Origin of the sequence: Parabacteroides sp. AF48-14 (assembly GCF_003477465.1) — a bacterium.
Classification (GTDB): domain Bacteria; phylum Bacteroidota; class Bacteroidia; order Bacteroidales; family Tannerellaceae; genus Parabacteroides; species Parabacteroides acidifaciens.
Map to the genome: position 1 here is coordinate 1 of NZ_QUDI01000045.1, position 44208 is coordinate 44208.

Annotated in this window: 45 protein-coding genes and 2 pseudogenes; 16 read left to right on the forward strand and 31 right to left on the reverse strand. The window is 44.5% G+C overall.

Translation table 11 applies throughout. The features are described 5' to 3' along the window. Positions 1-103: 103 nt before the first annotated feature. From DW083_RS17835 to DW083_RS17860, 6 genes and pseudogenes are all read right to left on the reverse strand, one after another. Positions 104-1024: pseudogene (locus DW083_RS17835) on the reverse strand (TraG family conjugative transposon ATPase); the annotation flags it as partial. After that, complete coding sequence (locus DW083_RS17840; protein ID WP_122333319.1) at positions 1017-1352, reverse strand: DUF4133 domain-containing protein; 336 nt, start codon at positions 1350-1352, stop codon at positions 1017-1019. The gene DW083_RS17840 and the pseudogene DW083_RS17835, both read right to left, overlap by 8 nt. A 23-nt stretch (positions 1353-1375) precedes the next feature. Next, on the reverse strand, positions 1376-1678 hold the full coding sequence (locus tag DW083_RS17845; protein WP_122333320.1) for a DUF4134 domain-containing protein: 303 nt from the start codon (positions 1676-1678) through the stop codon (positions 1376-1378). 161 nt (positions 1679-1839) lie between these two features. Further along, a complete protein-coding gene (locus DW083_RS17850; RefSeq protein ID WP_122333321.1) occupies positions 1840-2574 on the reverse strand; it encodes a hypothetical protein in 735 nt (244 codons plus the stop codon). A 12-nt stretch (positions 2575-2586) separates the two neighbouring features. Next, positions 2587-3021, reverse strand: coding sequence for a DUF3408 domain-containing protein (locus DW083_RS17855; protein WP_233552274.1), 435 nt, complete (start codon positions 3019-3021; stop codon positions 2587-2589). A gap of 5 nt (positions 3022-3026) precedes the next feature. Beyond that, a complete protein-coding gene (locus DW083_RS17860; RefSeq protein ID WP_122333323.1) occupies positions 3027-3797 on the reverse strand; it encodes a ParA family protein in 771 nt (256 codons plus the stop codon). A gap of 675 nt (positions 3798-4472) precedes the next feature. Here DW083_RS17860 and mobA point away from each other — a divergent pair. From mobA to mobC, 3 genes are read left to right on the forward strand one after another with little or no spacing between them, the layout of a single operon-like run. Then, the gene (gene mobA, locus DW083_RS17865) at positions 4473-4901 is read left to right on the forward strand and encodes a conjugal transfer protein MobA (RefSeq protein WP_122333324.1); all 429 of its coding nucleotides are present in this window, start codon (positions 4473-4475) and stop codon (positions 4899-4901) included. A 4-nt stretch (positions 4902-4905) separates the two neighbouring features. Continuing rightward, positions 4906-6150 carry a conjugal transfer protein MobB gene (gene mobB, locus DW083_RS17870; protein WP_122333325.1) on the forward strand — a complete coding sequence of 415 codons (1245 nt, stop codon included), beginning with the start codon at positions 4906-4908 and terminating at the stop codon, positions 6148-6150. A 36-nt stretch (positions 6151-6186) separates the two neighbouring features. Then, on the forward strand, positions 6187-8196 hold the full coding sequence (gene mobC, locus DW083_RS17875; protein ID WP_122333326.1) for a conjugal transfer protein MobC: 2010 nt from the start codon (positions 6187-6189) through the stop codon (positions 8194-8196). Between the two features lie 265 nt (positions 8197-8461). On the opposite strand, the gene DW083_RS17880 is transcribed toward mobC, so the two are convergent. Further along, on the reverse strand, positions 8462-9361 hold the full coding sequence (locus tag DW083_RS17880; protein WP_158582138.1) for an HNH endonuclease: 900 nt from the start codon (positions 9359-9361) through the stop codon (positions 8462-8464). After that, positions 9348-10871, reverse strand: a complete 1524-nt coding sequence (locus tag DW083_RS17885) for an RNA-directed DNA polymerase (protein WP_122333328.1) — start codon at positions 10869-10871, stop codon at positions 9348-9350. The genes DW083_RS17880 and DW083_RS17885 overlap by 14 nt, the downstream gene beginning before the upstream one ends. A gap of 311 nt (positions 10872-11182) precedes the next feature. Here DW083_RS17885 and DW083_RS17890 point away from each other — a divergent pair, with 311 nt between their 5' ends. The 3 genes and pseudogenes from DW083_RS17890 to DW083_RS17905 all read left to right on the forward strand — a co-directional run bounded on the left by DW083_RS17890 (position 11183) and on the right by DW083_RS17905 (position 16256). Then, positions 11183-12706, forward strand: coding sequence for a DUF4099 domain-containing protein (locus DW083_RS17890; RefSeq protein WP_122333329.1), 1524 nt, complete (start codon positions 11183-11185; stop codon positions 12704-12706). A 32-nt stretch (positions 12707-12738) separates the two neighbouring features. Then, positions 12739-14838, forward strand: coding sequence for a type IA DNA topoisomerase (topB, locus tag DW083_RS17895; protein WP_122333330.1), 2100 nt, complete (start codon positions 12739-12741; stop codon positions 14836-14838). Between the two features lie 891 nt (positions 14839-15729). Beyond that, positions 15730-16256: pseudogene (locus DW083_RS17905) on the forward strand (antirestriction protein ArdA). Positions 16257-16379: 123 nt separating this feature from the next. On the opposite strand, the gene DW083_RS17910 reads toward DW083_RS17905, so the two are convergent. From DW083_RS17910 to DW083_RS17985, 15 genes are all read right to left on the reverse strand, one after another. Further along, positions 16380-16718 (reverse strand): helix-turn-helix domain-containing protein, encoded by a 339-nt coding sequence (locus DW083_RS17910; protein ID WP_122333332.1) that lies wholly within the window; start codon positions 16716-16718, stop codon positions 16380-16382. Between the two features lie 13 nt (positions 16719-16731). After that, complete coding sequence (locus DW083_RS17915; protein WP_122333333.1) at positions 16732-17040, reverse strand: helix-turn-helix domain-containing protein; 309 nt, start codon at positions 17038-17040, stop codon at positions 16732-16734. Positions 17041-17593: 553 nt separating this feature from the next. After that, complete coding sequence (locus DW083_RS17925) at positions 17594-18157, reverse strand: dihydrofolate reductase family protein (RefSeq protein WP_122333335.1); 564 nt, start codon at positions 18155-18157, stop codon at positions 17594-17596. 316 nt (positions 18158-18473) lie between these two features. Then, complete coding sequence (locus tag DW083_RS17935; protein ID WP_122333337.1) at positions 18474-19298, reverse strand: RteC domain-containing protein; 825 nt, start codon at positions 19296-19298, stop codon at positions 18474-18476. A 74-nt stretch (positions 19299-19372) separates the two neighbouring features. Further along, positions 19373-19957 carry a hypothetical protein gene (locus tag DW083_RS17940; RefSeq protein ID WP_122333338.1) on the reverse strand — a complete coding sequence of 195 codons (585 nt, stop codon included), beginning with the start codon at positions 19955-19957 and terminating at the stop codon, positions 19373-19375. A gap of 47 nt (positions 19958-20004) precedes the next feature. Beyond that, positions 20005-20493, reverse strand: a complete 489-nt coding sequence (locus DW083_RS17945; protein ID WP_147382160.1) for a FimB/Mfa2 family fimbrial subunit — start codon at positions 20491-20493, stop codon at positions 20005-20007. A gap of 10 nt (positions 20494-20503) precedes the next feature. Beyond that, positions 20504-21511 (reverse strand): DUF5106 domain-containing protein, encoded by a 1008-nt coding sequence (locus DW083_RS17950; protein WP_122333340.1) that lies wholly within the window; start codon positions 21509-21511, stop codon positions 20504-20506. Next, the gene (locus tag DW083_RS17955; RefSeq protein WP_122333341.1) at positions 21508-22680 is read right to left on the reverse strand and encodes a clostripain-related cysteine peptidase; all 1173 of its coding nucleotides are present in this window, start codon (positions 22678-22680) and stop codon (positions 21508-21510) included. Before DW083_RS17955 ends, DW083_RS17950 begins: the two co-directional genes overlap by 4 nt. Before the next feature lie 16 nt (positions 22681-22696). Next, entirely contained in the window at positions 22697-23296 is a 600-nt protein-coding gene (locus DW083_RS17960) for a DUF1566 domain-containing protein (RefSeq protein ID WP_122333342.1), read from the reverse strand. Positions 23297-23331: 35 nt separating this feature from the next. Further along, on the reverse strand, positions 23332-25095 hold the full coding sequence (locus DW083_RS17965; RefSeq protein WP_122333343.1) for a DUF1566 domain-containing protein: 1764 nt from the start codon (positions 25093-25095) through the stop codon (positions 23332-23334). Then, the gene (locus tag DW083_RS17970) at positions 25092-26114 is read right to left on the reverse strand and encodes a hypothetical protein (RefSeq protein ID WP_122333344.1); all 1023 of its coding nucleotides are present in this window, start codon (positions 26112-26114) and stop codon (positions 25092-25094) included. The genes DW083_RS17965 and DW083_RS17970 overlap by 4 nt, the downstream gene beginning before the upstream one ends. 25 nt (positions 26115-26139) lie before the next feature. Further along, positions 26140-27072 (reverse strand): FimB/Mfa2 family fimbrial subunit, encoded by a 933-nt coding sequence (locus DW083_RS17975; RefSeq protein ID WP_158582139.1) that lies wholly within the window; start codon positions 27070-27072, stop codon positions 26140-26142. Positions 27073-27221: 149 nt separating this feature from the next. Then, a complete protein-coding gene (locus DW083_RS17980; protein ID WP_122333346.1) occupies positions 27222-28580 on the reverse strand; it encodes an Mfa1 family fimbria major subunit in 1359 nt (452 codons plus the stop codon). Between the two features lie 69 nt (positions 28581-28649). Next, positions 28650-28904 carry a hypothetical protein gene (locus DW083_RS22040; protein ID WP_147382161.1) on the reverse strand — a complete coding sequence of 85 codons (255 nt, stop codon included), beginning with the start codon at positions 28902-28904 and terminating at the stop codon, positions 28650-28652. Positions 28905-28970: 66 nt separating this feature from the next. After that, entirely contained in the window at positions 28971-30002 is a 1032-nt protein-coding gene (locus tag DW083_RS17985) for a DUF3575 domain-containing protein (RefSeq protein WP_122333347.1), read from the reverse strand. A 303-nt stretch (positions 30003-30305) separates the two neighbouring features. Here DW083_RS17985 and DW083_RS17990 point away from each other — a divergent pair, with 303 nt between their 5' ends. Continuing rightward, entirely contained in the window at positions 30306-31178 is an 873-nt protein-coding gene (locus tag DW083_RS17990; RefSeq protein WP_122126404.1) for a helix-turn-helix transcriptional regulator, read from the forward strand. A gap of 346 nt (positions 31179-31524) precedes the next feature. Here DW083_RS17990 and DW083_RS17995 read toward each other — a convergent pair whose 3' ends face one another. The 3 genes from DW083_RS17995 to DW083_RS18005 all read right to left on the reverse strand — a co-directional run bounded on the left by DW083_RS17995 (position 31525) and on the right by DW083_RS18005 (position 34674). Beyond that, positions 31525-32724: a phage integrase SAM-like domain-containing protein gene (locus DW083_RS17995; RefSeq protein ID WP_370039368.1), complete on the reverse strand. Its 1200-nt coding sequence runs from the start codon at positions 32722-32724 to the stop codon at positions 31525-31527. Between the two features lie 317 nt (positions 32725-33041). Further along, positions 33042-34004 carry a nucleotidyl transferase AbiEii/AbiGii toxin family protein gene (locus tag DW083_RS18000; RefSeq protein ID WP_370039359.1) on the reverse strand — a complete coding sequence of 321 codons (963 nt, stop codon included), beginning with the start codon at positions 34002-34004 and terminating at the stop codon, positions 33042-33044. 61 nt (positions 34005-34065) lie between these two features. After that, positions 34066-34674, reverse strand: a complete 609-nt coding sequence (locus DW083_RS18005; RefSeq protein WP_122333350.1) for a DUF6088 family protein — start codon at positions 34672-34674, stop codon at positions 34066-34068. Positions 34675-35538: 864 nt separating this feature from the next. Between DW083_RS18005 and DW083_RS18010 the strand changes: the two genes are divergently transcribed. Continuing rightward, positions 35539-36765, forward strand: a complete 1227-nt coding sequence (locus DW083_RS18010) for a site-specific integrase (protein ID WP_122333351.1) — start codon at positions 35539-35541, stop codon at positions 36763-36765. A gap of 65 nt (positions 36766-36830) precedes the next feature. Here DW083_RS18010 and DW083_RS18015 read toward each other — a convergent pair whose 3' ends face one another. From DW083_RS18015 to DW083_RS18035, 5 genes are all read right to left on the reverse strand, one after another. After that, entirely contained in the window at positions 36831-37133 is a 303-nt protein-coding gene (locus DW083_RS18015) for a helix-turn-helix domain-containing protein (RefSeq protein WP_122333361.1), read from the reverse strand. A 6-nt stretch (positions 37134-37139) separates the two neighbouring features. Next, a complete protein-coding gene (locus DW083_RS18020) occupies positions 37140-37436 on the reverse strand; it encodes a DNA-binding protein (RefSeq protein WP_122333352.1) in 297 nt (98 codons plus the stop codon). A 247-nt stretch (positions 37437-37683) separates the two neighbouring features. Further along, positions 37684-37977, reverse strand: a complete 294-nt coding sequence (locus tag DW083_RS18025; RefSeq protein ID WP_122333353.1) for a helix-turn-helix domain-containing protein — start codon at positions 37975-37977, stop codon at positions 37684-37686. A gap of 81 nt (positions 37978-38058) precedes the next feature. Next, positions 38059-38352 (reverse strand): DUF3876 domain-containing protein, encoded by a 294-nt coding sequence (locus DW083_RS18030; RefSeq protein WP_122333354.1) that lies wholly within the window; start codon positions 38350-38352, stop codon positions 38059-38061. Continuing rightward, positions 38339-38653, reverse strand: a complete 315-nt coding sequence (locus DW083_RS18035) for a helix-turn-helix domain-containing protein (protein WP_122333355.1) — start codon at positions 38651-38653, stop codon at positions 38339-38341. Before DW083_RS18035 ends, DW083_RS18030 begins: the two co-directional genes overlap by 14 nt. 218 nt (positions 38654-38871) lie before the next feature. Between DW083_RS18035 and DW083_RS18040 the strand changes: the two genes are divergently transcribed. The 8 genes from DW083_RS18040 (at position 38872) to DW083_RS18080 (ending at position 44071) form a co-directional block, all read left to right on the forward strand. Next, positions 38872-39408 carry a TetR/AcrR family transcriptional regulator gene (locus DW083_RS18040; RefSeq protein WP_233552275.1) on the forward strand — a complete coding sequence of 179 codons (537 nt, stop codon included), beginning with the start codon at positions 38872-38874 and terminating at the stop codon, positions 39406-39408. A gap of 60 nt (positions 39409-39468) precedes the next feature. Continuing rightward, entirely contained in the window at positions 39469-39987 is a 519-nt protein-coding gene (locus tag DW083_RS18045; protein ID WP_122333356.1) for a DinB family protein, read from the forward strand. A gap of 114 nt (positions 39988-40101) precedes the next feature. Next, a complete protein-coding gene (locus DW083_RS18050) occupies positions 40102-40638 on the forward strand; it encodes a TetR/AcrR family transcriptional regulator (RefSeq protein ID WP_122333357.1) in 537 nt (178 codons plus the stop codon). 1 nt (position 40639) lies between these two features. Further along, a complete protein-coding gene (locus tag DW083_RS18055; protein WP_118317730.1) occupies positions 40640-41098 on the forward strand; it encodes a DUF2867 domain-containing protein in 459 nt (152 codons plus the stop codon). Between the two features lie 120 nt (positions 41099-41218). After that, entirely contained in the window at positions 41219-41764 is a 546-nt protein-coding gene (locus DW083_RS18060; protein ID WP_199653021.1) for an RteC domain-containing protein, read from the forward strand. A 145-nt stretch (positions 41765-41909) separates the two neighbouring features. After that, positions 41910-42242 (forward strand): helix-turn-helix domain-containing protein, encoded by a 333-nt coding sequence (locus DW083_RS18065; protein ID WP_117707770.1) that lies wholly within the window; start codon positions 41910-41912, stop codon positions 42240-42242. Between the two features lie 283 nt (positions 42243-42525). After that, positions 42526-43110, forward strand: a complete 585-nt coding sequence (locus DW083_RS18075) for a BfmA/BtgA family mobilization protein (RefSeq protein ID WP_122333359.1) — start codon at positions 42526-42528, stop codon at positions 43108-43110. Between the two features lie 4 nt (positions 43111-43114). Then, on the forward strand, positions 43115-44071 hold the full coding sequence (locus DW083_RS18080; RefSeq protein WP_122333360.1) for a DUF5712 family protein: 957 nt from the start codon (positions 43115-43117) through the stop codon (positions 44069-44071). The last annotated feature ends 137 nt before the right edge of the window (positions 44072-44208 follow it).

The window sequence follows — 44208 nt, forward strand, 5'->3', positions numbered from 1 at the left end:
TTTGATACAGTATATTACTATTGGTGCATCTGTCCATAGGCTACCGTTGACGAAACAACGGGTTAAATCTAAGTTTAACAATTACTTACACAGCGACGTATCGCACCCATTCCTTATTGATCTGGTTGCCCCGCGAGTAGCGGGAAAGGGAGTGCATATTACGGGCGGATTTCTCAAAACGCCGCAGGTTCTCGGCCGAATCGTCCAAGAAGATGTACTGGTTATAGATATGGTCGCAGGACAGCAGCAGGCCGACAGGCGCGGCGAACGACAGACGACAGTCGCTCCGGTCGGTGGACAGACGTTCGTAACGCATATCCGTAGCGACCGTTCCCGGCAAGTCCTCCACGTCGGAAACCGTATGCAGGCAGACCTTTTTATCCCCCACCCGCAAACCGTCCGCCCCAAGTTCCATATCCTCCAGGCAGGTCGTGTCATCAAGCGACAGGGCAAAGTATTTTTCCACCAGCCCCGCGCTTTCCGGCGTGCCCGTTATTTCCTCCGATGTCAGCCGGGTTAATCTCACAAAACCGCTGTCGTTTACGATACGCTCGAACTGGCCGGACGCCTCCAGGAATTTTACCGTCGTGTCCCTGTTTACCTCCCTGGGGATGATGTTTCCCCGGCAAAGGCTCGAAAAGGAGGACTGCATACGCATCCGCTCCTTTGTCGTCTTTGTCAGGTAGAGGAAACAGGTATGGTTTAAATAGGGCCGCTCGTTAAAATGCCGCTCGAAGCTGCGGGAGAGGAAACTCATATCTCCCTGATCGGCGGCGGGCCGGTAGTTTTCCCGTATAAACCAATCCTGCTTATGGATAACGGTATAATCGGGAAGCACCTTTACGGCCTTGTTCCAGGCGGAGTGTATCGCCTCGTACTCGGCACCGGTCACCGTATAGAGTTCCGGCAAGTCCACCCGGTAGGCCACCGTGATGTCCGCATCCTTGCTGATGATGCAATCCCCCTCGACAGCCAGCAGCGGGAACTTGCTCTCGATCGTGGCGGCTTTCATTACGTTACGCATGGGCCGCCTCCTTTCTCTTCGGGCATCGGAACAGGCGGCGTGCGTTGCGCCGGTTGATAAGGTAACGCGGATGACGGCTTTTGGCCATGATCTTCATTAACCCGTGTTCCCCGTACCGGGCGTTCAGGCGGAAAGTAAACCATACCAGCACCGAGGCGGCGACGAGTCCGAAACCGATACATATCCATTGGCCGATACCGATCATGTACATGATGATAAAGACCACGAATACGGATAGCAGGCCTCCCGCGAAGATGAACAGATATTGCGATTTAAGTCCCCTGAACTCGACGCTTTTTCCAATACCCTTATTTACATTATACTCCATAACTTACAGTGTATAATATTGGCTTACAGGAAGAAGGAACGAAGAATCGTTGCCGCTACGATTAAGAAAATACATGCGCCAAACCAACTGGCGGCGGTTTTTGCGGTGTCGGGATCGCCGGACGAGAATTTACCGTAGACCTTGACGCCGCCGATTAAGCCGACGACCGCGCCAATCGCATAGATCAGTTTCGTGCCCGGATCAAAATAGGAGGTCACCATATTGGTGGCGTCGGTAATACCACCTACTCCGTTGCCTTGCGCGAAGGCGTTCACCGCGGCAGCCATAAGAACGACCGCCGACAAAAAGAATTTCTTTTTATTCATTGCTTGATTTTTTAAAGGCGGCAGGGGGTGGGATGATTCCCCCTGACCGCCGGGATTCTTGTTTACTAATTACTTCTCTGATTTTTTCAGTGGTCGAACGGCGCATGGCTATCCGTAATCTCTCTGTTTCATTGTTTCTTACTTTTTTGATTTCACTTAATTCAGGCAAAGCCGCGCACGTCAAAATCGGCAGGGGCTTTTACCACCGGTGCGGGGTCGGCTTCCCGCAGACGGTAGTAGGCGGCGAAGTAGTCGTCCATAAGGGCGGACACCACTTTCTTTTTTGGTTCGTCAGGCGCGATCTGGCCTATTATGTCAGTCATCCGCACCTCGGCAAGTACCCGCCCGGCTTCCTCTCTTTCCCGTGGGGTGGCACGCCCGGCGTTCGCCACCGTCCGCGCCATTCCCGCCAGTTCCTCGAAGCCGATGCCCGTTGCCCGGCCACCCGAACTTTCATCCTCCGTCCCTTCGGTTTCCCAAACATCCAAATCCCCTTCTTCCCCGGTATCTGATTCCCCCTCCGGCTCGTTTTCGATAACTATATCTATCTCGCCTGAATCAGCTTCCGAGTTTTCGGGAACAGTGCCCGTTTCACCTGCGGGTCGAAGGACTGCCGCCGGAATGCCCCGCGGGTCGGTTTGCCCGTTATCGCCTGCAAATATAACCGCATTTTCAATCGCTTTTTCATTGATTTCCAAAGTGGTAGCTTGTGGCTGCGAGTGGCGCAGGGTAAATTTGCTTTTTCCGATTATATCCTCTTTCGGGACAGGGTGGAAGAGGTTATAACCCTTTTTTCGTGCGGTGTTCTTCCCGCGCTTTACCTTTCGCTCCCACAACAGGTAAATTACAACCACAAGGGCGTACAGCAGAATCGCATAAATGAAATATCGTCCCATGACTATACATTATTATAACAGGTCACCCTGACGTTCACGGTACAGTGCGTTGATTTCCTCTTTATGGAGTTGCAAATGTTCATTCATTACCGTATCAATGTAGCCACCGACGGTTATATCATTTCCGGCATCGGCCAAAGCCCTGACAAGTTTCGTGATAACCGAATGTACCTCATGGCTGATATAGACACATTGACGCAACTTCATTTCATTGCGTTTTATGAATGTTTCTTTATAGTTTGCCACCTGGGTGCGTTTGCGCTTGGACCGCTCCCGCTCTTTTGCCCCCTCACTCTCCCTTTCAATCTCCGGCAATGGTTCGGATATTAACTCCGGTTCCGACAGGGGATCCGGAGCCGGCACGGGAGAGGTTACCCGGTTACTCTTTTTGGCCTGACCAATAACCATTGCCGCATCAATACCCGATGTATCCACTTTTTTACTCATGGCAGTCATTTAAAGAGTCCTAAAAGTTCATCTGCCAGTACATCCAGGTTGGACCCTCTCACAAGGGATTTATCTGCCGGGAACAGCGTAGACCGGAATAGGGATTTATGGCTTGCGGATTGTTCGCGCCGAAAACGTTTGCTGTCCGGGATAAATGTTTTAAGCAAGGGTAAATCCAATTCCTTAATTACCGATTCGTAGACTTCGTACAGTTCTGATTTCTCCCTCCCGTCCACAAGATTCCAAAGAAGGTAAATACCCTTAATATTGGATTTTCCGGTATTGACTATGTTATCTCTCACGGAAATAAGATAATCCAGGGTACTTTCCAACACAAGGCGGTCGGCGGAAATAGGAGCCACGATATAATCCATACTCGCAATAGTACGTACCAGACCTTCGTTATTCAATGTTCCGGGCAGGTCGAAAAATATAAAATCATAATCTCCTTCTTTTATCAAATCCTCGGCTTCATTCAGCGCTTCTTTCGTATCACTTTCAATCACCGGATAGGCTTTCTTTTCTTCCAAACGCAGAAACTGTTCGTACAGCATCCCTTTATAATACTCATCATTTTCGCAGGTTTTAAAATCCCGCTCGCGCATTTCGGCGATCGAATGCTGCGGATAATCGCAGTCGATCACGGCTACCGTATAGCCTTTGACATAATGCAGGTAACTTGCAACCAAAACGGTAAGTGTGGTTTTGCCCGCTCCACCCTTCTGTGTAGAGAAAGCTACATACATCGGTTCCTTTTTACTTTCTTGATTTTCCATTGTTCCAATGTTTTTAATTGTTATTGAATTATTTTACCGTACCATTCAATCGGCACTTTTTTAAACCAGTTTATAAATAGCAAGACAGGGCTTCATTTATTCGTTTCGGTTCTGACGGACACCCTTTAGCCGATACGACAGTACAGCAGTACGACAATACGACAATACGGGAGTATGGACTTCAATCTCCAACTAACTGTTTCCCGACCTGTTTACTCATTAATCGCCCTGCCAAACCAAATCATTAATTCATTTCCCAAGGCAAATAAAACACTTCTTTTTGGCACTTTCACTATGTTTTTTTGAGGTGGTCGCTTGTGGCTTTGAGTGGCACAGTGTTTTGTGATACAGCGTATTAGATAAGCCGATAACTTTGCGGCATGAAACGTTACGGCTAATCGTCCGGGGCATTTTAAGTTGTAGTACCCCTCCCTACAACGCCCTTCCCGGAACAAATCTTACCCGTTAATATGAAGGGTAATCTTTGCCCCTCCGCAGGGCAAAATCCATTTGCATTTGGGCAAATAGCAAGATGTGTTATTTGCATCGCAAAACAAGTTTTGCAGCAAGTAACCTCTTGCCCCTGCCGGGGGGCGTCGCTACCTTCCGGAGTCAGTCGCTCGATCGGACGGCCGGGCCGTAACGGATTTATGTATCACTTAAAAAATCTGTGTTATGAATCAAAAGAATGTACCCCGCAGGCGGGGTAAAGGGGGACGCCCCCCGAAAGACGATCCGGCGTTTCACCGTCTGACCGTGAACCTGACCGGGCAGCAACACGCCGCTTTTCTCTCCATGTACGAGCAATCGGGGCTCGCCTCGCTCTCCGCTTTTATCGCCGCCCGTATCTTCGGCGACGAGTTCCGGGTAGTGAAAACGGACGCGACGGCACTGGAGTTCGTCACCAAGCTGACCGCTTTTTACGGGCAGATCCGTGCGGTCGGGACGAATTACAACCAGGTCGTTAAGCAGCTTCACACCGTTTTCGGAGAGAAAAAAGCGTTGTCATTGCTCTATAAACTGGAGCAACAGACTATCGAACTGGCCGGGATCGGACGCCTGGTACTGGCACTTTGCGAGGATTTCAAAGCCAAAATCGGATAACGGTATGGTGGCAAAAATCAATCACGGGAGCAATTTATACGGCGCGTTGGCTTACAACCAACAGAAAGTGGACGGGGATAAAGGGAAGGTTTTGGGGTGCAATTTAGTCTTGGAGCCTGCCGACGGGAAGTTCAACGCGTATTCCTGCGCGGAGGATTTCGAGCGTTTCATGCCTTCGCATATCCGCACGAAAAAGCCCGTCGTACATATCTCGCTCAATCCCCACCCGGACGACAAGCTGACCGACGTGCAGCTCACCGACCTGGGGCGGCAGTATCTCGAACGCCTGGGCTACGGCGGCCAGCCGTATATGATCTTCAAACATGAGGATATAGACCGCCGGCATATCCACCTGGTCACTACCCGCGTGAGAACGGACGGTTCCCTTGTACCCGACAAATTCGAGAAAGACCGAAGCAGCCGGATTGTGGCGCAGTTGGAAAAGGACTTTAACCTGCTACCGGCCAAGGGGCAGAAGCAGGGCGAGGCGTGGCGGCTCACCCCGGTAGACGCCGCGGCGGGAAATCTTAAGAAGCAAATCTCCGGGGTTATAAAACCGCTATCGGAAATGTACCGTTTCCAATCCTTTGCCGAATACCGTGCCCTGCTCTCCTTATATAATATAGGTATAGAGAAAGTCGAGGGGAATAACAAGGGGAACAGATACGAAGGGCTGGTTTACTCGGCTCTGGATGCTGACGGTAAACGTGCAGGCAAGCCGCTTAAATCCTCCCTTTTGGGAAAAACGGCGGGCATCGCCGCGCTGGACAAACGTATGAAGGAATCCGGTGAGATGATAAAGTCCGGTAAGGCAGTTGCCGGGACAAAGGCCACAGTAGCCGAGGCCCTGCAAAATGCCCGCACCGAAAGCCGGTTACGGGAAGCCCTGCAAAAGAAAGGTATCGACCTGGTATTGCGTCGAAATGATACGGGGCGCATATACGGGGCTACTTTCATCGACCATAACAGCCGCACGGTGATAAACGGTTCCCGTCTGGGAAAGGAGTTTTCGGCCAATGCCTTGAACGAACGCTTTGCTAATGATACGCACCGCGAGGATCTGCACGCTCCGGCGCGGAAGCCTGCGACCGCCCCCGCCGGTAAGAAGTCCGTAACGGAACTGCCGGACATGATCGCTGCGGGCGGCCTGCTCTCCGTATTTACGCCCGAATTTGAAGGGCAAAATGAAAATCCGCCCGCACCCCGTCGCCGGAAAAAGAAGAAACGGCGGTACGGCAGGCAGATGTAAACGACAAGTATCTCAAACCATTAAAATTTTAAGATTATGCAAAATGAAGATGATCTTCGCGGACTGGCTAAAGTCATGGACTTTATGCGCGCCCTATCCATATTGTTCGTAGTGATTAACGTGTACTGGTTCTGTTACGGGGCCATACATGAGTGGGGAATCAATATCGGGGTGATAGATAGAATCCTGATGAATTTTAACCGTACCGCCGGACTGTTTACCTCGATCCTCTGGACTAAACTTTTCGCGGTGGCTTTTCTCGCGCTTTCCTGTCTCGGGACACGGGGCGTCAAAGACGAGAAGATCACCCGGACGAAAATTATTGCCGCCCTTACCGCGGGCTTTATCCTGTTTTTCCTGAACTGGTGGCTGCTCTCCCTGCCGCTCCCGCCGGAAGCCAATGCGGGATTTTACGTCTTTACAATGACCGCCGGTTATATCCTGCTGCTCATGGGCGGTATATGGCTATCCCGCCTGCTGAAAAACAATATGTTCGACGATGTGTTCAATACCGAGAACGAATCGTTCATGCAGGAAACGAGGCTGATAGAGAATGAATACTCCGTGAATCTGCCGACCCGGTTCTACTATAAAAAGAAGTGGCACAAGGGTTTCGCCAATGTCGTTTCAATTTTTCGTGCGTCCATCGTCCTGGGAACGCCCGGCTCCGGCAAGAGTTACTGTGTGGTCAATCAGTACATTAAGCAGAATATAGAGAAAGGATTCGCCATGTACATCTACGATTTCAAATTTCCCGACCTGTCCACCATTGCCTATAACCATCTTTTGAACAACCGGGAGGGGTACGCCAAAACACCCACGTTTTACGTGATTAATTTTGACGACCCTTCCCGTTCGCACCGCTGTAACCCGATCAATCCCGCCTTCATGGAGGATATTTCGGATGCCTACGAGTCCAGCTATACGATCATGTTAAATCTGAATCGCACCTGGGTAAGCAAGCAGGGCGACTTCTTTGTCGAGTCACCGATCATTTTATTCGCGGCGATTATCTGGTTCTTGCGGATATATAAAGACGGGAAATATTGCACGTTCCCCCACGCAGTCGAGTTCCTGAATAAACCCTACGAGAAAATCTTTCCGATTCTCACCTCATACCCGGAACTGGAAAACTACCTGTCACCCTTCATGGATGCGTGGCTCGGTGGGGCGGCCGACCAGCTCCAGGGACAAATCGCAAGTGCGAAAATCCCGCTCTCGCGCATGATCTCCCCACAGCTTTATTGGGTCATGAGCGGCGATGAGTTCAGCCTGGATATAAATAACCCGGACGACCCGAAAATACTTGTCGTCGGCAACAACCCCGACCGGCAGAACATATACGGGGCGGCACTGGGGTTATATAACAGCCGCATCGTAAAACTCATTAACAAGAAAGGACAGCTAAAGTGCAGTGTCATAATAGACGAGCTACCGACTATTTATTTTAAAGGACTGGATAATTTGATTGCCACCGCACGAAGCAACAAGGTTGCCGTGCTACTCGGTTTCCAGGACTTTTCGCAGCTAAAGCGCGATTACGGGGACAAGGAGGCCGCCGTCGTAATGAACACCGTAGGCAACATCTTCTCGGGGCAGGTTGTAGGAGATACGGCGAAAACACTCTCCGACCGCTTCGGGAAGGTTTTGCAGAAACGCCAGTCCATGACCATTAACCGCAATGATAAATCAACCTCCATTTCCACACAAATGGACAGCCTCATACCTCCGTCGAAAATCTCCAATCTGACCCAGGGTATGTTCGTCGGGGCGGTAGCGGACAGCTTTTCGGAGCGGATAGAGCAAAAGATTTTTCATGCCGAGATCGTGGTGGATAATGAGCGGGTAGCCACAGAGGAAAAGGCTTATAAGAAAATACCCGTTATCACGGACTTTACCGACGAGAACGGCGTGGACAGGATGAAAGAACAGATACAGGAGAATTATGAGCGTATCAGAGCCGAGGCCAGGCAGATAGTCGAGGATGAGATACAGCGAATAAAGGATGATCCGGACCTTTGCCACTTATTGCCTAAAGAGGAATAATATAATGGTGGGGTTGAAAAAGGTTGAAAAATAAATGTTCCTATTATACAGATACCTACAAGAAAGAGAATTGTCAATTCTTTTTAATCAGCCCCATTATATTTACTAAAACACAATTTATTCCCTTTTAAATGTTACGAGCCTAACAAATCAAACTTACCATATTTACAACGGATATTATTACAAATAATAAATAATCCATGTATATATATTTCTCTCAAATGCTCACAGTAATAATCTTAAAAATAATGCTGTGTATTACCATCTATCTATCCTCATTCTTACATTTGTTTTGCAGTAATTTATATTTAATAATTCTATTTTTAAGTTCGCATATACTCAAAAAATGTCCTTCAAATTTCCGATGCAACATTCTGTGACAATTGGAACAAACCAATTCCAAATCTTCCAATTTAGTAGTTGTTTCTCCTGATTCAGATATAGGTTTCACATGGTGACATTCAATAAACTCTGCACCGAAACTATCAATAAAAGAAAACTCACACACACTGCATTTCAAAAGCCCTTGCTTTAATGCTTGTTGCTTTTTCTTATAGACTATTTCTTTATTTCTTTCTCGTGCAATATGTGTGATGAGTCTTTCTTTACCCTCTGTAACACCAAAATCAGGATCATTAAGATCAATTTCTTTAGAGATATTCTCAACAAGACGAATAGAGTCAGAGAAGTCTTTTTTGAAAAATGGAGTAAATCGAACCCATATATCACGAAGTAGATCGTCGAAAATACCTAACTTTGAAATATGAGATATTTCACAAGCATTTCCTTGACTTATTCCTTGAAAATTAACTCTACTCCAAAGAGAGTCCGAAACAAAAATCAAGTCATCAATAGGCGTGTGAGCGATAACTCTTACTTTTCTGCCATATCTAAAATTAGCTCTATCCCCTTCTTCTTCTATTTTGTCTTTGACAGGAGTAACTAAATGTGTAAATACTTTGTGTCCATTAATATTTTGATATAGAAGGATGATTTCTCCTTTTTGAGGTTTCAATATATTGCCACAATGTCTATTTGGAAAATGTAGGACAAATTCCGAATCAACATTCATATATGCTGATCCATATTCACTATTTGTAATATTTTTAATCCATATTATATCAAAAGGAGTAAGCTCTCTTTCAGATAAATCATTCCTCATCATAGTCGATTTTAAATAGTTGAACTTCCTCTTTGTTAATAACAACATTTATCTCTTGAACAACTTGTTCATCAATAATTGGAGTCAATTCTATTATACTTTTTAAAGCACTACCCAACCAATCGGAGTTCCATATTTGCACATTGGGATCATTTACTTTCTTACAAAGGTTTTCATCATAAATCTTGTTTCTATCAATTTTAATAGTCAAACGTTGTAGCCAAATTTTCAGATGTCCAGTATTAGGTATTTTAGCAAACTTATCACATATAAGCTGCAAAAGTTCATCTATTTCTACCTGATTATTTAATAAAGAGAATAATTTACTCAATATTGCAGACGAAATAGGATATACGCGTGGATTTTTATACATTATATCTCCGAGAATTGATATTAAAGCCCTAATATCCTGTTTGATTTCTGTAAGCCCCTTTATACGATCAAAGAACTTGATCAACGCTTTATTGAGACTTCCTGAATTCGGATAATTTTCTGACAGACGGTGTATTAACAATAAATGTTCCTGTATGCTTTTTGCCCCTTGTTTTGATGAAATCCAGTATAATTTATCTGGCTTAATAGAGTCTCTAACGATATTATTAGAAATCAACGTTTTTTGAGTATTCAGTCGCATACCCAAATCAATTAATATTTCTGTAAGCAATTTAGCAATATACTCTACAGTCTGCGGATTGTTTGAATAAATTCTATAATCATCCCTATAACGCATAATATGATAATCTTGAATGTTTTCTTGCTGAATACGCTGGGATAACTCTGAATCAGCATAACCAAGAACTAATTCTGCTATAAAATCCATTAAAACACTGCCTTGAGGAATTCCATTTGTTTGCCCATAAGCCATATCACGCAAATGTTTATCTATGATATTTCCTATTAAGCTATTTCCGTCTCTATTAGATTTTGCAATGGCTTTTGTATGAATTGCCCAAGGAATCGAATGAGTATAAATGGAGCCATAACAATCGGAAATATCTGTATGTAAAACATACTCATATAATAAAGCCAACTCTATTGATTGTTGCTCTATTGATTGCCACCAATTAGTAACTGCTTTTGCTTTATCTGATTGACTGTCTTGAGATTCTAGAGGGATACTATAACATTTTATATTAGGATTCTTCCCAAAATCACTAAATCTAGTAACAATTAACTCCCAATTTGTCTTTTCAGTGATCTTATTAACAAGAGAAACATATAATGCCGGATGAATTAATTGCAAAGGACGCCAAGCATATTTACCATCTTTATTATTAAGGAATTTGTAGTTTACACCTTCAAAATTGCAGGGATAATTTGTTACGGATTTCCCCTTTTCATTATGATAAGTAGAATAAAATCCTGACAAATTCTTGTTGTTTAAGTATTTTGATATTTGCTTCAAAAGTAAATTAAAAGTAAAATACTTAGGTAAATCAATACCACAATAACTTTCTTCTTTTAAGAAGAAAGTTCTCGCTTCCGTATAATTAAAGTCTAATATTCGTCTCATTATTTCTTATTTGATTAGCAAAAATACCATATTTAGTTGAAATATTGGTCGTTTATATATACTTATATTGTTGTTTTCCAAGGATAAAAGTATTTTCGTGTTCTCACACAACTTAGTATGCCACATGGCAATACCAAATCAGCCCAAAAGTTATTTTTGGGAAAAGTAATAATCTAATTCAAATAACAAAAACATCCCAGCCACTCCCAGCCACAAGCTGCCACCCGTCAAAACCCTTGCAATCAATTCATTACTAAGCTATATCTTCGTTCCGCATTAATAGTAATGCAGAATTAAAAACCATTTTAATCATGGACGAGAACATCAAAAACGAAGAGCCTAAAGTCTTACTGACCAAAGGCGAGGACGGCAAACTGAAAGCCGTCAGCGGAATGGAGAAAGACGGTAAATTGAACACCGTCGATCCCACTAAAGAGAACGCAGACAAATTCTTTCAGGTCAATCCCAGCGGAAACCTGATAGAGAATTTCATGCAGAAATTTTCCGGGCAATACCGGCAACCGTCACACACGGGCCTTTATGCCGTTGCCGGAAGCGCGGTCGATAAGATTGCGGCTTTCCTGGACAAGATCATCAAGATGAATCCCGATGACAAGGTGCTTGCACCCTACAAGGTAAAACCCGACGGGCAGATGCAGGAACAGTCCCCGGGAAAGTACCAACCGCTTGACCTGAATAAAGTCGATTGGAAGGATGCCGAAAAGTTAGGGCTTTCGGGCGATCAGTTACAGGACACGCTCAAAGCGATGGCATACGGGCATAAATCCCCCGGTCTGGTGGATATTAAGGCCGAGATTGACGGACAGGAAATAACGGTCAAAGCCCGACTTTCCTTGCAGGAACAACCCGACGGCTCCATCAAGATCCAAACACATCCCTTTCAGGAACAGCCCGATTTCGAGAGTCCCTATATGGGGGTAAAATTCACGCTGGAGGATATAGAGCAGTTCAAACAGACGGGGAACGGCGGACGGGTATTCGATTTGGAGCCCGTACCCGGAGGCGAGAAAATACCCTCGCTTATCTCACTTGACAAGCTGACCAACCGTTTCGAGTCCGTACCTACTTCCGAGATCAAGATCGGCCCGACCATAAAAAATGCCGTACTCTCCCAGGAACAGATAACCACATTTGAACATGGCGGAAGTATATTGATAAAGGGCATGGACAAACGGGTAAAACCGGGCGAGGAGCCGTCCAAGATAGACCGTATAGGGCAATTCAACGCCGCCAACCGTAACATAGATTTCCGCTTTACGCCTGAACAGATACAGCAGTATCAACAAGAACGGCAGGCCAGACGGGAACAAGCCGAAGAGAATGGCCCGCTGAAAGCCCGTAAAGTCGGGGATATTTGGATTCGCCCCGTTCAGGGTGGCGTGGAACTGACCCGCGAACAGTTCCAAAAAGTTTGTAAAGGCATACCGGTATGGGTGGAAGGTATGCAACAGGCCCCACCCAAACAGAAAGAGGGGGCGCAACAGATTGAGACAGCCGACTGGAAAGGACAGAAATACAACGCCTGGGTATGGCCCGACCCGGAAAGGGGGCATGTACGCCATACCTCGAAACATCCCGACGAGTTACGGGCGGGACGCAAGGTTACACCCGCGGACAGCCACAAAACGCAAGTGGCCGTGAACAACGAGGGTAAGACCAACGAAGCCACCAAGCACGCCCAAAGTAAAGGCGAGCCGTTGAAGTCCGGGCAGACTAATCCCACTGCCCGACAAGACGAGATGAAAAAAGAGCGGGAGCAGAAGCAATCCCCGGCAGCCCCCAAGAAAAGCACGGGCAAGGGACGCAAAATGTAATCCCGATTAATAACCACTAAAAAAATCAGAGAATGAAAGTTATAATAGCAGAAAAGCCCAGCGTGGCGCGGAGCATAGCCGCCATTGTGGGCGCGACCGTCAAAAAGGACGGATATATGGAAGGTGGCGGATACGCCGTAACCTGGGCGTTCGGCCACCTGGTCGGACTCGCCATGCCCGAAGCCTACGGCTTTACGGGTTTCAGACGGGAAAACCTGCCGATACTCCCGAAGGAATTTACCCTTGTCCCCCGGCAGGTACGGGAGGGTAAAGAATATAAGGCCGATTCCGGCGCACTCAAACAGCTAAAGATTATAAAGGGGTTGTTCGACCGGGCCGATGAAATTATAGTCGCCACCGACGCGGGCCGCGAGGGTGAGTTGATATTCCGCTTCATATATAATTATGTGGAATGCCATACCTCCTTCCGCCGCTTGTGGATAAGCTCGCTCACCGACCGGGCCATCCGTGAGGGGATGCAGGCCCTTCGCCCGGGAAGCGATTACGATAACCTGTATCTCTCCGCCCGTGCACGCAGCCAGGCGGATTGGATCGTGGGCATCAACGCCTCGCAAGCCCTCTCCATTTCCGCCGGAAGCGGCGCGTGGTCACTGGGCCGGGTACAAACGCCCACGTTGGCCATGATCTGCTCGCGTTACCTGGAGAACAAGGACTTTATCCCGCAAACCTATTTCAGGCTAAAGGTGCATACCGGGAAAGGCGCGACGGCGTTTGCCGTTCTTTCAGCGGATAAATATGACAGCCGCGGCGTCGCCGATCAGACGGCCGCCATCGTGAAAGCTGCCGGGGAACTGACCGTTACGTCCGTCGTCAAGAAGGAAGTCCGGCAGGAGCCGCCGCTCTTATACGACCTTACAACCCTGCAAAAGGACGCTAACAAGCGGCACGGCTTTTCCGCCGACAAGACACTGACCATAGCGCAGGGATTATACGAAAGCAAGTTCATTTCCTATCCACGTACCGGCTCCCGATATATATCCGCCGATGTCATGGAGGAAATACCGCACCTGATCGCAACCCTGCGGGCGCATCCCAAATTCGGCGGCTATATCGACGCCCGGCCGGGGACACGTCCGGTAAACGACGCGAAAGTGACAGACCATCATGCGCTGATTATTACGGAAGATCCCGCGAGGGGATTATCCGAAGATCAGCAGCTTGTTTACGATATGATAGCGGGCCGTATGCTGGAAGCCTTCGGAGAGGGTTGCGTCAAAGAGAACACCGCCGTAACGCTGGAAGCCGGCGGCGTACACTTTGTCGCAAAGGGCAGTATCATGTTACATCCCGGCTGGCGTAATGTTTTCGGAGCCGACCGGGAAGAAACAACGGACGAGGATTTAACCGTACTGCCCGATCTGACGGAAGGCGATAAGCCGGCCGTCCGTGATGTCGAAGTGCAGGAGAGACAGACCAAACCCAAGCCCCTGCACACCGAAGCCACGTTGCTCTCGGCGATGGAGAGCGCGGGCAGGGAAATAGAGAATGAGGAAGAACGCGAGGCCATGAAAGACGCGGGGATCGGGACACCGGCCACCCGCGCCGCCATTATCGAGACACTCTTTTCGCGGGAATACATCGTGCGGGAGAAAAAAACACTTGTACCTACCAACAAAGGGCTGACCGTTTATCTGGCAGTACGCGACAAGAAGATTGCCGATGTCGCCATGACCGGGCAATGGGAAGCGGCACTGGCGAAGATCGGCACGGGAGATATGGATGCCGGAGCGTTCCATCGCTCAATAGAGGTGTACGCCTCGCAAATCACTGCCGAATTGCTGGATATGGCTTTCGCACGGCAGGATAACCTGCAGTCATGCCCCTGCCCGAAATGTAAGAGCGGCAACGTGGTTATCTTTAATAAGGTGGCCAAATGTCAGAACGAGGCCTGCGGGCTTACCGTATGGCGCACCATCGCAAAAAAGGAGTTATCCGACACACAGCTTATATCCTTACTGACAAACGGCAAGACCGGGATCATTAAAGGACTCATTAGCGGCAAGACCGGTAAGCCTTTCGATGCCGCCATTGCTTTCGATGCCGATTATAAGACCGTGTTCGATTTCGAGCAGAAGAAAGGAAAGCCAGGAAGCAAACGTAAATCCAAGTAAATCATTATCTTTGCCACCGAAAGAATCTTTGCGGTTATTGCTGATAGGGATGTTTGCTTTAACTTCACTGATTTTTTTAGTGGTGGCGTCCGGGGCTATGCTTCGGACGCCTTTTTTATTTGCCCGTTTCACGGACAAGCCTTGCGGGGATTCATCCGAAAGATGATTGTCATTGCCTCTTTTCCGGATCGATACTCCGGGACGACACCATACGTCGGAATCCTCCATATCTTATCGCTTTCTACGGTCAAGGCGATTTTTCAAAAAGTTCCGCATATAGAATGGCTTATGCCGGGTATCAATGTTCGTATGAAACCGTAACAGCCGTCCTTTATATCCATTCCGGCAATCGTCTTGACGCCATATATACCCGTCATATCTTTTCTTCCGTCCCCATAGGCTGCCTTTATAAGCCCTTGAAAGGCAGAATACGTTTTCGTCCCGTTCCCGGCTATAATTTCCTTGAAGGTTATCCCGTGCGCTTTCCCTTTTATAGGACGGCAGGGCAATCCCGGATATTCTATGCCCCGGCCTCTTTGCCGCCGAAAGGCAAGCCTTCTTATTACTTCCATCGGTATTTATGGAAAGGTCTTGCCACTTTCCGGAAACTCGTCACAAGACATAAGTGCCGTTTTTCCCGCTTTCTGTCAGTCCATAACCTTATCCGCCTTCCTCCCGGCAAGGGTTGTTATTTCCGCGGGCAAAAGTGCTTACGTGGTCTTAACGGGCAGTAAAGTTCCTTCGGCCGGAGGTTCACCCGAAAAATCTTCCGACATCCCTTCGGGACATGGCGTATTTGTTCGGTGAAAACTTGACAGTCCCTAACCACTGCACCGGAAGAGGGCCCGTAAAAAACAACCGGCCCAAGGGTCGGTACTAAAAATTAAGGTTATGGAGAATTTATCAGAAGCAAAGATTTATGTAGCACCTATGCCAAGTATAACAACGGTTCCATTTATGGAAAGTGGCTGGACCTATCGGATTATTCCGATAAGGAAGAATTTTATGAGGCTTGCCATGAGTTACACGGCGACGAGCCGGACGCCGAGTTTATGTTCCAGGATTGGGAAAACATACCGTCCTCCCTTATCGGAGAAAGCTGGTTATCGGATAACCTCTTTGAAGTGATCGAGGCCGTCTCGGAATTGGACGAAAATGAACAGGAAGCCTTTTATATATGGCTGAACGACGGCAACCGTGATATGGATACGGAAGATATAAACGGACTAATCGATTCGTTCCGCGACGATTACCAGGGTAATTACAAGGACGAGGAGGATTACGCTTATGAGATTATCGAACAGTGCTACGACTTGCCGGAGTTCGCTTTAAGCTATTTCGATTATGAAAAGTTCGCCCGCGACCTGTTTATGACCGACTATTGGTTTGAGGACGGCCACGTATTCCGTCGAGCCTGACAGCTTCGATACCAACCGGAAGGCGGGAAGTTCCCGCCTTTTTTATGGCATATCCCCTTATTAAAAACGCGTCCCGCCCAATCTCACGACTGTACGGGACGCTGACAAAGCACAAATAAAAACCTATCCCTCCGCGGAATCATCCTCGCAGGTTTCGTCGTCGGCTTCATTTTCGCCTTTGGCGAAGTTCGCATTAATGAAAGCCTCCACGTCACTCTCGCGGTAATAGGTTTTATGGTAGATGGTCTGATAGGGCAATTCGCCCGATGACCGGTAACGCTGCAAGGTACGTTTACTCACATGGAGCAACTGGCACACTTCCTGATTGTCCAGAAAGCGTTCGCCGCCTAAAAAATGATACCTGCCCGACATATTTTCCAAATTGGTGTCCAGCCGGTCAAACCGTCCTATGAAACGTTCAAACCATTCCTGTAACCACGTCGTTAATTCATTCTCTCCCATATCGCACGATTATTTAGAGGTTGTCACTCTTTTCCCTACGGGGAAAGACACGGCCAGCGATAAGCCGCTCGATCTCCGAAAGGCGGTAGCGTACCCGGCCGCCCCGGATTGAATAGGTTACTTCCCCGGCAGAACGCAGGCGTTGGAGGGTACAGGTACTGACCTCCAGTAATTCGGCCGCCTTCGCGTTATCTATCCATACTGTCGAGGGATCGGACGGCACGGCCCGCTTCTCGGTCTGCCGCTCGATATAATTATAAATCCGCTCGATCTTTTCTGCAAGTGACTTATAGGCATCACTGTCAATGGTGATTCGTTTCATATCTGATTCGTTTTTGATTTCGCAAAGGTCGGAAGTTTATAATTACCTTAAACTGTGGCACATATCACTTTTTTATCAACACGTCCGGGAACGGCTCCGGGAGGGGATTCTGAAAGAGGTTTTTGTGGAAATTTGCAGTAAAATACACAGGAAAGACACAGTTATCATTTTTGCCGGAGGTGGCGAAAGCCTTCTATTTTCAGGGGATAGCGGGCTGTTTTTCCTTACGGACGAAAAACAGCAAATCCCCGTCGGGCACTCAAAAAAATATTACCGTCCGCATTTTTATCCTTCACGGGAGTAAAATGCGGATAATAATAACACGCTTTACAAGCCTGTTGTTGTGTCCCGGATTCTTTTTAACGAGTCCATAGTCCGTCTATATGCCGGGAAGTGTATTTTTCCGCATATGCTCGTCGCACGGCGGAGAAGGAACACTGCAAACCTGTAATTATGAGTAAATATTTCCGGGTTTCTAACGAGGCCCGGAGGGATTAAATGTATATTCTATTAAATCCGGTCTCGGTTAAATATAAAGAGGGGTGCTTACCGGCTAAGTCCGGGGGACATAACGCATCTGCATCACGCCGTTATCGAAACATTGAAAACAGGCCATATCCCAATACTGTTCCATCCGGTTACGGCTGAAAAGCGTATATCCGTTTCCGAGTATAACGGGTACTACGTTTACCGTTATCTCGTCTATCAGCCCGCGTTCCATAAACTGGGATAACAGTTCCCGGTCACCGGCCAGCCATATATCCCCGGAGGTTTCACGCCGGATCGCCTCGACAGCCTCCACATACCCGAAACCGCTCTCCGGCCTTAAAAGCACAAAATCGGGCATTCGCCCCGGTGTCAATACGGAGTGATCCGGCAACAGCACTTTCGTCCGTATTCCTCGTGGCGGCCAAATATCGGTGGCCTGGAGCATTGCATAGTAAATCCCGTTTAAGACGGCACAACCTACCGTCTCGGCAAATCCGCCGAAACCGTAGTCCCTGTCCGAGGAAGGCCGGGGATAGCCGGTAAGCCAGTCGATACTTCCGCCCATCTTTGCCGCATACCCGTCCAACGATACGAAGGAAAAGGTCTTAATTTTACCTGTTTTATCCATTTTTCTGTCAGTTTTTCCCGACGATGTAAAAGAGGCGTGGAAATTACGCCGCCGAATCGGGAGGTACTGACAAATACCTTAAACGAGAACAACGCAACTCCACGCCAAATTAAGCATGAATATCGCGCCATGTTTTCCTCGTTTATCCGTTTAATTGTCAGTTTCCCCGATAAAAAGAATACAGCGTATATTCAGTTTCCGGCATCCGCAGGCGGATAGCTTCGCAAGATCGGACGCCGACAGTTCATTTTTACCATTTATTACATCACAGGCATTATTCGTTTATATTCTTACCGTTACCACTTACGCGGTATCGTTATCTCCTTCTTTTCGTATGGCTCCGTTCTATCCGGAGCAAAAGCGCGTCTTTCAACAAATCGAAAATCTCCGTTACATTATCCAGGTCTTTTATCTCGGAAAAGACGCTGGTATAATTTCCCAGGTCGAGGCCCAGCAAGTGCTCCATCGCCTTGACTACCCGGGAAAGGGGTATCTTGCCGAAGGCACGAAATGAATCCAGGGCGTATAAAAGCACAATGAGGTATTTCTTCTTTGTATTCCAGAGCAGCTGCGGCTTCTCGTCGGGATGTTCCAGTTCGTCCAGTTGGGATTTCAGCAGGATTTCCAGCCGCTCGTTCGCCAGTATCTTCGCCAGCTTGTAATCGCAGTTGGTGGAATATCTCGGCTCACGCTCGCTAAGGGTAGGCTCCAGGTATTGCAACCCGATCCGGAACTTGCCCCGCGTAAAATAGCAGACGTCGTTATGCGTCGATCCCAGGCGGTAGTAACTGTAAAACTCCGGACGGCGGTCGATATAATCCTGCAGGTTCTCCAGCTCCTTGTTCAGGTATTCCCGCTGAATGTCCATGCCGCCATGCGGACGGTTCATTTCGATGTTGTACACCTGGCAATGATAGATCAGTTGCGACACAAGTTGCGGCTTGGTCTGCTTGAAGAAATAGATTTCTTCTTCCTCGCTGGAAAACTCATAATCCATTATAAAGGTTTTCAGCCTCGAATTGGCATCCGCCAACGCGAGGGCCGTGGCAAAGGAACGTTTCAGGGTGTCCTTCTCGGTCGCCTCAATTTGTCGTACCTTCGCCGACGTTTCTTTCATCAATTCCTGCAAAAAGCCGTTCATAAATTACTTCTTACGGATGTTAGGATGTCAGTTACTGAAATGCTTTTATAATATATCTCCATCATTAATTTGTTTTATATTTCTCCCACCGTTTCGTTCTCATGCAGGAGCGGAAAAAAGAGCGTAGCCAGTTCCCCGGCCGTATAAAATGACCGCATAAGCATCAATACCGCGTCATAGACGGCGGGGTAATGACTGTCATCCGTCAAATAGGCGAAAAAACTTTTTAATACCCTTCCCAGCTTCTCACGTATCGGAAGGGAGGTGTTTTGCGGTTTCTCCCGGAAAGGGATATTTCTTAATGCTTCCATGAACGACACGTTACCGCCTGTTTGAAGGCCGGTACAGCCCAATATGACATAATTCGAGGACAGCAGTGTCGCGCAACTTATCTCACAATGCGGGGGAAGCAGTATAAATTCCCGCTTGTCAAGCAGGATTCTTCCCAAGAACGCACCTTTGAGGTATATCTTGCCTTCCAACAGAAAGAACAGGCGGTGGTGGTTGCTGCTGCCTATGTATTCCACCCGGCCCTTTAGTTGCTCGCGGCAGACCATATCGTTATCTTGATCCGCATCAAATCCGTTCAGTCGTTCCAATAACATCCTTGTTATTCCTCCCGAACCGTTATATGCAATTTTCTCTTTTAATATATTCATACTGTCTTTTCTTAAGAGGGATAACCCCGTTTATTTTTTTGGCTTCGCTAAATGTCCGCCTCTGTTTCCCTATGCGTCCATCCGTTGACGGTAAGGCCGATAACGGAAGATGCTTTTTCCAGCATAATCTCAATATCGGACGATCCGGCTTTCAATAGCCGCGTACAGTTTCCAACCCACAGGTAGGGATTGTCACCTGCCCGGGCGGTGGCCGTTACCTCACGGTAATGCGTTTGCCCCGGCTTAAAGACCTGCGGGGTGATGGTATAATCCTCCGTGTTTATGAAAACAAGGATATAGTGCGTTCCGCTTTCGGTATTCAACCTAATACCGTTGCCGGTTATTTGGTCGGTATAGCGGCTCTCAAAATAGCCGTCAGCGTCGAACAGAAGTATCTCCGATGTTCGGGTATCGTACTGTTCCGTAGCTCTCAGGAACACATTTACCACCACGGGTAAGCGTTCCTCCGCTTCTTTGTCTGTGCAGGAGCAAAGTAGGAATGCCAATACTGAAAATGTTACTATGCCTTTATTCATAAATTATAAATTATATTCCGGCTGTTAATACCGGTATGATTTGTTCTATTACCGCGTCCCGAAGCAACACCCGTTTATTCTTGTCAAGCAGATACAGGGAAGGGATTGCACGGATAGCGTACAGTTTACTTTTTATTTTCTTCGCCGCCGTACCGTCGCAGGCGTTCAACCATGTGGGAGGGATAGCGGACCGGTAGGCTTTCCATGTTTCTATATCCTCGTCGGGATATAGGGCAAGAATCTTTAGCTTTCCGCTATTTACCAAATTGGTGACTTGCTCCGATTGCTGCAAAAATTCCCGTGTATGCCGACAGTCCGGACACTCCGGGTCATAGAAGAATAAAAGCGTATAATCGGCTTTTATCCCGTGGAGTGTTCCTTTTTTGCCGTTGGCAAGGGTGTAGGTGAAATCCGAGGCCACGTTGCCGGGGCGGTTCTTGTTTTCCTGCTCCAGTTGGAACGCCGGACGTACCTTGTAAATATCTTCTATCTGCTGATCCGCTATAATATGCTCCAGCACCACCCGATAGCGTTCCTCGTTCTGCATGGGGGAATTGGGGTCGTAAAGGTACTTTTCATACATTTCCGTAAACCAGCCGAAAGCGGCCTGCACGGGGCGGGCCTTGTCGAGTGTCCGGCCTATCGAGGTGTTGGCGGCGTCCGGGGACGCATAGGCCAATACATCCAGGTAGTCCGCAAATGCCTGTTCTATCTGCTCGTCGGTGAGCCTTGTCGTATCTGCGAAATCCAGGCTATCCCAATAATGAGCGACCAGGTAATCCGCACGGGTGGCGGGATCGGTCAGGGTTATGGGAATAGCGGGGAGCGTAAACGGCTTTACGGGTTTCGTTACCACGGCCTGCGGTTCTTCGGGTTGCCTGACCGCCAAGCGGCGGCAACCCAAAAGAACCAGCGATCCTGTGAAAAGGAGGACGCCGAAGCATCCGACCAACAGGGCTGACCAGACGCCGATCACGTCCCATTTATAGCGGGTTAGTATGTTTCTTTTTCCTTTCATTTTGTTGTTACGGCCTTATACCAGGCCAGGGTTTTATACACTTCATTCAGCCCCACGTACCGCTCCTGCGGTATGGAGGTTGTCAATCCACAGTGCGCCGCGATCTCAAAACCGCCGTAGGTCGGCATAAAAGCCGCGGTTGCCGTTTTCCATACGACGCACCTTCCGAGTGCCATTTCCAGGGTGGCGGCATCCAGCCCCGCTATCTCCCCACAATAGCTATTCTCCAGGTCGAAGAAAAGCCTGCCGCCGCCCCGGTCAAAGGCCTGTATGCCTGCCGTTCCGTCCATAGCGGGTAAACCTATTTCCCGCACGGCAGCGGCCAGGGCATCCAGTTCTTTCGTGTCGATCAAACTCAAAGTGAGCGAAGCGTAATCGTCCGGGCGGGTGGCATAATCCGCCTCCACCGTCCGGCAGAATCCCCGAAGGTCTGTCTGTTCCCGGTTGAGATACGGCAGCGCATCGGAGTAACACCGGGAGAATCCCGGCGAAACGATCTCCGCCGAGGACGCGACGATATACCGCGCCTTGTCTTTGAGCTCATAGGCCACCTCGACGCCTGCCATATAGCAAGCCTCGAAGATCACAAAGTCAAACATCCCGTCGGGGATCGCGGCGGCCAGGGCGGGGATTTCCATTTCCGCCGTGCCGTCTTTAACGACGGAGCGGGTGGCATCCGTGGCGGTGCGGGCAAAGTTCCCGGCTGGGTTTTCATACGCACCCTGCGGCAGCCAGCCCGTAGCGTGGGAGAACAGCACCAGCCCGTAGGAGGGCGTCGGGGAAAACTCCAGGACTTCCCGCAGGACGGAGGCGAAAACCTCCGCGTCCGCAGAATTGCTTTCGCTGTATTGCCTTACTACGTCCAGCGTATTGCCGCCTGGAGAGGCCACCACCTCCGCGAGCATGGGCGGTTCGTCTTTCGTATCGGTATAGATGAGGACACGGCACAAAGGCGATAGCGGAACGGCTTTTATCCGCGCGTTTACCTCCGGCGACAGGTTATTGTCGCCGCCCAGGTAAAACAGTACCGTCCGCACGGCCACCCGTTCCTGCTCATAGTCCGCCTTTTCACATCCCCAAAGCAACAGGCACAACGACAGAGCAAGTGCTCCCACCAGAAGGCGGGAGGCTCGGATGCCCGGATAGATATGTTGTTTTAGAATTGTCATTTTATGGTTTCCGGCTTTAATCGGTTACTTCGCGGACACAACGGACGTTGTAGTTGGATGTCTTTGTATTGGTAATAGCATTGCCTTGGTACAGTACGACCCATGATGTTGTTGCATCGCACTCAGTCGCACTCCAATAGCGGGTGCCACTGCCAAACAGAGTTCCTTGTGTCGGTAGTGTATTGAAGATGCTTTGCAATGCGGGTAAGAAAATATACATAAGCTGCAATTCTCGCTGGGTCGGTAGCCGCCATCTTCCTCCGTCATAGGTCGATTCTTTACACCCATTGAACCCCGAAGCCCAATTCATAACCATATTACCCGTATTATCCATTCCCCCTGTCGTATTCATATCATTAGGCGCAATTTCTAACTTTTGAAAAACTGTAGCATTGATAGAGCCAGTTTCAGTGTTTTCCGCTATTGGACCGTTGTTATTGCTTGGATCGGAAGTCCATTGTTTAGCTGTGTTAGTTATTGCCCCTCTTGGCATCCCGGCAGCTATCGTAAGTTCGAGAATTACTCGGTCACTTGCGTCCTTATATACTTTTTGGGCATATAACCCCGCCGGAGACATCAGCCCGACAAACAATACCATTAATAAAATCTGTTTCATTTACGTTATATCTTTATGATGTTACATAATACCCTTTAATCGGAAATTTCTCTGACGCACCGCACTCGGTAGCCTTGCCCCTTGTTGACGTAATAACTTGGCCTTGGTCCACTTATGAATGAAATAGGGTACGCGCCCGCAGTAGACTGCTCTGTCGAACTCCAATAGTAAGATGATGTGAACTGATAGTTACTATCGAAACTGGGGTGGATTACATAAACCGCAAGAAGCTGTTTTTGGGCTGGCAAATACCATTTAAAATTATCACTCTCCACTCCCGTTATAGTGTTGGCATTATCATTTTTACTGAAACAGGCATTAGCGGCACGATAGGTCGTTGACCTTAATTTATATGTATTACCTTTTCCATCAACGGGATCGGTTACATTGGTTGCTGTCTGATTTGTAGACCATGCGATTGCCGTTTCATCAGTAGACTGCACATACAACTTCCGCTCGAACTGCCATACTCCGTTAGCATCTGGTGCTAATTTTCCACCAAACCGCCCTACATATAGTGCATCCACAGCCGTAATCTTTACATCATACGTTGAACCGTCCGAAGTGTTGGTAAAGGTTATCGTGGCGATTTTACCCGATTTCGGAACACTGCTATCTTCCGCCATCATGTCGAAGGAAACCGTATTGCCCGTCGTGGTATTATTACCTCCCGTCTGACCGATAATACCTCGTCCGTTATTTTGCAGAATATCGTCCGGGTCTGATACCGCCGTTATCGTCCAGCCGAAATTTGCCCGGACGTTAAGGGTTTTCTGTTGGCCGTCCAGTAAGTAGCCGCCGTTGTTCACGTCTGACAACAAATTGTAATTGATCTGCCGCAGGAACAGGCTGGCCGAAGCATACGAAACGCCGTTTGTGGTCGTAAAATCCAGTTTAGATACTTTCTCCAGGAACGGGTTGCCGCCCTGTTTTTCGTCTAACTCGGCATCCGTAAACGCCGCAGGAGCCACCGTGTAGGTTATCGTGCCCGTGCCGCCGTTACCGCCCGTAACATTGCCGCCCGGTTCGCCCACGCCCGACGGGAAAGCGGCAGCGCCCACCGCAGCGTTGGTAACGGTCAAATCGGCGGCTTTAGGCTGCCAGTTGACCGTAAAGTTCTGCGAAGCAGGGGCCGTACCCGCCGCCGAAGCAAAGACGAGTTCCGTTATCGGCATCTTGCTGCTTCCGTCGCCATCCAATAGCTGAATACCCAGCGCCGGGGTAAGCGATTGCGTTACCTTCACCGGATAGCGGAGTCTTCCGGCTGCAATCCAGATAATCGCACTACGCTCCGTAGTGGTCTTATTTTCTTCAACCGTTAGGAAAACTTCCGCTGGATTGTCTGCCACGCCCTGATCCGGAGAAAGGTCGACCCAACCGACCTTGGTAGTCCCATCCGTTGCGTCTACAATCTTTTCTACATACCAGCCCGACTTGCCTGCTGTTGCGGTAGTCTTATAATCTGTCATAATGTTCAGTACGTTATCTTCCTCTTTGGATGTTTTTGCATCACGGGAAAAGAAATAGCTGTCCTGACTTACACTTAGTATATTCTGACCGTCAAAAACATTGTTACCTAATCCAGCTTCATTCCAGTATAGAGTTTCAGCAACCATATTAACCGACTTACTTTTATAGGCTACGTCCACCGATTCGTGTCCGCGCCCCTTTACATCGGTGATATTAACCACGTACTGATAATTACGAAGAATATCCCGCAAGGTCTTTCCGTCGCTTTCAAAGAAGTCTACCCGGTAATAGGTCTCGTTGGTATCATCACCGTACAGCCCGCCGATCACAAGGCAAGTTGCTTCATCCGATCTTCGTTTGACGGAGCCTTGGTCTCAAATGTATAGATAGCCCCTTTCATGGCAACATCCGGTGTTCCGGGCGCAGTGAAATCGGTGTATTCAATCGGCTCTTTCGAAAGAACTGCATCGGAAGGAACGGTTGGCTCTTCAACAAATAAATAACGTTGGCTGGTATTACGAATTTCTTCTTTTACTGCCGCTATCGACGGTACTACATGACCGCTTGTATTCGTATTGTAGAGGTGTACGCTTTTCATCTTGAATTTATTCGTAAGTCCCGATACCGTTTCATCCAACTGAACGTTTATCTTGGCAATCATACGGAGCATGGGGATAGCCATTGAAAGACTATTGGTGCTTCCCGTTATCTTTTCCGCACCGCTTTCCCCCCACATCGGGAAAGCGGTATAATTGGATGCGCTGATTACTTTCCAGCGATCTTCCGATGTTTCTAATGATACTTTCAGATTGGCCAGCATATCTGCCTTATCTTTACCAGTCCATGTGTTAGGGTCGCCCGTAAGAGCGGTTACCGCATCTTCGGCATTGGTAATGACTACGAAACGTTGGTCATAGTCCTTTACTTTTACTTTGACAGTAAAACTCTGCGAAGAAGTTCCTTCGGTATTCGCTGCTGATTTTATGCCGATTGCCGAATAATCGTAGGTTTCGCTCTTGATTGTACCGTTTTGTTCATATTCCACCTTGAACGCCAGCACATAAATATTATCGATTGCATTTTCTTGGTCTGTCTCTATCGCACGGCTTTGTGTCCCGGTTTGCGTTCCGGTAGGTGCGGCATAGGGAACGGCAATTAAAAAGTTCACTTCCCTATCCGTTTGGCTACCACCGGATTCCGAAGGATAGATTTCTTCTTCGGATATGCAGGAGGCAGCTAACCCCATCATACCCAGCAGCAATAAAGATATGGATTTACGCAGTCCGTTCCGCTTTTTACTGAAAGGGCCGGAAAAAACAGTCGTTATTCTTTCTATTCGTCTTTTCATTCTATATATTTTTTTATTTCATCTTTTAATAATCGGGGTACAGTTCATTACCAGAATCATTTACATTCCAGCCGTCCACTGTAACGGTAGCTTCCATGTTCGTGTCGAAGTCGAGCGTGATATGGAAAGTATGGCGGCGGTCAAAATTGACGGTCTTGCCTTCATACGCCTTTAAGATTAGCTGTATGAGATCTGTTTGTTGACCGGCATAACTGGGATACAGTGTTTCCCCGGTCGTTTTATTGACAAGGGTAAACTGCGGATTGCGGTTACTGCCAAGCCGAAGAACGGTCATCGTGCCATCCAGCACATCAGAGTTTGCCGGGAACAGTGCCCCGGTAGTATATTGGAACGCTTTACATGAAGCGTAATTATTGTCAAAGTCGTAGGAGCCGTTATCGTCGGCTATGCTGAACGAATAGGTGTTATCCGTCCGTTCCAACCCGTTTACTGTGAATATAAGCGTGTTGGTATTCTGTATTAAGTTGAAGTCGATTATCTGGTCGTTACCGGTAATCTCTTTGTTATCCACCTTTGAAAAGAGTAACCGGGGAAGTGTGAAATCCACTATCCGGTTAGCGGGTATATCCAAATTCATTGTGCTTTCTTTCTTGTCGGGTTTAACTACCGGAAAGTCTGCGAAAGCGGGCAGAGTGTAATAGGGTGCTTTTTCTCCCACCCACACCACGAAATTATAGGTGTCGGGAGCAAGGTCAATATCCAGTTCATATTCCCGACCTACCACAATATCATTACGGGAGGACATGGCTACAAACCGGTTGTTTCGGTCAAAAATATACAGGGTAGCTTTTTCCATAACCCCGGCATTGGACAGCCCCGTTTCGTCGTCCTCCGTATTAATCGCAAAGCGTACTTTTACAGATGCGCTTTGGGGCGGACACTCCGACAAATCCTCTTTGATGCAGGAGGAAAAGGCAAGCAGGGTACTTATAATCACAAGTACGGCAGTTATGTTATATAGCTTTCTTTGATTCATTTTTATTTACTTACATTTTTTCTGTGATTGCTTAAAAGGAACCGGACGGAAAGAGGGTACGGCCTGTTTTCCACCCGGCTTTTCTTTATTTACTTTGATATGTCAGACCTTTAGGGTTCCAGCTCATAATTAGAAAGAATCGGAGTGTTCCAATCCATAATATCAATATTCGTAGTGATATTGGTTTCTGCATCCGGCTTTTGAGTAGGATCTTTCACATCGGGCGTTGCGTTACCCGGAGCAACGATGCGGGTAATCTGACAGCGGAAAAATTCGTTGCGTACAACATCCCACTGGGCACCTTTTTTCCCGGTTTCTTTGTTGAGGTACATATTCCAGTAGCACAAGCCATTGGTATAAGTTACTTTCGTTGCATGATTATCGTTAGCGTAAGCGTCAGCTACAGTGGAATCGTAGAAATAAGCCGTACCCGAAGTGGCACTGGCTGTAACGGTATAGAATGTTTCTGGAGAAATTATGCTTAAATCACTCACTCGGTCTACAGTTTTATAGCTTCCATCGTGTGTGCCATTGGCATATACCGTAATCACATTCGGCATAAAGGTCGCACGTACCGTAACACGGGTAATTTCACCCATCGTTTTATCCTCCGAAGTGTTTTCAGCGGCATAGTGAGCATCGAGGTCTTTCACGTCAGCAACAGGTGTTACAACAGTTTTCCAATCCGCAGTTGTGGCTGCATCCGAAAATTCAGAGGACAGGTAGCTACCCGAAGCCCAGTTAGGATCTTCAAAATTTGGGGAAGCTTTTTGTACCAGGTAGGATCTTTCGTTGAAGTTGTTAATGGCAAACTCCAATGTGCCAAGTTCTCCTTCAACACCATCTTGTTTCATACCGGACGATTTTTCTACTGTTACCTTTGCCACCATACGCTGTACGGTTGCGATAATGGTGTTGCGCGAATCAGTTTCGTCAGCAACGAAATTAGCATCTACCACAGCAGTTGAGAACATCGGAATACCGTTTGTTAAATTCGTCAGTTGAGCACGGGTAAGTGTCTGGGCTGTCGTCAACACCTTGCTTAAAGTTTGATTTTCCAATCCTGTTGCTATCGCAGAGGGGAGGTTAATACCCACCAATATGGATTTAGGGCCCGTTGTGGTTGGAATCTTCTTTTGAGCTTCGTATAAATCACCGTTAGCAGTAGCCGCACCCTGCTGGAAATCACTTGCACCAAGATTTGTATGTGACAAATACGCACCACTGGAAGTATAGATATATACATCCACTCCTTTTACGGCCGCCTCAGCATCCGTTGCGTTCACATCCTCCGTTGTTGCACGTGTCTGCGGTGCATTCGTACTTGGGAAGTTAATGGAAACCTTCATGTAAGTTTCCGTACCGTTGTCGGTTTCTCCACCCGTTACCTCATCGTTATTAGAACAGCTTGTTAAGCCCAGCGTGAGGGCAGCGACAGCCATAATCGCATACTTGAATTTTACTTTCATCGTTTAAAAATTTAATTGTAAAAATTGTTTTTAACTTGTTACCAATCACTTATTTATTATTCATTGTTTCTATCTGTCTGTTGAGCTCCAGTAAACCCGGATGAACGTTCCGTTACGCAGTTTGGGGAAAAGATTCGTTTTCATATATTCCCAACTACGACCACCATTTAATTGGTGTAGCAGGGTTTGCCGTCCCGTTTGCGTCCGACTGTCCCATATCGGGCGGGTGTCGATTATCTCCAGCACTTCACGCTGTGAGGGAACATTACTGTCAGCGGCAACAAGCCGTCGTAATCCCTGCCAGTCTGCCGAGCCGTTATGCAAGAGTATCGTTTCCTTGCTTACCGGGGTGTTTGCCAGTATATAATCCCGGACGGCCGCGGCCCTTTCTCAGGCAAGTTGTTCGTTTACACTCGCAGAGCCTTCCGGTGAGGCAAAACCGGCAATCACAATACGGCAGATCTTGGTTTCTTTACTATTAACTATGCTTCTTACGGCATCAAGTAACGCAGCCAGTGTAGCGGCATTTCCGGCAAAATAGCTTTCGATTACGCTCTTATTGACGGGATAATAGACCGTAAGTACATTATCTCGCTCGTCATTATAATACCGTATGGGATTTGCCGGGTCAAATTCCGAGGCCGGAAGTACGAACGGGTATTTCTCGGACAGGATTTCGATTTCTGATTTCTCCGGCAGGATAGGTACTACCTTCGGTTCTGTTTCTTCCACAGGTATAACCGGTGTCGTTGTTTCAGAAACAACCTCCGGTATATTCAGCGGGGCAGGACTTACAGTGGCCTTTTTCTTCCCTCCAAAAGTATAGATAAGGGTTATGCCCGCTTTGGTAGGGCCAAAATAATGCCGGGTCGCGTCTCCCAGCTTCTTGCCGCAGGTTACACACTCGTATTTACTATAATTCAGATAAGCGTAGCCAACCCCTAAAGTGGCCTCCATTCCCCAATTACGGGTAAAGTTCCAACGATAGCCGTATGAAAGCCCCGCTCCGGCAAGCCAGCCCTGGAAGCGGTGTGTCGCCATATAGTCGGAAAAAATGGAATTTGGAAGGCCGCCTATGTTATAGTAGGCATAGTGCGCGTGGAGGCCGAGGAAGTGGCCGGAAAAGGTTTCTTTCGTCCAGTAACGAAACTCCGGCTGGATCAGTAAGTGCTTCCACTTGCGGTTATCGGAAAAACTGAACGGATTCCAGTTAGCCGACATATCGAACGAAGTACGCCTGCCCGTGCGAAACTCAACGCCCAAGTTCAGCGTACTTGTCGCATCGTACAGCAGGTTTGTCTTTATGCCGACCGCAGGGGGCGGACTGACAATTTTCTCCTGTCCGTGCACTTTCTGTATCACCAATAGAAAAACAAGGGTAAGAAATACCCATTGCCTTAAATACAATCTGTAATTCACCATTAAATATTTGTACTTTGTTTAATCTCTTGAATGAATAATCGTTACCGACACTTTAGAAGTGTGGGTAACAATTTTAGAGAAAATAATACGCCTTAAATATCAATCGCTTACATAGCTTTTAGTTTTAATAAAGCAAGGGCTTGTTAAATATTAGTAAAACATGGCGTTTGGATTCCGGCCATAAATAGCAGAGACGATAACCCGTAAGGGTTACCAATTACCGGGTTAATGGTAAGTCTTTGATGTAGATTCGGTTTCTTAATTTGTAAAACATTAGTAAAACAATCTAATAATCACATAGTTATGGATATTTTATATAAAGCGGAACATTTGGCTTGCCCTTACTACGAACAAGGGGAAAGGCCGGTTATTGAGGTGGCAAAAATGGTAATAGGAGAAAAGAAAAAATTGTCAGTTGCCAATAATGAGATCGTTTGCATGATTGAAGGACGGATGAGATTCTATTTCCTGGAAATTCGGACATACGAGGCTGTAAAGGGAGAGATTTTATTTCTTCCCGTTGGAGGCAATTATTCCTATGAGGCTTTGACAGAGTGCATGGTTGTGATTTTCAGAGTGCACAAGCCGATCCAATTTTGTGAAAATTATTCCATTGAAAAACTGTACGGAAACAATAAATTCATATCCCCGGAAGATTTTGATACACTGCCACAGACCGTACCTGCCGGGATTTTGGAAATCAATTCGCGGGTATGGTATTTCCTGGACGGGGTTATCGACTGCATAACGGACGGACTAAAGTGCCGTTGTTGGTTTGATTTGAAAGTCAAGGAATTATTTGCCCTTTTCCGTGTTTACTACACAAAGGAAGCATTATCATGCTTTTTCAATACGATACTCTCCGGAGACACGGCTTTTTCCGAATATGTCCGGCTGAACTGGCGGCTCTATCATTCTATTGATAAGCTGGCCGAGTCCATGAACTTGACCCGCAAACAATTCACAAAGCGATTTGTGAAAATATTTGGAGAACTACCTAATCGTTGGATGATAGAACGTAAAGCGCAGGCGGTACATAAAGAGATCACTTCGACAAAAAAATCATTCAAGCAAATAGCGATGGAAAACGGTTTTAATTCGGACACGGTATTCATTCGCTTTTGTAAAAAAGAACTCGGAAAAACGCCTACCGAATTACGGGAAGATGCGGAGTAAGGGAAAAAAGGTAAGGAGAAAGTGAAAAAAAGTCAGGTAGCGGTAAGGAAATAGTGCCTATTTTTGCACCCATTATGCTGACAAAGCACGAGTAGAGGGTATAAGGTATTCCCACACTTCTAAAGTGTCGGTAACGACACGATACCATAACTACAATACAAAGGTACTAAAATCTCAAAGTTCGGACTAATTGTTTCCCGTTTTAACACTCATGTGTAAATTATCGGTTTCTCTATAAGTATAGGCACATGACATCCTTAGCCTGCCCGTATAGCGACAGGCTTTAGTGGAAGTTTGGAATGATAAAACAGTTATCCTTTGTTCGTGCCGCGGCACTAAAAAGGACTTACCCGTAAACGGCGGATGTTATCTTGTCATTAGCTGAATCCAGCAGGGAGTTATCCAACTGATCCAGATAGATTAACGTCGTTTTCTCCGATTTATGTCCCAGGCACTCACTGATTACCCGCAAAGGTAAATCCTGCTGCTTACCCATATTTGCCCAGGAATGTCTGGCCCAGTGCGTACTTAGCTGCCGGGGAATGTCAGCCATGACAGCCAGTTTCTTCAACCGCAGGTTTTGAATACGCAATCCGTTCTCGTATTGCGGCCTGTAATCTTTTCCCATATCCCGTATTATGGGGAATAAAAAAGGTATTCCGGCGGTTTCCTTTGAAAAGCTGTCAATGATCGCTTTCATTTCGTTATTGACCTTCACCTCCATTTGCTGACCGGTCTTTTTACGTACATACTTGATAACCCCGCTTCGGATATTACTTTTCTGCAAATAGGCCAGGTCGATGAAGCACATACCGCGAGCGTTGAAACAGAAGGCGAAATAACGTTGCGCGGTGTAGAGTTTTTCCAGTTCGATGCGCTTTGCGTTATCCGGCTCCTGCTCTTTGACAAGGCCGTTCAAATCCAGAGAGAGCAGCTTTTGTACTTCTTCCAGCCTCAATGCACGTTTCATGGTTTTGGTTACACCGGTATATACCCCGGCAAACGGTTTCTCGTCCCGGCCGCGTATGATCTTCTCGGCAACCGCCTTGTTGTAAATCGCCCGCAGGTTCCGCATATAATACGAAATCGTATTGGGCATACAGCACGTTTTCAAGTATATCTCAAATTCCTTTATCAAACGGGCGTTGATCTCCCGCAAGGGAATATCCTGCCCTTTATTAAATTTGATAAGTCCGCGTGTTACGGTACGGTATGCGTTGGCGGTGCGGCCCTGCCCCAGCCGTTTGAGTTCAGACGCGAGCGTATCACAGTAACCCGAAAGCGTACTGTTGTCTTTTCGCTGGCGGTAGAGTCTTACTAAATCCTCCACGCTATACCGCCCTTGCTTTTCCAGCGTTTGCAAGTGGGTATTCAGTAACTCCACTTCATCGTTCACACGCCGCGCCAACAGTTCCAATGCGGCCAGGCGGCGGGGATTGTTGTCGGGGTAAATCACTTCCTGCGTTTCCTTGTTCCATTCTTCAGGATAAAGACGGCAGCCCGGAAGGGTTACGGTCTTTACCTGACGATTGTGAATTACACGCAGGGATAGGCTTCCTGGATGGTGGCTTCCTTTGTGGAAGGACGCAACACTAAATTCATGCTTGTCATACTAAATATTATATTAAAAATCAGTCACAAAAGTATAGTATGACCGCAACAAATATCTTCCTATGCCATATATAAAGACTTTATAATTAAAAGGTAAGGGGGTAGCATATCATCCTGTTACTTTTTTGAATAGACCATACCCATAACTCCGTTACCATGTATTTTGTTTTCGGTTACCTCCCAAACCGACTGGGCGGGCTGCCCCGGAAATGAGGCTATATCCTTTCCGAAGATTACTAATTACAGCAGATATTAAAGTTTACCAAGTCCTATCATCCGGAAGCGGGATTGCAATTCCTCGATACGGGAAACAAGGGCATCAAATGTGAGTTTGTCTCCGTAAATCATAGAGGCTTTCATTGCTTCGTAGTCGGTACGCATTTTGTCGCGGATTTCTCCAGTGGGGCAGAAAGCGATTGTCGTAGGGAGATTGAGATTGTAGTTCACACCTCCTACATGGTAGAAGCGGCAACGGTGCGCTATAATTTCCTGATAGAGTAACATATCGGCAAGAGCTACTGTGGCGAAGGGGGTATTCATCAGTCGTTCCAAGTCGTAGAGGTGACGGCTCATACGTTCGGTACGTGGGTTCTTACGTTGATACTCCTCGTTGAGCAGGAATGCTTTTTCGAGAAATGTACGGGTCGGGCTAATCGTCGGTATATCGGCCGCTGTCTCGTTATCGATTTGAGGAAATTTATCACCGACAAGAGAAGTTATGCGCTTAACTTCATAAGGTTCTTTCATCGAGAGGCAGCTAACTTCGATTTTTATTATCGGACGCACATACAGGTCGGATTTAAGTCTCGGTATATAATGTACCTCTATCACAACCGGGTCGCTGTCATGGTCGATAGGTGTGCCATCGTCCTTATGTGTCACCGGTAATACTTTACACTCAAGACCAGCTTCGTCAAGTCTCGTTTTCAGTTCATCAACGAACTCTCCTATAATGTAGTCACGGTTAATGATGCGCAAATTCTTAACTTGGTTATTTGTCGCAGCCTTTGCGCACTCTTTACCAAGTTCGACCAAGTAGAAGTCACGATATAAGGCTATGTCAATGTCCTCTGAAAATCGGTCAATTAAATTCCAGCCTTTGCTCAAACTTGTACCGCCTTTGAAAAACATATATGGAGCAGGAGACAGCGTAAATAACGCTTTGAGAACGGCGGTTACCCACCAGTCTTTTTCTACTGCACCTTCGCTTATCATCTTTTCCTCGGCAACAATATGTGCAGATTGCTGTCGATCAGGACCCGATGCGTCAATCCATTTACTCATGGTCGTATATCTTCGCTTTAATATTGATTATTATTAACCTTATCCAGTTTGGTGCGTGAGCAATATCTTCTTGCCATGTATTTTCTTCCGGATTCTTTTTCAGCACACCGTACACAACATCGAGTGTCTTATCGGTAATGTTATCTTGCCCAATGGATTGTAATGCCAATACAAGAATCGGCAAAATTTTTCCTTTATAGGCGAAAGTGCTTGGAACACGATGTTTGAATGTTATCGTGCGATTCCCGATTTTTAGTTTTCTCGAAGTACCGGAGGTCAGATATATTATGTTCATCGGCACCTGTGTCGAGAAGCCGAGATAGTTTTCGGCTGTCGTACCATGAGGCAATAATTGGGCGTCATCACGTTTGGCCACAGCCTCAGCTATTTCATATGGCGTCGGCATCACCGGCCCGAAACTCGACATTACAGGTTTTACGTAAATACCGAATGCCACCCTCACAAGTTTCCCGGCTTTGGCTAGTTCTGCTAAAACATTTGCTGCATGACGTGTGTCAATAGGCATAAAACTGTCAGGCAAGAAGATAGTACCCTTCTTGCTTCGGTTTATCTTTGATATGATAGCCTGCTTCTGTTCCATATTCGTGCCTCAAAAATGAAAATAAACATGTTATTTTCATTTTTATGGAATACAAATTTAGGCATTTACTTCCAATGTACCAAACGATTATATCGAATATTTGGTAATTTCACATATAAGATAATTAGACGCTCATTTAATAGCCTTTTTGAGTTGGCTCCGTTTAAGGTTGGGAAATCATTCTATATGTGAGATCGCTACAATACTCTACGGTGTCACCATCGAACCTTATTTATATATTGCTGCCTCTCATCTGTTCTTCTATAAGTCTGATATCAACCTCCGTTCTGTTAATTATTCGTTTTTTGAAGCCATATAGAATCTATATTGCCACTGTTCTAACGTTTAACTCGTATAATATTGACAACCGATGAGTAATAAATACCTTTATTAATTTAATTGATCAGTTTTCTCAGTTAGGGAAAAGATTGCTATACATAAAAACAATTTTTCATTGATAATCAGATATTTTTCTTTATCTTTGTATCGTATTGGAAACGGAAACAGTATTGCCAAGCAAAACACCGAAAAAAGCACTATGTTCATTCATTTGCGCGGTTGTTTTGATACTCTATAAAATATTATTAATGTGACAGTTACCAAAAGGAATCCCGTTCTGGTGGCACCACTTTTAAAAGACTTCAAATTTGGTAAATCCCTGAAAATTAAACATTTCAGGGATTTTCTTTTTCTCCTAATCCGCATATTTTCGGCAAAATAACGCACTTCCGTAGTGCTAAATCGTGGACAATTTTAGTCTCGAAAAAAATGTCCACGAATTGTACCGTAAGTCGTTGATTGTCTTATCGTTTGATTCTTGCTATTCTGCACGATTCAGTAACTTTAAACATTAATTTTTAGAGTATGAAACGACAGACTTTCAACGTGCTGTTCTTCATCCGCAAAACAAGAACAGTAAAATCAGGTGAAACACCTATCATGTTGCGGATAACTATTCAAGGCCAATTAGCTGAAATGCAGCTAAAACGAACCGTTAAGCCTGAACTCTGGTCACAAGCCAAAGAACGGTGTACAGGTAAAGATTCTAAATCAGTAGAAGTAAACCGTTATCTGGAATCGGTAAAATTACGCTTGTATGAGATTCATCGGACTTTGGAAGATGAAAACAAACTTATTAATCCGATGGAAATCAAAAGACGTTTTCTCGGGCTGGATGAAAAGCATAAGATGTTCTTCGAGGTATTTCAAGAACATAACAACAAATGCAGGGAACTGATCGGCAAGGATTATGCAAAGGTCACTATCTCCCGTTTTGATACATGCTTGAAGTATTTTAAAGAAATGCTTCTAAAACAGTACCATCTAAAGGATATTCCGATGAAAGAAATAAATAATGCCATTATTCAGGATTATATTCATTTCTTGAAATCAAAAAAGAATCTGCAAGAGAATACCGTTATCCGCTACATGAAAGTAGTCAAGAAGATTACAAACATGGCTCTTGCAAATGACTGGATAGATAAAAATCCGTTTATGAATATCCACTTCCATGAGCAAGAAGTACACAAAGAGTTTCTAACCAAAGAAGAATTAGAAATTTTACGAACTAAAGTTTTCAATGTACCACGTTTGGAATTGGTACGTGATATTTTCTTATTCCAGTGTTGGACTGGATTAGCGTTCATTGATGTATCGGAATTGAAACCCGAACATTTAGTAACAGATAATGAAGGTAACATCTGGATAAGAAAGGCTCGCCAAAAGACAAAAATCATGTGTAACATTCCACTTTTGGATATTCCGTTAGCTATATTGGATAAATACAAGGGCTATCCGCTTTGCGAAAAGAAAGGTACATTATTACCCGTTCCATGCAATCAAAAGGCAAACAGTTATTTGAAGGAAATAGCTGATTTCTGCGGAATTAAGAAGAACCTGACCACTCATACAGGGCGTCATACTTTTTCGACTGTAGTTACGTTAGCTAATAATGTTTCATTGGAAAATGTATCTAAGATGCTCGGGCATACCAATACGAAAATGACACAACGATACGCTAAAGTATTAGATCAGAGTATTCTCCGAGATATGCAGAATGTACGGGAAAACTTCTCTCCTAAAACCACCTAAAGATGAAAACGGCTACCCAATCCATTCGGACGGTAGCCGTTTATCTATCTTCATTATATTAAAAGCTAAAGAGAATAATCTTCTATATTATAGGCAGAACGAAACCTATCTTCCAAAACCTTCCTAATATCCGATTCACGAAACAGCACTTTACCCGGAAGTTGAATAAAAGGGAAAATACCATCATCCCGATAATACTGTAAAGTCCTACGGCTAATTTTGAGTATAGAACAAAGTTCTTCGCTTGTTAGATACCGTTCACCCTCAAACATGGGTTTATTATTCTTCAATGCATATTCTATATAAGGTAAAGCCCTATCAAACGATTGCAATAATTCTTGGCTATCCTCATTCGTGTACAAATCCATAAGCAATTATTCTTTAATGGTTACTTTTATTCTACCTGAATCCAATAATTTTTGTACTTCGGCAACCTTATAATATACTTTCTTGCCAACAGTCGAAAAAGAAAGTTTGCCGTTCTCCCGTAAAGACTGTAATATTCGCAGAGAAATATTTAGCGAAACTGCCAATGTCTTGCCTTCTATCCATTCTTTCTCAATACACATATCAGAGGGAGATAAAGAAGTATTATTTGCCAATGATATAATCTGTTCCAGCTTCTTTCTAAAAAAATCGAAGGAAACTCTTTCTATTGCTACTATATCCATATATAAATTACTTTTCAAAATTCATTTTCTTTTAAAGCAAGTTTTTCAGAACTCAATATGAAACATTGACAAAGGTAAGTTCCGCATTTAGCCTGTTCAAGTCCAAGCCTTCGGTTTAGATGAAAATCTTCCTCTCACTATGTTCGAGCGTATTTTCATCTAAAGACTTGCACAGACTAAATACTTCACTGGAAAAGTCAATGATTCAAATTAAATTCCGAAAAACAATGTTTTTGAGAGTGGTAGGTTATTCTTTCCAACTTTCAAAGTAGTGCTTTTGGAGCAGTTTGTCAAGATCACTTTGGCGGTAGATAATTTTGCCTTTTATCTGGATGAAGGAGATTAATCCCGTATCTCGCCATTCTTGCAAAGTTCGCAAACTGACATTCAATTTCTTGGAAACTTCATGGTTAGAAAGAAAACGCTCTCCGTTCAGGTGGGGCTTGTAGTGCTTTACTATAGCTTCAATACCATTCAGCATTGAATCAAGCGAAAAAATAAATTCTTTGACTTGCGGTGTATCTTTATTTATTAGTTCCATGATTGAAAAATTGTTTTATTGAAATATTGATTTCAAGATTGCTAGATAGCTAATCAGTTATATGATTAGTTGGTTAATAAGTTAGTTACGCAGATAGTCACCCAGAGACGAAATGCTAAGTACATCTTTTGCCGGATCATAATCAATATAGAGCCGTTTAGATACAGTGGCAATAAAATACCGACTACCATCTTTTTGTATCTCATACGTAGCGGGCGAAGCCTGTTTGGTAGTTTCCGATACATATATAATAGAAAGCAGATAATCTTTGTCGTTCCGGTAGATGATAACCGTAGGATTCAGATTAACGCTTTCCCATGTGCCGACAATGGAAAACAGGTTGAAGGTCGGATAATCTTCTTTAGTTCTTTTCATAAGGCGTAATTTGTTTGGGTGATTGATTCTGTGTTTCACTGTCTGCAATAATTCTTTTAATATCAGCAGATTTATAATAAATCTTACTGCCTATTTGAGAATAAGCCAATCTTCCACTACTCCGGTAATACTGTAACGTTCGTTTGCTAAAGCCCAACAACAGGCACACTTCCTGACTATCCAGCCAGTTTTCTACTTTTGGGGTATGAGTGCTGCACAAACTTTCTATCCGTTTGGCAAATTCTGTGAACCGTTCGCAGACATACGAAAATGTTCTTCTTTCGATGGTTACTACTTCCATACTTTTCAAATTTAAATGGTTTATAAAACGTGTTGATTCTATTTTCACCAGCAAATGAAAGAAGAATCAAGAGCCGTTTTCAAAACTGTCTGAAAGTGGTATGAAGTGGTTATAACTGACCGAATAAATGAAGATAGAAATTATACACTGTGAACATACAAGATGTTAAAATTGCCCATTTTATACTTACTACTAAGTAAATTGCATATATTTGTGCCATGAATGATACTAGAAATGAAATAATAAGATTAGGAAGTGAGTTAATTCGCTCTATTGGCTACAATTCTTTTAGCTATGCAGACATATCTAAAGCGTTGAATATAAAGAATGCAGCTATTCATTATTATTTCCCTTCAAAGTCAGATTTGGGAGTAGAGATAATAAGAAGAAATCTAAATGCTTTCAACGAGCTAACTAAAACATGGGAAAGTTTGGATTACAAATTACAGTTTTCCAATTATATTCATATGCACGATAGTTTTATCAAGAATCATTGGGTTTGTATAGTTGGCTCACTTTCGCCATCTTATGACACTTTACCTGAAAACATGCAGAAAGAGTTACAGGGATTGGTAAACACAATTCTAAAATGGCTTACAGCTTTATTAGATAATGGCTTAAAAAATAATGCTTTTTCATTTACGGAAACACCTAGAACAAAGGCTTTCATGGTTCATTCCGCATTGCTATCTTCTTTGCAAATGAATAAAGTATTAAAAATGATGTGTATAAGTCAATACAGGAGGGATTATTAAATATCTAATATTTTTTTGCCCCAACAACTTACTTACTAATAAGTATATAAATTTATAAAAATGAAAAGAATTGATTTTTTAAGAGAACAGATTATCGAATCGAGAAATTTTGTAAATCGTTTGATTTCCGAAATACCACAAGATTTATGGTACACAATTCCTCAAAACACAGATTCAAATTTTGCTTGGCAAGTTGGACATTTAATGATTAGTCAAAACTTCCATGCTATCACATGTATCACAGGAAGAAATACTAAAATCACAGAATTGATTCCCATCGTTGATTATGTGAAAATCTTTAATGGCATGGGAACTCTACACAGGTCAGTAGAAAAAAACTTGATCCCAACATATGAGCTAAAAGAACAGTTTGATACCCTCCACGAAATATGCATAGATAATTTATCACAATTAAATGATGATATATTATTTGAGCAATTAGAACCTATTCCGTTTAAACATCCGGTAGCTAATAATAAATATGAAGCATTATCTTGGTGCTTCAAACATGAAATGTGGCATAGTGCAGAAATGGAAGAACTAAAGCGTATGCTCGGCTATCCTATCAAATGGCTATAAAGATAGTTGTATCTTAAATACAGGAAATGATAATAAAAGAGACAGGCAAGCTATTGTTTATTCTAATAAAGTGATTACATTTGCATACCATACTATATGGTATGTATTTAAATTATGAAGAAAGTAGATAAAAAGCAATGGTTCGTGACAGGACTAACAGTTTTGGAAAAAGAAGGATTTGCAAGAATCACGATAGATAATCTATGCGGATTATTACAAATCACCAAAGGTGCATTCTATCATCATTTCAAAAACATAGACGGCTATGTGGATGCATTGATGAAGTATTGGTTGGAAGTAAACACATTTGAGTTTATTCGTGAAGTGGATAAATTGAACACTCCCAAAGAACAACAGCAGAAATTGGCTGATATGGCAGCATACGCTTCTATCCGGAACGAAAGTGTAATACGGGCGTGGGGGTATTCCAATCCAATTGTACGAAATTATGTAGCGCAAGCGGACAGTATCAGGCTGGAGTATGCAAACAAACTGAATGAAGCAACTGGATTGGATGCTAAACAAGCAATGGATTTGGCGATAATACAATATTCCATGCTGATTGGCATGCAACAAGTTTGCTCGGATCTATCAGCAAAACAGTTTAAAGAGTTGCAGGATATGGTTATCAATAAATTTAAAAAGCAATAAGATGAAAAATATACCAACAAACAGCTTGATTGAAAAGTATCTTCCTGCCGATTATGTGGATTCTTATTCAAGAGAAATAGTTTGTAATCAGAAAATAACACCTGAAAAATTTCGTAATTTAGCTTTTAACCAACTTCCTAAATGGATAGATTGGTTAATGAATTTACGAAACGCTATTGTAAAACCATTGGGATTGGATACAAAGAGTAGATTTACAAATATGGTGTCTGATAAAAATGAGCATGAAGAGATTTTTGGAATGCCTGACAGCCACTTGGATTTTCATGTTTCAATGTGGTGTAGTGAGTATAAAGATGGCAAACAGGAACTTAAGATTACAACTATTGTGAAATATAACAATAGGCTTGGACGAATGTATTTTTTCTTTATTAGACCATTTCACAAAATTATCATTTACTCTCTATTGAAACGAATAAAGAATAAATATGAACGGCAATAAACGAAACGTATAACACATGTTTGATTGCTTATGCCAAAATGGAGCCTTTCAGATCAAAATATATATAGTCTTCTCAACTCTTCTTGCACAAAAGAAAATTTTGATGAAGCCCAACTACTTATGGCATATAGAGAATTTGTTGAATCTGTAATTACCTTTTTGAATAATGAATCAGATTACAAAACTTTAATTAGAGAACTAAATCTTACCTACATAGAATTTGAGGCACTAAAAAATAGTTTAGAAATCAGAAGAGATTTCTGTTATGAAACAAAAAGTATAACATGCAATAAGATACTTTCATTTATTAATAAAGAACTAGACCTACTCCATCATCAAATGGAATTTCCCAAATTCTTTATTAACATTGAAGCTGGATGGAAATCTACCTTACACCTAAATAAAGATATTGCAAAGTACATCGACATAATGGAAATCGTATGTGGACTTTATTATCTAAAATGTATTACAACGGTTGATGGTAAGGAAATACATTTCAGTGATTTAGCAAATGCTTTTGAAAAGCTGTTTAACATAAAATTCAGTGATATTTATAAAAAAGAAGAAGAGGTTATCAAACGTAAGCCTGATAAACGAACAGCCTTTTTAGATAAGCTAAGAGTCGCTATTATCGAAAAGTGTAAAGAAGAGGGATATTTTCCATAAAATCAAAATACAGATATTCAGACTATTAATCATAATTTATCGGGGAATGGGTGATCTATTCCCCGAACTTATTTGCAGCCATTTTTAGAACTTTGCTTCATCAATCGATTGAAAATCATTAATGTTCAACTTAAAATGAAGCAAAATGTATATAGACAATGAAAACTTCGAGAAATGGATGGAGAAACTTTCCAAAAAACTCACCGAGATCGGGCAAGACCTGAAATCTCTTATCAATACTGACACTGTATTCGATGAAAATGAGAAGCTGTTAGATAATCAAGACTTAGCCTTTTTACTAAAAGCATCTTTCAGAACCCTACAACGCTATCGGGCAAAAGGTGTACTTCCCTACTTTAACATTGGACGGAAAACGTACTATAGAGCCAGCGACATCCGGGCTTTTGTTCGTGAGTATGCCGATTCTCAAACCTACAAGCAGTTCGAAAAAGCCAATCAGTTAGAGAATCAACCCTGATAGCAAAAAGCAGCAGAGGAAAGAAGCCTATGTCCGGACTATTCCTCTGTGCTACTACCCCGATTTAGCAGAAACTGCTTCACCTATCGGTTCAGCCCGTTTCACTAAATCGAGCAAGAGGGAACTGGACTAGTCCTGTTCTTCCCTCTTGCCCTGCGGGGCAAAGCTTCGGCTTTAGCGTGTTACAAGAACACGCTGTAATGACACCTGTAATAAGCATTTTCTTTGCAATGCTTATTATCAGGTATTTATCTATTCATATTTCTATAAAAAAGTAATTACCATGCCAAATAGCAGTCGAAAAACGATATTCACTACCATTTCCATAGACAAGGAAACGGCAGCTTTAGTAGAAAAGATATGCAAACGCTATTTACTGAAAAAGAGTGAAGTTGTAAAATTGGCGTTCGGGTATATAGATAAGGCGCATATCAACCCGTCCGAAGCACCAGAATCTGTGAAATCGGAACTGGCAAAAATAAATAAGAGGCAGGATGATATTATTCGCTTCATCCGTCACTACGAGGAAGAACAACTGAATCCCATGATACGGGCTACAAATTCTATCGCTTTGCGTTTCGATGCCATTGGCAAAACTTTAGAAACTCTAATTCTCTCCCAATTGGAAGCCAGTCAGGAGAGACAAACAGCCGTGCTTAAAAAGCTAAGTGAGCAGTTCGGCAATCATGCTGATGTAATAAATAACCAATCCAAACAGATTAACGCACTCTACCAGATACACCAACGAGATTATAAAAAGTTGCTTCAACTGATACAACTCTATTCGGAGTTATCGGCTTGTGGTGTGATGGATAGCAAAAGGAAAGAGAACTTGAAGACCGAAATCAGCAATTTAATAAATACATAAGACTATGCACATAGATTTTGCTCCACCATCAAACGGAATATATAATAATGCAGGAAGTAGCCGACAGCTAGCTAATTATTTAGAGCATGAAGATTTAGAACGAATGGAGAAAGGTCTTTATACTGATGGCTTTTTCAATCTGATAGGGGATAATATCTATAAATCAAAAGTGATAAAGGATATAGATAGTAATATCGGACAACTCCTGAAAACAGATGCTAAGTTTTATGCTATTCATGTCAGCCCATCGGAAAAGGAACTTCAAGCGATGGGTAATACAGAACACGAACAAGCTGAATCCATGAAGCGGTATATCCGGGAAGTGTTTATTCCTGAATATGCCAAGAACTTCAACAAAGGACTAACAGAAGCAGATATAAAGTTTCATGCCAAAATTCATTTTGACCGTAACCGTTCGGATAATGAACTAAATATGCACTGCCATTTGATTGTCAGCCGGAAAGACCAAACCAATAAGAAGAAACTATCTCCGCTTACTAATCATAAGAACACCAAGAAAGGAACGGTAACAGGAGGTTTTGATCGTGTGAACCTGTTCCAACAGGCAGAGCAGGGGTTTGATAAACTTTTCAGCTACGACCGCAAAAAAAATGAATCATTTGATTACCACAACACGATGAAGAACGGTTCTATCCCAGAACAATTCAAACTACATGAACAAGAATTTCAATCCAACGAAAGAGAAACAACAATCACCTTTCATAGTAGTCAAGAAAACTTAGTTTCTATCAATCTTGAAAACAAGGAAGCTAATAATCATAATTTCAAATTAGATACCTATGTTGTCACCAAACAAAAAAATGACACTTCTTTCAACCACAGAGACAATAAAACATATTGTTCACTCATACCTTCCATCCCATTAGGGATAGATTATTCTTTAAATCACGAAGAACAAATTTCCAAATCTAAAAAAAAGAAAAAACAGCGGAAGTTGTAATTTCAAATTTAGCACAAGTAAAACCTTACAAAATGGGTTTTCAATCAAAACTTATCTTATTATTATTCGAAAAATCACTAATACAAACTAAATGAAACTTTGCGAAAAATCACTAATACAAACTAAATGAAACTTTG

Bases quoted from the DNA above. Each gene is read 5' to 3' on its own strand.
- DW083_RS17840 (WP_122333319.1), bottom strand. From the start codon at position 1,352: ATGGAGTATAATGTAAATAAGGGTATTGGAAAAAGCGTCGAGTTCAGG.
- DW083_RS17845 (WP_122333320.1), bottom strand. From the start codon at position 1,678: ATGAATAAAAAGAAATTCTTTTTGTCGGCGGTCGTTCTTATGGCTGCC.
- DW083_RS17850 (WP_122333321.1), bottom strand. From the start codon at position 2,574: ATGGGACGATATTTCATTTATGCGATTCTGCTGTACGCCCTTGTGGTT.
- DW083_RS17855 (WP_233552274.1), bottom strand. From the start codon at position 3,021: ATGAGTAAAAAAGTGGATACATCGGGTATTGATGCGGCAATGGTTATT.
- DW083_RS17860 (WP_122333323.1), bottom strand. From the start codon at position 3,797: ATGGAAAATCAAGAAAGTAAAAAGGAACCGATGTATGTAGCTTTCTCT.
- mobA (WP_122333324.1), top strand. From the start codon at position 4,473: ATGAATCAAAAGAATGTACCCCGCAGGCGGGGTAAAGGGGGACGCCCC.
- mobB (WP_122333325.1), top strand. From the start codon at position 4,906: ATGGTGGCAAAAATCAATCACGGGAGCAATTTATACGGCGCGTTGGCT.
- mobC (WP_122333326.1), top strand. From the start codon at position 6,187: ATGCAAAATGAAGATGATCTTCGCGGACTGGCTAAAGTCATGGACTTT.
- DW083_RS17880 (WP_158582138.1), bottom strand. From the start codon at position 9,361: ATGATGAGGAATGATTTATCTGAAAGAGAGCTTACTCCTTTTGATATA.
- DW083_RS17885 (WP_122333328.1), bottom strand. From the start codon at position 10,871: ATGAGACGAATATTAGACTTTAATTATACGGAAGCGAGAACTTTCTTC.
- DW083_RS17890 (WP_122333329.1), top strand. From the start codon at position 11,183: ATGGACGAGAACATCAAAAACGAAGAGCCTAAAGTCTTACTGACCAAA.
- topB (WP_122333330.1), top strand. From the start codon at position 12,739: ATGAAAGTTATAATAGCAGAAAAGCCCAGCGTGGCGCGGAGCATAGCC.
- DW083_RS17910 (WP_122333332.1), bottom strand. From the start codon at position 16,718: ATGGGAGAGAATGAATTAACGACGTGGTTACAGGAATGGTTTGAACGT.
- DW083_RS17915 (WP_122333333.1), bottom strand. From the start codon at position 17,040: ATGAAACGAATCACCATTGACAGTGATGCCTATAAGTCACTTGCAGAA.
- DW083_RS17925 (WP_122333335.1), bottom strand. From the start codon at position 18,157: ATGGATAAAACAGGTAAAATTAAGACCTTTTCCTTCGTATCGTTGGAC.
- DW083_RS17935 (WP_122333337.1), bottom strand. From the start codon at position 19,298: ATGAACGGCTTTTTGCAGGAATTGATGAAAGAAACGTCGGCGAAGGTA.
- DW083_RS17940 (WP_122333338.1), bottom strand. From the start codon at position 19,957: ATGAATATATTAAAAGAGAAAATTGCATATAACGGTTCGGGAGGAATA.
- DW083_RS17945 (WP_147382160.1), bottom strand. From the start codon at position 20,493: ATGAATAAAGGCATAGTAACATTTTCAGTATTGGCATTCCTACTTTGC.
- DW083_RS17950 (WP_122333340.1), bottom strand. From the start codon at position 21,511: ATGAAAGGAAAAAGAAACATACTAACCCGCTATAAATGGGACGTGATC.
- DW083_RS17955 (WP_122333341.1), bottom strand. From the start codon at position 22,680: ATGACAATTCTAAAACAACATATCTATCCGGGCATCCGAGCCTCCCGC.
- DW083_RS17960 (WP_122333342.1), bottom strand. From the start codon at position 23,296: ATGAAACAGATTTTATTAATGGTATTGTTTGTCGGGCTGATGTCTCCG.
- DW083_RS17970 (WP_122333344.1), bottom strand. From the start codon at position 26,114: ATGAAAAGACGAATAGAAAGAATAACGACTGTTTTTTCCGGCCCTTTC.
- DW083_RS17980 (WP_122333346.1), bottom strand. From the start codon at position 28,580: ATGAAAGTAAAATTCAAGTATGCGATTATGGCTGTCGCTGCCCTCACG.
- DW083_RS17985 (WP_122333347.1), bottom strand. From the start codon at position 30,002: ATGGTGAATTACAGATTGTATTTAAGGCAATGGGTATTTCTTACCCTT.
- DW083_RS17990 (WP_122126404.1), top strand. From the start codon at position 30,306: ATGGATATTTTATATAAAGCGGAACATTTGGCTTGCCCTTACTACGAA.
- DW083_RS18000 (WP_370039359.1), bottom strand. From the start codon at position 34,004: ATGATAAGCGAAGGTGCAGTAGAAAAAGACTGGTGGGTAACCGCCGTT.
- DW083_RS18005 (WP_122333350.1), bottom strand. From the start codon at position 34,674: ATGGAACAGAAGCAGGCTATCATATCAAAGATAAACCGAAGCAAGAAG.
- DW083_RS18010 (WP_122333351.1), top strand. From the start codon at position 35,539: ATGAAACGACAGACTTTCAACGTGCTGTTCTTCATCCGCAAAACAAGA.
- DW083_RS18015 (WP_122333361.1), bottom strand. From the start codon at position 37,133: ATGGATTTGTACACGAATGAGGATAGCCAAGAATTATTGCAATCGTTT.
- DW083_RS18020 (WP_122333352.1), bottom strand. From the start codon at position 37,436: ATGGATATAGTAGCAATAGAAAGAGTTTCCTTCGATTTTTTTAGAAAG.
- DW083_RS18025 (WP_122333353.1), bottom strand. From the start codon at position 37,977: ATGGAACTAATAAATAAAGATACACCGCAAGTCAAAGAATTTATTTTT.
- DW083_RS18030 (WP_122333354.1), bottom strand. From the start codon at position 38,352: ATGAAAAGAACTAAAGAAGATTATCCGACCTTCAACCTGTTTTCCATT.
- DW083_RS18035 (WP_122333355.1), bottom strand. From the start codon at position 38,653: ATGGAAGTAGTAACCATCGAAAGAAGAACATTTTCGTATGTCTGCGAA.
- DW083_RS18040 (WP_233552275.1), top strand. From the start codon at position 38,872: ATGAATGATACTAGAAATGAAATAATAAGATTAGGAAGTGAGTTAATT.
- DW083_RS18045 (WP_122333356.1), top strand. From the start codon at position 39,469: ATGAAAAGAATTGATTTTTTAAGAGAACAGATTATCGAATCGAGAAAT.
- DW083_RS18050 (WP_122333357.1), top strand. From the start codon at position 40,102: ATGAAGAAAGTAGATAAAAAGCAATGGTTCGTGACAGGACTAACAGTT.
- DW083_RS18055 (WP_118317730.1), top strand. From the start codon at position 40,640: ATGAAAAATATACCAACAAACAGCTTGATTGAAAAGTATCTTCCTGCC.
- DW083_RS18060 (WP_199653021.1), top strand. From the start codon at position 41,219: ATGGCATATAGAGAATTTGTTGAATCTGTAATTACCTTTTTGAATAAT.
- DW083_RS18065 (WP_117707770.1), top strand. From the start codon at position 41,910: ATGTATATAGACAATGAAAACTTCGAGAAATGGATGGAGAAACTTTCC.
- DW083_RS18075 (WP_122333359.1), top strand. From the start codon at position 42,526: ATGCCAAATAGCAGTCGAAAAACGATATTCACTACCATTTCCATAGAC.
- DW083_RS18080 (WP_122333360.1), top strand. From the start codon at position 43,115: ATGCACATAGATTTTGCTCCACCATCAAACGGAATATATAATAATGCA.